The organism is Nonomuraea sp. NPDC002799 (assembly GCF_053592075.1).
Window position 1 is genome coordinate 1 of the sequence record NZ_JBSFVA010000050.1, and the last position, 56,664, is coordinate 56,664.

Annotated in this window: 49 protein-coding genes and 1 tRNA gene (1 of these 50 only partly in view); 23 read left to right on the forward strand and 27 right to left on the reverse strand. The window is 72.0% G+C overall.

Annotated features, from left to right (window positions below):
- Positions 1-1,299: ATP-binding cassette domain-containing protein (locus ACWD0F_RS46485; RefSeq protein WP_449888720.1), on the reverse strand; the 1,299-nt coding region annotated here is incomplete at its 3' end.
- A 94-nt stretch (positions 1,300-1,393) separates the two neighbouring features.
- Between ACWD0F_RS46485 and ACWD0F_RS46490 the strand changes: the two genes are divergently transcribed.
- From ACWD0F_RS46490 to ACWD0F_RS46510, 5 genes are all read left to right on the forward strand, one after another.
- Positions 1,394-3,748: an ATP-binding protein gene (locus ACWD0F_RS46490; protein WP_449888722.1), complete on the forward strand. Its 2,355-nt coding sequence runs from the start codon at positions 1,394-1,396 to the stop codon at positions 3,746-3,748.
- A 357-nt stretch (positions 3,749-4,105) separates the two neighbouring features.
- A complete protein-coding gene (locus tag ACWD0F_RS46495) occupies positions 4,106-4,879 on the forward strand; it encodes an AMP-binding protein (protein ID WP_449888724.1) in 774 nt (257 codons plus the stop codon).
- 139 nt (positions 4,880-5,018) lie between these two features.
- Positions 5,019-6,314, forward strand: coding sequence for an ABC transporter substrate-binding protein (locus ACWD0F_RS46500; protein ID WP_449888726.1), 1,296 nt, complete (start codon positions 5,019-5,021; stop codon positions 6,312-6,314).
- 49 nt (positions 6,315-6,363) lie between these two features.
- Positions 6,364-7,251 carry a carbohydrate ABC transporter permease gene (locus tag ACWD0F_RS46505; RefSeq protein WP_449888728.1) on the forward strand — a complete coding sequence of 296 codons (888 nt, stop codon included), beginning with the start codon at positions 6,364-6,366 and terminating at the stop codon, positions 7,249-7,251.
- Entirely contained in the window at positions 7,248-8,105 is an 858-nt protein-coding gene (locus ACWD0F_RS46510) for a carbohydrate ABC transporter permease (RefSeq protein ID WP_449888730.1), read from the forward strand. Before ACWD0F_RS46505 ends, ACWD0F_RS46510 begins: the two co-directional genes overlap by 4 nt.
- Positions 8,106-8,108: 3 nt before the next feature.
- Here the strand turns inward: ACWD0F_RS46510 and ACWD0F_RS46515 are convergent, their stop codons facing one another.
- From ACWD0F_RS46515 to ACWD0F_RS46555, 9 genes are all read right to left on the reverse strand, one after another.
- Positions 8,109-9,113: a 2-hydroxyacid dehydrogenase gene (locus ACWD0F_RS46515; RefSeq protein WP_449888731.1), complete on the reverse strand. Its 1,005-nt coding sequence runs from the start codon at positions 9,111-9,113 to the stop codon at positions 8,109-8,111.
- Positions 9,110-9,724: a histidine phosphatase family protein gene (locus tag ACWD0F_RS46520; protein ID WP_449888733.1), complete on the reverse strand. Its 615-nt coding sequence runs from the start codon at positions 9,722-9,724 to the stop codon at positions 9,110-9,112. Before ACWD0F_RS46520 ends, ACWD0F_RS46515 begins: the two co-directional genes overlap by 4 nt.
- Entirely contained in the window at positions 9,721-11,223 is a 1,503-nt protein-coding gene (locus ACWD0F_RS46525; protein WP_449888734.1) for an FGGY-family carbohydrate kinase, read from the reverse strand. The genes ACWD0F_RS46520 and ACWD0F_RS46525 overlap by 4 nt, the downstream gene beginning before the upstream one ends.
- On the reverse strand, positions 11,220-12,707 hold the full coding sequence (locus tag ACWD0F_RS46530; protein WP_449888735.1) for an FGGY family carbohydrate kinase: 1,488 nt from the start codon (positions 12,705-12,707) through the stop codon (positions 11,220-11,222). Before ACWD0F_RS46530 ends, ACWD0F_RS46525 begins: the two co-directional genes overlap by 4 nt.
- Positions 12,707-13,939, reverse strand: a complete 1,233-nt coding sequence (locus ACWD0F_RS46535; RefSeq protein WP_449888737.1) for a sugar ABC transporter permease — start codon at positions 13,937-13,939, stop codon at positions 12,707-12,709. Before ACWD0F_RS46535 ends, ACWD0F_RS46530 begins: the two co-directional genes overlap by 1 nt.
- Positions 13,936-14,745: an ATP-binding cassette domain-containing protein gene (locus ACWD0F_RS46540; protein WP_449888739.1), complete on the reverse strand. Its 810-nt coding sequence runs from the start codon at positions 14,743-14,745 to the stop codon at positions 13,936-13,938. Before ACWD0F_RS46540 ends, ACWD0F_RS46535 begins: the two co-directional genes overlap by 4 nt.
- An 8-nt stretch (positions 14,746-14,753) precedes the next feature.
- On the reverse strand, positions 14,754-15,848 hold the full coding sequence (locus tag ACWD0F_RS46545) for an ABC transporter substrate-binding protein (RefSeq protein ID WP_449888740.1): 1,095 nt from the start codon (positions 15,846-15,848) through the stop codon (positions 14,754-14,756).
- Positions 15,849-15,994: 146 nt separating this feature from the next.
- Positions 15,995-16,963: a sugar-binding transcriptional regulator gene (locus ACWD0F_RS46550; RefSeq protein ID WP_449888742.1), complete on the reverse strand. Its 969-nt coding sequence runs from the start codon at positions 16,961-16,963 to the stop codon at positions 15,995-15,997.
- 82 nt (positions 16,964-17,045) lie between these two features.
- A complete protein-coding gene (locus ACWD0F_RS46555; RefSeq protein WP_449888744.1) occupies positions 17,046-18,017 on the reverse strand; it encodes a DUF5937 family protein in 972 nt (323 codons plus the stop codon).
- A 59-nt stretch (positions 18,018-18,076) separates the two neighbouring features.
- On the opposite strand from ACWD0F_RS46555, the gene ACWD0F_RS46560 reads away from it, so the two are divergent.
- The gene (locus ACWD0F_RS46560) at positions 18,077-19,279 is read left to right on the forward strand and encodes an MFS transporter (RefSeq protein ID WP_449888746.1); all 1,203 of its coding nucleotides are present in this window, start codon (positions 18,077-18,079) and stop codon (positions 19,277-19,279) included.
- A 94-nt stretch (positions 19,280-19,373) separates the two neighbouring features.
- Here ACWD0F_RS46560 and ACWD0F_RS46565 read toward each other — a convergent pair whose 3' ends face one another.
- Positions 19,374-20,366 carry a LacI family DNA-binding transcriptional regulator gene (locus tag ACWD0F_RS46565; RefSeq protein ID WP_449888748.1) on the reverse strand — a complete coding sequence of 331 codons (993 nt, stop codon included), beginning with the start codon at positions 20,364-20,366 and terminating at the stop codon, positions 19,374-19,376.
- A gap of 68 nt (positions 20,367-20,434) precedes the next feature.
- On the opposite strand from ACWD0F_RS46565, the gene ACWD0F_RS46570 reads away from it, so the two are divergent.
- Entirely contained in the window at positions 20,435-21,607 is a 1,173-nt protein-coding gene (locus tag ACWD0F_RS46570; protein ID WP_449888750.1) for a CynX/NimT family MFS transporter, read from the forward strand.
- Positions 21,608-21,618: 11 nt separating this feature from the next.
- Complete coding sequence (locus ACWD0F_RS46575) at positions 21,619-22,287, forward strand: hypothetical protein (protein WP_449888752.1); 669 nt, start codon at positions 21,619-21,621, stop codon at positions 22,285-22,287.
- Here the strand turns inward: ACWD0F_RS46575 and ACWD0F_RS46580 are convergent.
- Both ACWD0F_RS46580 and ACWD0F_RS46585 read right to left on the reverse strand, forming a co-directional pair.
- Positions 22,256-22,789 carry a cysteine dioxygenase gene (locus tag ACWD0F_RS46580; RefSeq protein WP_449888754.1) on the reverse strand — a complete coding sequence of 178 codons (534 nt, stop codon included), beginning with the start codon at positions 22,787-22,789 and terminating at the stop codon, positions 22,256-22,258. The two genes, ACWD0F_RS46575 and ACWD0F_RS46580, sit on opposite strands and share 32 nt — an antisense overlap.
- On the reverse strand, positions 22,786-23,646 hold the full coding sequence (locus ACWD0F_RS46585; protein ID WP_449888756.1) for an amidohydrolase: 861 nt from the start codon (positions 23,644-23,646) through the stop codon (positions 22,786-22,788). Before ACWD0F_RS46585 ends, ACWD0F_RS46580 begins: the two co-directional genes overlap by 4 nt.
- Before the next feature lie 283 nt (positions 23,647-23,929).
- Here ACWD0F_RS46585 and ACWD0F_RS46590 point away from each other — a divergent pair, with 283 nt between their 5' ends.
- Positions 23,930-24,919 carry a LacI family DNA-binding transcriptional regulator gene (locus ACWD0F_RS46590; protein ID WP_449888758.1) on the forward strand — a complete coding sequence of 330 codons (990 nt, stop codon included), beginning with the start codon at positions 23,930-23,932 and terminating at the stop codon, positions 24,917-24,919.
- Positions 24,920-24,924: 5 nt separating this feature from the next.
- Here the strand turns inward: ACWD0F_RS46590 and ACWD0F_RS46595 are convergent, their stop codons facing one another.
- Positions 24,925-26,283, reverse strand: coding sequence for an aromatic amino acid ammonia-lyase (locus tag ACWD0F_RS46595; protein WP_449888760.1), 1,359 nt, complete (start codon positions 26,281-26,283; stop codon positions 24,925-24,927).
- A gap of 6 nt (positions 26,284-26,289) precedes the next feature.
- Positions 26,290-26,670: a phage holin family protein gene (locus tag ACWD0F_RS46600; RefSeq protein ID WP_449888762.1), complete on the reverse strand. Its 381-nt coding sequence runs from the start codon at positions 26,668-26,670 to the stop codon at positions 26,290-26,292.
- A 133-nt stretch (positions 26,671-26,803) separates the two neighbouring features.
- Here ACWD0F_RS46600 and ACWD0F_RS46605 point away from each other — a divergent pair, with 133 nt between their 5' ends.
- Entirely contained in the window at positions 26,804-27,079 is a 276-nt protein-coding gene (locus ACWD0F_RS46605) for a hypothetical protein (protein WP_449888764.1), read from the forward strand.
- Between the two features lie 148 nt (positions 27,080-27,227).
- Here ACWD0F_RS46605 and ACWD0F_RS46610 read toward each other — a convergent pair whose 3' ends face one another.
- Together ACWD0F_RS46610 and ACWD0F_RS46615 are read right to left on the reverse strand one after the other, a co-directional pair.
- Positions 27,228-28,004, reverse strand: a complete 777-nt coding sequence (locus tag ACWD0F_RS46610; RefSeq protein WP_449888766.1) for an FAD:protein FMN transferase — start codon at positions 28,002-28,004, stop codon at positions 27,228-27,230.
- A 50-nt stretch (positions 28,005-28,054) separates the two neighbouring features.
- Entirely contained in the window at positions 28,055-28,756 is a 702-nt protein-coding gene (locus ACWD0F_RS46615; protein ID WP_449888768.1) for a hypothetical protein, read from the reverse strand.
- A gap of 51 nt (positions 28,757-28,807) precedes the next feature.
- Here ACWD0F_RS46615 and ACWD0F_RS46620 point away from each other — a divergent pair, with 51 nt between their 5' ends.
- From ACWD0F_RS46620 to ACWD0F_RS46630, 3 genes are all read left to right on the forward strand, one after another.
- Positions 28,808-29,200: an OsmC family protein gene (locus tag ACWD0F_RS46620; RefSeq protein WP_449888769.1), complete on the forward strand. Its 393-nt coding sequence runs from the start codon at positions 28,808-28,810 to the stop codon at positions 29,198-29,200.
- A 240-nt stretch (positions 29,201-29,440) separates the two neighbouring features.
- Positions 29,441-30,361, forward strand: coding sequence for a nucleoside hydrolase (locus ACWD0F_RS46625; protein WP_449888771.1), 921 nt, complete (start codon positions 29,441-29,443; stop codon positions 30,359-30,361).
- Between the two features lie 41 nt (positions 30,362-30,402).
- Positions 30,403-30,476: transfer RNA gene (locus ACWD0F_RS46630), tRNA-Lys, on the forward strand.
- A gap of 510 nt (positions 30,477-30,986) precedes the next feature.
- On the opposite strand, the gene ACWD0F_RS46635 is transcribed toward ACWD0F_RS46630, so the two are convergent.
- Both ACWD0F_RS46635 and ACWD0F_RS46640 read right to left on the reverse strand, forming a co-directional pair.
- Positions 30,987-31,835 carry a DUF4429 domain-containing protein gene (locus ACWD0F_RS46635; RefSeq protein ID WP_449888773.1) on the reverse strand — a complete coding sequence of 283 codons (849 nt, stop codon included), beginning with the start codon at positions 31,833-31,835 and terminating at the stop codon, positions 30,987-30,989.
- A gap of 172 nt (positions 31,836-32,007) precedes the next feature.
- Positions 32,008-32,718, reverse strand: a complete 711-nt coding sequence (locus ACWD0F_RS46640; RefSeq protein WP_449888775.1) for a FadR/GntR family transcriptional regulator — start codon at positions 32,716-32,718, stop codon at positions 32,008-32,010.
- Positions 32,719-32,900: 182 nt separating this feature from the next.
- Here ACWD0F_RS46640 and ACWD0F_RS46645 point away from each other — a divergent pair, with 182 nt between their 5' ends.
- Genes ACWD0F_RS46645 through ACWD0F_RS46665 form a run of 5 tightly spaced genes read left to right on the forward strand, consistent with a single transcriptional unit; the run spans position 32,901 to position 39,267 of the window.
- Positions 32,901-34,505, forward strand: coding sequence for an ABC transporter substrate-binding protein (locus ACWD0F_RS46645; RefSeq protein WP_449888777.1), 1,605 nt, complete (start codon positions 32,901-32,903; stop codon positions 34,503-34,505).
- The gene (locus tag ACWD0F_RS46650; RefSeq protein WP_449888779.1) at positions 34,502-35,461 is read left to right on the forward strand and encodes an ABC transporter permease; all 960 of its coding nucleotides are present in this window, start codon (positions 34,502-34,504) and stop codon (positions 35,459-35,461) included. The genes ACWD0F_RS46645 and ACWD0F_RS46650 overlap by 4 nt, the downstream gene beginning before the upstream one ends.
- On the forward strand, positions 35,458-37,383 hold the full coding sequence (locus ACWD0F_RS46655; RefSeq protein WP_449888781.1) for a dipeptide/oligopeptide/nickel ABC transporter permease/ATP-binding protein: 1,926 nt from the start codon (positions 35,458-35,460) through the stop codon (positions 37,381-37,383). Before ACWD0F_RS46650 ends, ACWD0F_RS46655 begins: the two co-directional genes overlap by 4 nt.
- Positions 37,376-38,365 (forward strand): ABC transporter ATP-binding protein, encoded by a 990-nt coding sequence (locus ACWD0F_RS46660; protein ID WP_449888783.1) that lies wholly within the window; start codon positions 37,376-37,378, stop codon positions 38,363-38,365. Before ACWD0F_RS46655 ends, ACWD0F_RS46660 begins: the two co-directional genes overlap by 8 nt.
- Entirely contained in the window at positions 38,362-39,267 is a 906-nt protein-coding gene (locus ACWD0F_RS46665) for a dihydrodipicolinate synthase family protein (protein WP_449888785.1), read from the forward strand. The genes ACWD0F_RS46660 and ACWD0F_RS46665 overlap by 4 nt, the downstream gene beginning before the upstream one ends.
- A gap of 68 nt (positions 39,268-39,335) precedes the next feature.
- On the opposite strand, the gene ACWD0F_RS46670 is transcribed toward ACWD0F_RS46665, so the two are convergent.
- Positions 39,336-40,988 carry a catalase gene (locus tag ACWD0F_RS46670; RefSeq protein WP_449888787.1) on the reverse strand — a complete coding sequence of 551 codons (1,653 nt, stop codon included), beginning with the start codon at positions 40,986-40,988 and terminating at the stop codon, positions 39,336-39,338.
- A 74-nt stretch (positions 40,989-41,062) separates the two neighbouring features.
- Positions 41,063-41,440, reverse strand: coding sequence for a BlaI/MecI/CopY family transcriptional regulator (locus tag ACWD0F_RS46675; RefSeq protein ID WP_449888789.1), 378 nt, complete (start codon positions 41,438-41,440; stop codon positions 41,063-41,065).
- Positions 41,441-41,508: 68 nt separating this feature from the next.
- On the opposite strand from ACWD0F_RS46675, the gene ACWD0F_RS46680 reads away from it, so the two are divergent.
- Positions 41,509-42,162, forward strand: coding sequence for a hemerythrin domain-containing protein (locus ACWD0F_RS46680; RefSeq protein ID WP_449888791.1), 654 nt, complete (start codon positions 41,509-41,511; stop codon positions 42,160-42,162).
- Here ACWD0F_RS46680 and ACWD0F_RS46685 read toward each other — a convergent pair whose 3' ends face one another.
- The 5 genes from ACWD0F_RS46685 to ACWD0F_RS46705 all read right to left on the reverse strand — a co-directional run bounded on the left by ACWD0F_RS46685 (position 42,163) and on the right by ACWD0F_RS46705 (position 47,658).
- Positions 42,163-43,107, reverse strand: a complete 945-nt coding sequence (locus ACWD0F_RS46685; RefSeq protein ID WP_449888793.1) for a sugar kinase — start codon at positions 43,105-43,107, stop codon at positions 42,163-42,165.
- A complete protein-coding gene (locus tag ACWD0F_RS46690; RefSeq protein WP_449888794.1) occupies positions 43,104-43,874 on the reverse strand; it encodes an IclR family transcriptional regulator in 771 nt (256 codons plus the stop codon). The genes ACWD0F_RS46685 and ACWD0F_RS46690 overlap by 4 nt, the downstream gene beginning before the upstream one ends.
- Before the next feature lie 57 nt (positions 43,875-43,931).
- Positions 43,932-45,032, reverse strand: a complete 1,101-nt coding sequence (locus ACWD0F_RS46695) for a winged helix DNA-binding domain-containing protein (RefSeq protein WP_449888796.1) — start codon at positions 45,030-45,032, stop codon at positions 43,932-43,934.
- 83 nt (positions 45,033-45,115) lie between these two features.
- Positions 45,116-46,696, reverse strand: a complete 1,581-nt coding sequence (locus tag ACWD0F_RS46700; protein WP_449888798.1) for a clostripain-related cysteine peptidase — start codon at positions 46,694-46,696, stop codon at positions 45,116-45,118.
- A complete protein-coding gene (locus ACWD0F_RS46705; RefSeq protein WP_449888800.1) occupies positions 46,666-47,658 on the reverse strand; it encodes a hypothetical protein in 993 nt (330 codons plus the stop codon). Before ACWD0F_RS46705 ends, ACWD0F_RS46700 begins: the two co-directional genes overlap by 31 nt.
- Positions 47,659-47,854: 196 nt before the next feature.
- Here ACWD0F_RS46705 and ACWD0F_RS46710 point away from each other — a divergent pair, with 196 nt between their 5' ends.
- Positions 47,855-50,758, forward strand: a complete 2,904-nt coding sequence (locus ACWD0F_RS46710; protein WP_449888802.1) for an AAA family ATPase — start codon at positions 47,855-47,857, stop codon at positions 50,756-50,758.
- A gap of 54 nt (positions 50,759-50,812) precedes the next feature.
- Here the strand turns inward: ACWD0F_RS46710 and ACWD0F_RS46715 are convergent, their stop codons facing one another.
- Positions 50,813-52,699: a DUF2264 domain-containing protein gene (locus tag ACWD0F_RS46715; RefSeq protein ID WP_449888804.1), complete on the reverse strand. Its 1,887-nt coding sequence runs from the start codon at positions 52,697-52,699 to the stop codon at positions 50,813-50,815.
- Positions 52,700-52,824: 125 nt separating this feature from the next.
- Between ACWD0F_RS46715 and ACWD0F_RS46720 the strand changes: the two genes are divergently transcribed.
- The 3 genes from ACWD0F_RS46720 to ACWD0F_RS46730 all read left to right on the forward strand — a co-directional run.
- Positions 52,825-53,847: a substrate-binding domain-containing protein gene (locus tag ACWD0F_RS46720; protein WP_449888805.1), complete on the forward strand. Its 1,023-nt coding sequence runs from the start codon at positions 52,825-52,827 to the stop codon at positions 53,845-53,847.
- Positions 53,848-53,879: 32 nt separating this feature from the next.
- Positions 53,880-54,881, forward strand: coding sequence for a hydroxyacid dehydrogenase (locus ACWD0F_RS46725; protein WP_449888807.1), 1,002 nt, complete (start codon positions 53,880-53,882; stop codon positions 54,879-54,881).
- 138 nt (positions 54,882-55,019) lie between these two features.
- Positions 55,020-56,664, forward strand: partial view of a protein kinase domain-containing protein gene (locus ACWD0F_RS46730; protein WP_449888808.1) — the 5' portion only. 260 nt of this gene lie beyond the right edge of the window; the window shows 1,645 of its 1,905 coding nt (coding positions 1-1,645); it begins with the start codon at positions 55,020-55,022; its stop codon lies off the right edge, out of view.

Sequence of the window (56,664 nt, forward strand, 5' to 3'; positions counted from 1 at the left end):
GCCGGTGTCGGGTTCGTAGAGGCCGGACAGGATTTTGGCGAGGGTGGTCTTGCCTGAGCCGTTCTCGCCGACGAAGGCGATGACCTCGCCCTGTTCGATCTCGATGGACACCTCGCGCAGGGCGGGCTCCTCCGCGCCGGGATAGGTGAAGGTGACGTCGTGCGCCGCGATGCGCTCGAACCCGGCCGGCATCTCCTGCTGCCGCGCGCCCGCCACGCGCCGCTCGGCGTCGGCGCAGAACTCCAGGAAGTCGGTGAAGTAGAGGCCCTCCTCGTAGAGGCGGTTGGTGGCGAAGATCAGGTTGCTCAGGGACTGCTGGGCGGAGCGGATCGCCAGCACCGCCGTGCCCGCGACGGCCAGCGGGATGGCGGCGAAGGCCAGCAGCAGGCCCAGGGCGCCGTAGACCAGGCCGGTGCCGACGCCGCCCAGCGCCTCGCCCACGAGCCTGGCCACGGTCTGCCGCCTGGCCAGGACCAGCATGACGTCCTGCTCGGCCTTGGCGACCGCGTCGTACATGCGCAGCAGGAAGCCGCGCATCGTGAACGAGCGCACCTCGGCCGCCGGCGCGCGGTCGGCCAGCAGCTCGGCGATGATCCACTTGCGGCGGTTGGCCGGGATGAGGGCGTAGAGGGTGGCGTAGCGCATCTTGGCGCCGCGGACCATGGCCCACGCGTCGGGCAGCACCGCCAGCAGGAGCAGCGGGACCAGCACCGGATGCAGGACGCCGAGCACGCCGGCCACGGCGGCGATGCCGACGGCGGCCGTCACCACGTTGATCGCGGAGGTGACCACCGAGTCGGCCATGGCGACGCCGCGCAGCCTGGCCCGCTGCAGGGCGTCGTGAAAGTCCGGGTCGTCGTAGGCCACCAGGCTGACGCGGCTGGTCAGGCCGTAGAGCCGCTCCTCGGTCAGGCGGCTGACCTGGGGGTCGAGACGCGCCTGCGCCCAGCCGGCGCCGGCCTGCGTCGTCGTGCGCAACACCGCGGCGGCGCCCACCAGGGCGAGGCTGGGCAGCGCGGCCACCACCCGGCCGGGGGTGGGGCCCTCGCTGAACAGCGCGCTCAGCACGCCGGTCGTCGCCAGCAGGCCGAAGGCGGTGAACACGCCGCCCAGGAGGTTGAGCGTGATCGTGGCCACGGTGTCGCGCGGGCTGGCCAGCCAGGCCATGCGCATCGCCTGGCCGGCGAGCGCGGGCAACTGCCTGGCGATGGTCAGGAACCCGACCTCCGCCAGCTTGTCCGTGTGGGCGTGCCAGTCGGAGAAGGAGATCTCCCCGAGCTCCAGCGGCTCATCGGCCATGATGTGAGTGTGCCCACGGGGCCGGGCTTTCTCCACCCAATATGTCGCGCCGCCGATCTGGGCGCGCGGCGTAGTTGATGGCACACTCACAGTGATGCTGCGATCAGGCGACTTCAGCAACCTGCCGGCCGAGCCGAACACGTTCGTGGGCCGGGAGTCCGATGTGGATGAGCTCGTCCACCTGATGCGTGTCTCCCGTGTCGTGACCCTCTGCGGCGCCGGCGGCATCGGGAAGACCCGCCTCGCGCTGCGGCTGACCACGGCGATAGCCCGGGACCATCCCGGCGGCGGCTGGCTGGTCGAGCTGGCCGACCTGGAGAAGGGCGAGCTCAGGGGGCACGTCGCCGCCGCGCTCGGCATCGCGGGCGACCTGGCCGAGACGATCGGCGGCCGGCGCGTGCTGCTGGTGCTCGACAACTGCGAGACCGTGGTCGGGGAGTGCGCCGAGCTCTGCCGCGACCTGGTCGGCGCCTGTCCCGGCCTCACCGTGCTGGCCACCAGCCGCGAGCCGCTGCGCGTGCCGGGCGAGACGGTGTGGCGGGTGCCGCCGCTGTCGGTGGCCGGGGCGGAGAGCGAGGCGGTGCGGCTCTTCGTGGCCAGGGCCGCCGCCGCCAGGCCCGGCTTCGAGCTGGACGCCGAGACGTTTCCCCTGGTCATGGAGTTGTGCCAGGCGCTCGACGGGTTACCGCTGGCGATCGAGCTGGCCGCCGCCCTGGTCCGGGTCCTGTCCGTCGGCCAGCTCGTCGAGCGGCTCGACGACCGGTTCAGGCTGCTGGCCGGCGGCGCCCGTACGGCTCCCGCCCGGCATCGCACGCTCAGGGCGGCGGTCGACTGGAGCTACCGGCTGCTCACCCCGCAGGAGCGGCTGCTGCTGCGCAGGACCGCCGTCTTCCGCTCCTCCTGGACCCTCGACCTGGCCGAAGCCGTCTGCTCCGGCCCCGGGCTGCCCGAGGAGGAGGTGCTGCTGCGGCTCTGCGACCTGGTCGACAAGTCGCTGATCGCCCTCGACGGCGAGATCGCCGGCCACGCCCGCTACCGCCTGCTGGAGACCGTCCGCGAATACGCGCTCGAACAGCTCACGGAGTCCGGTGAGGAGACCGAGCTGCGGCGCCGGCACCTGACGGCGCTGGCCAGGATGGCGGAGCGGTTCAAGGCGGTCCTCGCGCCGGGCACGCGCACGTCCTGGTCGGTGGTCGAGCGCTTCGTGAACCTGTTCGACGGGCTCAAGTCCGAGGTCGTGGCGGCCTGCGACTGGTCGATCGCGATCGGCCTGCCGGAGACCGCGCTCGGCCTGCTCACCGACACCCGCTTCCTGCTGATCGGCAGCGGGCGCAAGCTCGACCTGGCCGAGCGGCTGGACCGGCTGCTGGCGCTCGACGCGCCCCAGGTGCCGCCCGCGCTGCGCGGGCAGGCCATGGTGCTCCGCGGCGAGCTGGCGCTGGCGGCGGGCGACTGGGAGCCGGCGGAGCGCTCCGTCCGAGCCGGGCTCGGCCTGTGCGCCATGGCCAAGGACGTCTACGGCGAGGCCCTCGGCATGATCGTGCTGGCCCACCTCACCGGCGAGCAGGAAGCCCTGACCCGTGCGCTGGAGGCGGCCGGCCGGTCGGGCGACCGCGTCCTGGAGTCGATGGCCCACGGCGCCAGGGGCACGTTCGGCCTGCATCAGGGCCGCCTGCACGAGGCGCAGCGGGCGTTCGAGGAGGTCCTGTCGATCACCGAGGAGCTCGACAACCACTACGGCCAGTCCTTCAGCCACATCGGCCTGGCCCAGGTGGCCAGGCGCTCGGGCGACACCGCGACCGCCAAGCGGCACTACGAGTCGGGGCTGCGCCTGCTGCGCCGCGTGGACGCCAGGCAGCAGGTCGTGAGCTGCCTGGCCGGGCTCGGCCGGGTGGCGCTGGACGAGGGCGACCTCGCGGAGGCCAGGGCCAGGCTGACCGAGGCGCTGGTGCTCAGCCGCGACGCCGGGCTGCGCGCGAGCATCGGCCGGCGGCTCGCGGCGTGGGCCGGGCTGGTCGCGGCCGAGGGCGATCACCGCCGCGCGGTGTTGCTGGCCGCCGCGTCGGTGGCGCTGCGCGGCCGGCCGCCGGACGCGCGGACCGAGGAGGTGCTGCGCCCCGCGCGGACCAGGCTCGGCGCGGGCGTCGTGGACGTGTTGTGGGCCGAGGGCACGGGCATGACCGCCGACCAGGCGGTGACCTGCGCGCTCGACGGCTCGCTGCCCGTGCTGCCGCCGGAGCCGGTCGTCCCCGCCGACCAGGGCTGCAGGCTCACGCCCAGGGAGCGCGAGATCGCCGAGCTGGTCGCCAGAGGGCTCAGCAACCGGGCGATCGCCGACGAGCTCGTCATCAGCCCGGCGACGGTGGCCCGCCACGTGGCCAACATGCTGGCCAAGCTGGGCTTCGCCACGCGTACACAGATCGCCGCCTGGGTGATCGAGACCCGCTGATCCGCGAACCTCTCTACACATCTCGGGGTCCGCCCGCCTACACCGTGGGATGGCCATGTCAGCGCATGTGCCGACCCCCTTCGCCCGCCTACCGTTTCCGTGAGATCGACCGCACCGAGCGCTCCTCGCCCCTCGCGACGGGGTCGCGGCGGCCGATCGGCAGGGGACGTCACGCGTCCGCGTGGGGCCGGGCCTCCTCGGAGGGGTGGGGGTCCGGCTCCGGACACGTGACCGCGGGCTCGAGCCGCGCAGGGCTCGGGCCCGCCCTCGCCTGCGTGGTGGTCCACGTCAAATGCACAGCGGCCTACATACATCGGTGGATGTTGCGGCGACCCTGGCCGCCGTACGTTGTCGGGCATGAAACGCACCGCCTCGACCACCGGCACCGTGATCCACGAGGTGTTCCGCCGGGCCTACGAGAGAGGCGACCGGCCGGCGCTCATCGACCTGCGCGGCGGTCATGTCTACGGCTACCGCAAACTGGTGAACGAGGTGACCAGGGCGGCCTCCGGGCTGGTGCGCAGGGGCGCCAGGCGCGACCAGGTGGTGGGCGTGCACGTCTCGACCGCGGGCGCGCAGACGCTGGCCGTGCACACGGTGCTGGCGGCCGGCGGGGTGGTGGCGCCGGTCGATCCCGCGCTCGGCGTACGGGAGATGGCCTGCTGGTTGCGGCGGTGCGACGCGCGGACCCTGATCACCACGCCCGATCTGGCCGAGACGGCGGTCCTGGCGGCGGACGAGTCCCGGGTGCGCCAGGTGATCTCGATCGGCGCGGCACTCGACACGATCGACTTCCGCGGCCTGCTCACGCTGGAGCCCACGGCGCTGCCCACGCTCGACGCCAAGCGCCAGGACGCCCTCGCGCTGGCCGACGGCCGTCTTCTGTCGCACGGCGACCTGCTGGCCAGGATGGCCGAGCTCGACCTCCCCGTCCGCCTGGCGGAGTCCGACGTGGTGCTGACCACGTGGCGGCCCGACGCCGGCGGTGACCTGCCCGCCCTGGTCGGGCTGGGCGTGTCCAAGGGAGCGCTGGTGGTCGCCGCGGGTGACGGCGATCTGCCCGGCACCAGCTACGACTTCAGCGTCACCGTGGTGACGAGCCCGGAGGGCGTGCTGGAGCGCCTGCGCTGAGCGGGGCGGACCCTCGAGGATGCGGAGCTGTTATGCGCCCATCCCTTGACGGCGTGTTGCCCGGAGTGGGTTGATAGCCGTTGTTGACAACGTTGTCAAGGATCACCTACTTCGGGGGGCTTCGAAGGGATGGTGTGCGATGCGACGGTGGTTAGCGGTCGTCTCGATCACGATGGTCAGCGTGCTGGGCCTGGCGGCCTGCGGCGGCGGTGGTGGCGGGCAGACGGCCCAGAGTCCCGCGGCCGGTGGCGGCGGGAAGACGCAGGTTGAGGTCTTCTCCTGGTGGACGGGCCCCGGTGAGGCCGACGGCCTGCAGGCGATGCGGAAGATCTTCGAGCAACAGAATCCGAACCTCACCTTCTTCGACGCCGCGGTGGCCGGCGGCTCGGGCGACAAGGCCAAGGCGCTGCTGCAGTCGAAACTCCAGGCCAGCACGCCGCCCGACACCTTCCAAGGACACGCCGGCGCCGAGCTGCAGGGCTACATCAAGGCGGGCAACCTGGAGGACCTGACCTTCCTCTATGACGAGCTGAAGCTCAAGGACGTCTTCCCGGCCCAGCTCGTCGAGCAGATCAGCGTCGCCGGCAAGATCTACTCCGTGCCGGTCAACATCCACCGGTCCAACGTCCTGTGGTTCAACCCGGCCGTGCTCAAGGACGCCGGCGTGGCCGCCGCGCCCGCGACGATCGAGGAGTTCATCGCCGCCCTGGAGAAGGTCAAGGCCAAGGGCAAGATCCCGCTGTCCATCGGCTCCGAGTGGACCGTCACGCACCTGCTGGAGAACGTGCTGCTCGGCTCGCTGGGCACCGACGGCTACAACGCGCTGTTCAAGCCCGGCGCCGACTGGAACAGCCCGCAGGTCACCGCGGCGCTGCAGAGCTTCGCCAAGATCCTGACGTACGCGGGCGACCCGCAGGACGACTGGCAGCCCGCGGCCAAGCAGGTCGCCGACGGCGAGGCCGCGTTCAACGTCATGGGCGACTGGGCCTACGGCTACTTCCACAACCCGCCCGAGGGCGGCCTGGGCAAGACGTCGAAGAGCGACTTCGACTGGGCGCCCGCGCCCGGGACCGTGGGCACGTACATGTGGCTGTCCGACAGCTTCACCCTGCCCAAGGGCGCGAAGAACCGTGACGGGGCCGTCGCCTGGCTGAAGGTCGCGGCCAGCAAGGAGGGCCAGGACGCCTTCAACCCCAAGAAGGGCTCCATCCCCGCCCGCAAGGACGCCGACCAGGCGCTCTACACCGACTATCTGGCCGACGCGGTGAAGGACTGGTCGAGCAACAAGCTCGCCGGGTCCATCCAGCACGGCGTGTCGGTGAACCAGCCGTGGCTGGCCTCGATCACCGAGGCGGTCGGGCTGTTCATCGGCAGCAAGGACGTCAAGGCCCTGCAGCAGGGGCTGTCCGACGCGGCCAAGTCCAACGCCCAGTAGATCGTCCGGGTACGGCGGGCGAGCGCGTCCGCCGTACCCATGGGAGGGAATGCTTGTGAGGCGGGCGCGCACCTGGCTGCCCGGGCTCCTCCTCGTCACCCCGTCGATCATCCTGATCGGCGTCTTCGTGTACGGCATGCTGGGCTGGAACTTCCGGCTGGCCATGACGGACAAACACGATGAGGTGTCCGAGGGGAAGTTCGTCGGGCCGCAGAACTTCGTCGACATCTGGGACCAGCCCCGCTGGCACCTCTCGGTGAACCACGCGATCGTGTTCACGATCTCGTTCGTGGTGGGGGCGCTGGTGCTGGGATGGCTGCTGGCCTTCCTCATGGAGAAGGGGATCAGGGGCGAGGGCACCTTCCGGGCGATCTACCTGTTCCCGATGGCCATCTCGTTCGTCGCCACCGGGATCGTGTGGCGCTGGCTGATGAACTCGGGGACGGAGGAGCGGGCGGTCGGGCTGAACCGGCTGTTCGACTGGATCGGGCTGCCGCAGTGGCAGTGGTTCCGGGATCCGGACTGGGGGATGGCCGCGATGGCGCTGCCCGCGGTCTGGCAGATGTCCGGATACATCATGGCGCTCTTCCTGGCGGGCTTCCGTGGCGTGCCCGAGGAGTTGCGGGAGGCCGCCAGGGTGGACGGCGGCAACGAGTGGGCCGTCTACCGGTATGTGGTGCTGCCCCTGCTCCGGCCGGTGACCCTGTCCGCGCTGATCATCCTGGGGCACATCTCGCTCAAGGTGTTCGACCTGATCGTGGCCGTGTCCGGCAAGCAGATCATCACCGACGTGCCGGCGGTGTTCATGTGGGTGGCGGTGTTCGACTCGCACGATCCGGCCAAGGGGGCCACGATCGCCTCTTACATCGTGCTGAGCGTGGCGGTCTTCGTGATTCCGTACCTGATCTGGTCCGTGCGTAAGGAGAAGCGCTCATGACGGCGGTGGCCGGGCGTAAAGCGGGATTCGCCTGGGCCCGGTTCGGCCTGCTGGTCGTCTTCGTGGTGATCGTCCTGATCCCGATCTACGTGCTGCTGGTCACCAGCTTCAAGCCGCTCACCGAGGCGGACCCCGGCCAGGCGTGGAACCTGCCGCGGACGTGGACGGTGGACGCGTGGCGGGTGGCCTGGGAGAAGTTGTCCCCCGGACTGTGGAACAGCGTGTTGCTGGCGGTGCCCGGCTCGTTGTTGTCGTGCGCGCTGGGCTCCATGAACGGCTACGTGTTGTCCAAGTGGCGCTTCCCCGGCGCGGACGTGCTGTTCACGCTGTTCCTGTTCGGCATGTTCATCCCCTACCAGGGGGTGATGATCCCGCTGGTGCAGCTGCTCGTGTGGCTGAACGAGCAGACCGGGCTGGCGGGCGTCTTCTACGGCGGCATCCCCGGGCTGGTGCTGGCGCACGTGGTCTACGGCATCCCGATCTGCACGCTGATCTTCCGCAACTACTACGTCACCATTCCCGACGAGCTGATCGAGGCGTCGCGGGTGGACGGGGCCGGGATGCTCCGGGCGTACTGGTCGGTGGTGCTGCCGGTGTCGGCGCCCGCGATCGCGGTGGTGATCATCTGGCAGTTCACCTCCCTGTGGAACGACTTCCTGTTCGCCGTCTTCCTGACCGGGCCGACGAGCTGGCCGGCGACCGTGATGCTGAACAACATCGCCGGGGCGCAGGCCACCCCCTACAGCCAGCAGATGGCGGCGGCGGTCCTGGCCTCGATCCCGACGATGCTGATCTACGTGCTGCTGGGGCGGTTCTTCATGCGCGGGCTGATGGCAGGGGCGCTGAAGGGGTAGCGCCTACGGGGTCGCCAGGTGGGCGAGCGGCTCGCCGCGCACGTAGCGGGCCACGTCGGCGGCCACGATCGAGGCCGCCTTCATCGCCGTCTCCTTGCTGGCCCCGGCCAGGTGCGGGGTCATCACCAGGTTGGGGACGGTGAGCAGGCGCGAGCCCGCCGGGATGGGCTCCTCGGGGAAGACGTCCATCGCGGCCCCGAACAGATGGCCCGACTCCAGCGCGTCGCACACGGCGTCGTAGTCGACCAGCGCGCCCCTGGCGCAGTTGACCAGGACCGAGCCGCCGGGCATGGCCGCGATCTCGGCCGCGCCGATCATGCCGGTGGTCTCCGGGGTGGCGCGGGCGTGCAGGGAGACGAAGGAAGAGCGCCGGAGCAGCTCGTCCAGCTCCACCCGGTTCGGCAGGTCCACGTACGGGTCGTGGACGAGCACGGTCGCGCCGAAGCCTTCGAGCATGCGGGCCACCCGGCGGCCGATCGCGCCGTAGCCGACCAGGCCGACCGTGTTGCCCTCCAGCTCGGGGCCGACGTTGTCGTAGGTGTAGTAGTCGCCCCGCCACACGCCCCCGGCCAGGTCGGCGTGCGTCTGCGGGATGCGGCGGGTGGCGGCGAGCAACATGGCGAGCGTGTGCTCGGCGGTGGCCACGGCGTTGCGGCCCGGCGCGAACGTCACCGCGACCCCCGCCTTGGCGGCCGCCTCCAGGTTGGCGTTGACCGGCCCGCCCCGGCTGATGCAGAACAGCCGCAGATCAGGGGAGGCGTCCAGGACCCGCCGGGTCAACGGGGCCATCTGGGTCACGCAGACCTCGACGCCGCGCAGCGCCTCGATCAGCTCGTCCTCCACGTCCGAGGCCTCGTCGACCTCGCCCACCCGGCCGAACGGCTGCACCGGCCACGGCAGCGTCAGCTCGCGGACGTCCACCTCTCCGGGGACCTCGCGTCTGAGGGCGTCGATGATCAGGCGGTTCTGGACGAAGAGATCGCCTGCGGCAAGGACCTGGATGGTCAACGAACGGCTCCAATCGGGGAGTTGTACTGCAACATCGCGGCCCGCCCGTCGCGCAGGCGCAACTCCGTCAGCGCGCAGTTGTCCAGACGCGGGAACAACCGCCGGTACTCGCCGAGCGGCACGCCGATCAAGGCGCACAGGGCGAGCCGGATGGCGGTCGTGTGCGCCACCACCAGCACGCGTCCGTCAGGACGCGCGGCGGCGATGTCGGTCAGGGCTTCGATGAAACGGGCGGCGGCCCGGTGCGGGTCCTCACCGCCGGGCAGCGGATGCCGGCCGGGATCGGACTCGAACGCGGCGCGGGCCTCGGGAAAGCGGGCCTGCATCTCCGCGGAGGTCAGGCCCTCTCCCTCGCCGAAGTCCAGCTCGCGCAGCCGGGGGTCGACGCGCAACGGCAGGACCGCCGCGGTGGCGCTCTCCTCGGCGGTGATCCTGGAGCGGCTGAGCGTGGACGCCCAGACGCCGTCCAGGTCCGCGCTCTTGGCCCAGTGGGCGAGCTGGGCGGCCTGTTCGAGGCCGCGCGGGGTCAGCTCGACGTCGCTGACGCCGGCGTAGCGGTTCTCGGCGTGCCAGACGGTCTCGCCGTGGCGGACGAGCACGAGGTCGGTCATGGGGCGGTCCTCTCGCGGGCGTGTCGCGCCGCTGTCGTGTCGAGCCAGCCGCGCCGCTCCAGCTCGGCGACGAAGCGCAGGTACGGCTCGCGCAGGTCGGCCCCGGACGGCTCGACGACGGCACGGGTCCTGATCATGCGGGCGGGATCGCCGCCCGCCAGGACGGCCATGCCCAGGGCGGGCTCGGCGTTCTCCCGCAACGTCACGGGACGTCCCAGGACGTCCGCTCTGAGCTGGGTCCAGTAGGCGCTCTTCGTCGCGCCGCCGGTCAGGATGATCTCGCCGTCCACGGGGGCGCCGAGCAGGTCGAGGTAGTCGAAGCAGAGGCGTTCGACGAAGGCGGCGCCGAGCAGGATCGCGGCGTAACGCTCGACGTCGTCGGCCGGTTCGCCGAGCGTGAAGCCCTCGGCGCCGGGCGCGGCGAACGGGAAGCGCTCGCCGCGCGACACCAGCGGATAGGTGACGGCGGGTGGCCCGCCCGGGCGCGTCCGGGCAGGCGGCGCGTCCGGGCGGGTGCTGTGGCGGCCCCGGTAAGGGGCAGGCGGCGCGTCCTGGCGGCCGCTGTAGCGGGCCGCGGCCTGTTCGCTCAGCGCGCCGAGGTCGCGGCCGGGCAGGTCGCGGGTCAGGACGCCCGCGCCCGTGCTCGACGCGCCGCCCGGCAACCATGATCCGTCCGGGGCGCGGTGCGAGTACACCACGCCGAGCGGGTCGTGGATCAGCTCCTTGGTGACGCCCTTCAGCACCAGCGTCGTGCCGAGCACCGAGTTCCAGCTTCCGGCCTTCAGCGCGCCCGCGCCGAGCTGGGCCGCGCAGCCGTCCGTGGTCCCGGCGATCACCGGGGTGCCCTCGGGGAGGCCGGTCTGCTCGGCGGCCGCCCGGCAGACCACGCCGAGCCGGGTGCCGGGGCGGACGACCTCGGGCAGGACCCGCGCGGGCACCAGGTCGAGGACCTCGTCGGGCCAGCGCTCGTCGATCAGGTCGACGCCGGTCTTGAGTGCGTTGCTCAGGTCGGTGGCCACCTCGTGCCCGACCAGGCGGCGGTTGACGAAGTCGTTCTGGTGCGCCAGCCGGGCTCCGGCGGGGGCGTCCTGGAGCAGCCACAACACCTTCGGCAGCCCCCAGTTGGGCTGCATGCGCCGGTAGCCGAGGCGCTCCCAGACCCGCGCGCCCACCTCGTTGACCCGCTCCGCGCCGGCGCGCCGGTCGTCGTACATGAGGGCGGGGGTCAGCGCCCGGCCGGCGGCGTCCGCGAGCAGGACCGTTCCCGAGGTCGCGTCCACCGCCACTCCCGCCACCCGCGACGGCGGCACGTCCCGCAGCGCCTCCCGGGTGGCGGCGGCCAGCTCACGCCACCACTCCTCGGGGTCCTGCTCGTGCCGGGGGCCGTCCCGGCGGCTGGTCAGCGCCCGGCTCGCCGAGCCGAGCACCTCGCCGTCGCCGGTGACGGCCATCGCGCGCACGCTCTGCGTCCCGAGGTCGATGCCGATCCACACGCTCATGTACGGTCCCCATCACGGTCGCGCATTCCGGCCAGCAACGGCCACGTGCCCGCGCTGTTCCCGCGCAGGGTAAGGAAGTCGTCGAAAAGCTCCGCGTAGCGCAGCCGCCGCGCGGGATCGGGCTCGACCGCGTCGCGCAGGCGTACGTGCCGGGTGGCCGCGTCCGCGACGGACGGGGCGGCGCCGGTGGCGGCCAGCCCCACCAGGTAGGCCCCCCGCGCCCCCACCTCGGCGTCGGCCGAGCGGCGCACGGGCAGCCCGGTGACGTCGGCGATCAGCCCCAGCCAGGTGGTGCTGGCCGAGCCGCCGCCGCACACCCGCAACTCCGTCGGGGTCGCCCCGGTGGCCGCCAGGCAGTCCCTGATGACCATCGTGAGCCCTTCGAGCACCGCCCGCGCCACGTCCTCGCGGCCGTGCTCGAACGACAGGCCCAGCATCGAGCCCCGGGCCAGCGGGTCGGAGAAGGGCGCCCGCTCACCGGCCGGCGACAGGTACGGCAGGAACGTCAGCCCGCCCGCGCCCGGCGAGCTCCGCAGGGCCAGCTCGCTCAGCTCCTCCGGGCCGGCCAGGCCCAGCAGGCGGCAGGTCCACTGGACGACCTCCGTGCCGGCGAAGGTGGGGAAGGCCCGCAGATAGCTCCCGGGCAGCGCGATCGTGATGCCGGTCGGGTCGCCCGCCAGGTCGGGGGAGTCGACGATGACCTCGGTGCAGAGCGTGGTGCCGAGGATGCCGCACGCCTGGCCGGCCCGTACCGCGCCGGAGCCCAGCGCGGTCGTGGCGATGTCGTAGGGGGCCAGCACGACCGGGATCCCGGCGGGCAGGCCGAGCGCCGCGGCGCCGGCCGGGGTGAGCTCGGCGACGGGGCAGGAGCGGATCGGCGGCAGCAGCCGCTCGGCCCACTCCAGCCCGAACAGGGTGATCAGCTCGGGGGAGTAGGCCCGCCGGCGCAGGTCCATGAACGGCGCCGAGGCGTCGGACTCCTCGGCCACGAGCTCGCCGGTCATGCGCGCGAAGATCCAGCCACCGCAGGTCAGCATGGCGCTGGACCGGTCGAGCCGGCCGGGGTCGTGGGCGCGCAGCCAGGTCAGGATGGCGTGCGGCAACCCGGACGCGGCGGAGGAGCCGTTGCTGCGGAAGGCTTCCTCGGCCAGGCCCGAGCGGGTCCAGGCGTCCACCGTCGAGGCGGCCCTGGCGTCGTTCCAGAGGATCGCGGGACCGGTCGGGTCGCCGCCGGCGCCGACCGGCCAGCAGCCGTCGCCCTGGGCCGTCACGGCCACGAAGTCGACGTCGCCGAGCTGGGCCGCGACCTCGCGCACCGTCTCGGCGACCGCGTCCCAGACCGCGCCCATGTCCTGCTCGGCGTGGCCGGGCGCGGGCCTGGCGACCACGGTCGGCCGCCGGGCGACGACCGCCTCCGCGCCGGAGGAGTCGTACCCGACCGCCTTGATGACCGTGGTCCCCGCGTCCACGCAGATGATCGCCATCAGGCCCTGCCGTGGGAGGTCCTCGACCGGCGCGACACGGAGTCGACGATGACCGCGAGCAGGAGCACGGCGCCGGTGACCACGAAGCGGATCGAGGAGTCCAGGTTGAGCAGGGTGAGGCCGCTGGAGATGGACTGGATCACGATGATGCCGAGCAGCGCGCCGAACGCGGTGCCGCGCCCGCCGAACAGGCTCGTCCCGCCGATCACGGCCGCCGCGATGGCGTTGAGGTTGACGTCGCCCGAGCCGCTGCTCTGGTTGGCCGCCGCGAGCCTGGCCGCGGCCAGGATGCCGCCGACCGCCGCGAACGTCGAGCAGAGCACGAACACCGAGGTGTAGACGGCCTTGACGTTGATGCCGGCCCGGCGCGCGGCCTCGACGTTGCCGCCGACCGCGTAGACCGCTCTGCCCCACTTCGTCCGGGACAGCAGGTAGTGCATGATCAGCACCAGCGCCACGAAGAAGACGAACATCCAGCCGACGCCGCGCGTCTGCCCGAGGTACCAGACCACGAACGCCAGCACGACCAGCAGCGCCGCGCTCCGCAGGACCAGCGTGGAGACGCTTCTGGCCGACAACCCGGCCGCGCGCCGCTGCCGGGCGTGCAGGAAGCCGCTGGCGAACAGCCAGCCGGCCGCGATCAGCGCGAACGTGTACGACAACCAGGCCGGCACGAAGTCGAGCTGGGCGAAGTTGACCAGCCCCGAGTCGAAGGGCAGGTTGATCGAGCCCTTGGTGCCCAGCACGTAGAGCTGGAGCCCGAGGAAGGCCAGCAGCCCGGCCAGCGTGATCACGAAGCTCGGCACGCCGAACCGGTTGAAGAGCTGCCCGTAGATCCAGCCGATGACCGCGCCCAGGATCACCGCGGCCCCGATCGCCAGCCAGACCGGCAGGCCCTGGCCCACGAAGAGCACCGCGAGCACCGCGCCCGACAACCCGCTGACCGAGCCCACGGACAGGTCGATCTGGCCGACGAGCAGCACGCACACGATGCCGAGCGCGATGATGCCGACGGCGGCGGATTCGAGGGTGAGGTTCACCAGGTTCGCGCTGGACAGGAAGATCGGGTTGAGGATCTGCAGAACCGTCCAGATGACCACGAGCCCGACCACGACGGGGATGACGCCGAGGTCGCCGCCCCTGGCCCGGGCGACCACGTCGGCGAACGCGCCGCGCAGCCCTTCCCGGTCCTTGAGCCGCTCGTCCTGGCGGTCGGTGGCGATGGTGCTCACGACGGCTGTCCTTCCTGCGCGGCGTTCGTGCCCTGAGGGGCGCCCGGCGGCGTTCCGTCGCGCGCCGCCCGCCTGGACACCGCGTTGTCGGTGGCGCCGGTGATGGCGGCGATGATGTCCTCGGCGGAGACCTTGTCCACGTCGAACACGCCGTTGTTGCGGCCGAGCCGCAACACCGCCACGGTGTCGGCCACGGCCTTCACGTCCGCCATGTTGTGACTGATCATGACGACGCCCAGGCCGTTCTCGCGCAGCCGCTCGACCAGGTTGAGCACCTCGGCCGTCTGCGCGACGCCGAGGGCGGCGGTGGGCTCGTCGAGGATGATGACCTTCGGGTCGCCGAGCAGCGACCTGGCGATGGCCACCGTCTGCCGCTGGCCGCCCGACAGCGCCGCGACCGGCACCCGCACGCTCGGGATCTTGGCGGAGAGCTGCCGGAGCAGCTCCCACGAGCGTGTCTCCATGGCCACGTCGTTCAGCCGCAGCGGGCGGATCTCCTGGCCGAGGAACAGGTTCTGGATCACGTTGAGGTTCTCGCAGAGCGCCAGGTCCTGGAAGACGGTGGCGATGCCGAGCTTGTGCGCGGCGGCCGGGGCCGGGATCTCGACCTCGCGGCCCTCGAACGTGATCGTGCCCGAGTCGGGCGGGTGCACGCCCGACAGGATCTTGACCAGCGTGGACTTGCCCGCGCCGTTGTCCCCGACGACGGCGACGACCTGGCCCGCGGCGACGTCGAGCTCGATGTCGGTGAGCGCGGCCACCGCGCCGAAGGTCTTGCTGATCCCCCGCAGGGAAAGGACGGTCATCGGCTCTCCTACTTGATGCCGAGCTCTTCGCAGCCCTTGGCGTAGTCGCCCGAGCACACGTCCGCGGCCTTCATGATGCCGCTGTCGAACAACACTTCCTTGATGTTGTCGGTGGTGACGACCGTCGGGACGAACAGCTCCGACGGTGTGTTGTAGAGCGTGGTCTTGCCGGCGGGCTTCTGACCCTGGAGGAAGCCGTAGGCGGTGTTCGCCGCGGCCTCGGCCACGATCTTGATCGGCTTGGAGATCGTGTTGTACTGGTCGCCCGCGATGATCCGCTGGGCGGCGGCCACCTCGGCGTCATTGCCGGTGACCGGCGGCACCTTCACGCCCGCGGCCTTGAACGCGGCGATCGAGCCGCCGCCGGTGCCGTCATTGGCCGCGACGACGCCCACGATCTGGTCCTTGAACTGGGTGATCTGGCCGCTGACCCAGGTCTGGGCCTTCTCCGGCTGCCACTCGGGGGTGTCGTACTCCGCCAGCAGCTTGAAGCCGCTCGGGTCGACCGCGCTGTGGATGCCCTTCTTGATGAGCTGGGCAGCCGCGTCGGTGGGGGAGCCGTTCACCTGGAGGATGCCGCCTTCGGCGTTCTCCTTCTTGAGGTGGTCGACCAGGGACTGCGCGATCAGCGCGCCGATCTTCTCGTTGTCGAACGAGATGTAGTAGTCGGCGGGCGTGGCCGGGACCGGCCGGTCGTAGGCGATGACCGGGACCTGCTGCGCCTGGGCCGACTTGACGATGGTGGCCGCGGCGGCGGAGTCGACCGGGTCGATCACGATGGCCTTGACGCCCTGGGCGAGCGCGGAGTTGGCCTGTTGTTGCTGCTTGGCGGCGTCGGAGTCGGCGTTCTGGTAGATGACCTCGCAACTCGGGCAGAGCTGCTTCATCTTGGCCTCGAACAGCGGCTTGTCCTGCAGCTCGTATCGGGTCGAGGCGAGGTCGGGCATGAGGAAGGCGACCTTGGCGTTCTCGGTCCCGCCGCCGCTCGTGCCGCCGGTCGAGCCGGTCGAGCCGGTGGAGCCGGAGCCGCAGGCGGCCAGCACCGAGCCTGCGAGCACTGCCACTGCGGCGAACGTGGTGGTCCGCATCTGAGCTCTGTTCACGGGTTGGTTCCTCACTCGCTACGTCCTCACAGACGGGTTCATGACGCTCGCTGCCCCCGAGGCAGGGACATGTCCTCACAAAAGGGCACGTCCTGTGGTGCGGCTCACGTTAGCGCGCTGCCGGAAACTTTGTCCAGCACATCTGTTCAGAGCTGGCGGGCAGCCGCCACCAGGCCCTCTGCCGTCGGGGCATCCGTGACGAGCTGGTTGAAGTAGCCGCCCCGGGCCCCGGCGACGATCGACAGGACCTTCTCGGCGCCGACCGCGACCGCGATCGTGTGCGGAAGGCGGCGCAGCTCCTCCAGCTTGGGGGCCACCAGCCGCTCGCTGCCCGGATAGACGATGGGGGCGCCGTCGCGGTCGTAGACCCGCATGCACACGTCGCCCACGGCCCGGCGCAGGCTGTCGGCGTCACGCGGCATGAACGCGGGCACCACCTGCCGCATCAGGGGCGCCGAGCCGACGCCCACGACGGCGCACTTGGCGTGCGCCCACAGGTCCATGACCCGGCGCACGGACGGCTCGTGCTGGAGCGAGTAGAACAACTCGGGCCCCGGCAGCGCGGGCGCGTAGAGGTAGGCGGGCACGCCGCCGACGCGCTCGGCCAGGATGCGGGTGGTCTCGTTGGTCTGGAACCAGGGCTGGGGCTCCTCCTGGCCGCCGACCGCGGGCGCGATCGTGACCCCCGGATAGCGGCCCAGGCCCTCGCGGGCGCACTCGTAGACCGTGGTGCCGGAGGAGACCAGCACGACGTCGCCCGACTCCAGGCCGACCTGCGCCAGCGCGCGGGCCACACCGGGGGCCAGCCACGGGCCGAGGGTGGGCCCGCTGACCTTGGGGACCAGGTAGACGTGCCGCAGGTCGAGCGCGCGCGCCACCTCGGCTGCCAGCGGGCCGTCCGCCAGGGTGGCCGGGCGGTGCACCTTGATCTCGACGATGCCCTGCCTGCGGGCCTCGGTGAGCAGCCGGCTGACCGTGGCCCTGCTGACGCCGAGCCGCTTGGCGATGTCGCCCTGCGTGGCGTCCTCCATGTAGTACTGCTGCGCCGCCGCGTACATCAGCTCGTGGGGGAACCGGGCCTGCTGCGCGTCGGGTGCGCCGTCGGCGGCATTCATGCGGGCGCTCCTGGGTGCGTGCCGTGAACAAGTTTGCAGAACTGATGCGCAACCACTATAGCTTTGTGCTGTCCGATGAAGGCTAGCCGTAGACCAGGGCGTCGCCGAGGGATGTGCGCGCGTACAGGACACCGCGGCCGACGCGGGTGCCCGCGATCAGGCCCGTCCTGCGCAGCGCCGCCAGATGGCCGCCCGTGGTGCCCAGGCTCTGCCCGAGCAGGGCCGCGAGCTGGGTGGTCGTGGCGGGTTCGGCCAGCTCGGCCAGGATGCGGGCCCGGCTGCGGCCGATCAGCGCCGACAGGTCGGCGTCGGGTGCGGGCGGCGTGGCGGCGAGGCCCCGCGCGGGGTAGACCAGCGCGTACGGCCAGTCGTCCTCCAGATAGGTGCCGACGCTGGTCATGAAGACCGAGGGCAGGAAGAGCAGGCCCTTGCCGTCGAGCCGGTGCAGCCCGGCGCTGGACATGTCCACCTCGATGTGGCCGGCCCGCCAGTGGACGCGGGGGCTGAGGTCCTCCAGCGCCGCCTGCCAGCCGTAGGCGGCCAGCCGGCCGGCCCGCTGCGCCACGTCCCGCTGCAGGATCGCCTTGAAGCGCGGCCAGTCGTGGGACAGGACCTCCGTCCAGAGCGCCTCGTAGGCGTCCGCGAACAGCTCGACCACCCGGGGGCCCAGCAGCAGGTCCCTGGCCCAGCCGGCGACCCGGGGCCGCTTGGCCAGCACCCTGGCGATCTCCGCGTGCGCCTGCGCCAGCGGCGTCGCGCGCATGGCGGCCAATTCCGCCTCGAACGGCACGTCCACCGCCGTCGGCGGCGGGGCGATGAAGTCGACGTTCGCGTCGCCCCTGTTGCCGCTGACCACGGCCGCCGCCCGCAACATGGGGCGGGCCCGCGCCAGCCCCTCGTACGTCTCACGCCACCGCGCCACCCACGGGCCGTTCATGCCCGCCTGGTAGCGGCCCGTCAGCACCCACTGCGCGTGCATGGTCTCGATCAGCGGGGAGATCGCGAACCTGCTGGCCATCAGATCCTGGGGGACGACCTCGATTCGCACCGGCACCTTTCGGTTATATCCGAAAGGATCGCCTCGTTGGGCCGCCTGCTCGCACCATCGTGACCGTGAAGGCTGCGACGTTCGGCGAGGTGTTCGCCGTCAAGGAGTTCAGGGTGTTGTCCGGCAGCTTCGTGCTGCTGGTCGGCGGGGACACGATCAAGATGCTGGCCCTGTCCGTGCTGGTGTACACGCGGACCGGCTCACCCGGCCTGTCGGCCGCCGCGTACATGGCCGGCTGGTTGCCGTTCATCGTGGGCGGGCTGTTCCTGCTCTCGCTGGCCGACCGGCTGGCGCCCCGGGCGCTCATGGTGGCCGGTGAGGTGGTCCGGGCGGTGACGTGCCTGCTGCTGGCGTACGCGGGGTTGCCGGTGTGGGCGATGCTGGCGCTCGTCCTGGTCACGGGGCTGTTCTCACCGGTGTTCTTCGCGGCGCGGGCGGCGATGTTGCCGGACGTGCTGCCCGGGGACCTGTTCGTGCTCGGGCGGTCGCTGCTCAACGTCGCCTCGGCGAGCGCGCAGATCGTCGGGCTGGCGGCCGGGGGCGCGTTCCTGGCCTTCGCGGGGCCGTCCGGGGCGCTGGCCGTGACGGCGGCGTTGTCCGTGGTGGCCGCCGTGGTGTTGCGGGCCGGGTTGCCGCACCGGCCCGCGCGGGGCACGGCCGGGGGCGGGGCGGTGCGCGAGACGTTGCGGGTGAACCGGCGGCTGCTGGCCGACGGGCAGGTCCGCGGGCTGCTGCTGGCGGCGTGGCTGCCGTGCGTGTGCGTGGCGGGGGCCGAGGCGATGGTCGTGCCCTACCTGGGCGGGCAGGGGCAGGCGGGGATGGTGCTCGCGGCGGCGGCCGCGGGGATGGCGGCGGGGGAGTTCGCGGTGGGCCGGTTCGCGGCGCCGGCGTTGCGTGAGCGGTTGTCGTTGCCGCTGGCGGTGCTGCTCGGGGTGCCCTGGCTGGGCTTCGCGCTCGCGCCGGGGATCGGGTGGGCCGCGGTGCTGGCGGCGGTGGCGACCGCGGGGCTGGCCTACCAGCTCGGGTTGCAGCGGCGGTTCGTGGACTCGGTGCCCGAGGAGGTGCGGGGGCAGGCGTTCGGGCTGCAGTCGTCCGGGCTGATGACCGGGCAGGCGGCCGGGGCGGCGCTGGTCGGCGGGCTGGGGGAGGTGATCGCGCCGGGGCACGCCATCGCGGTGGCCGGCGGCGCCGGCGTGCTGGTGGCGCTGGCGCTGGCCAAAGCGCTGCGCCCGGCGCCCGCCGGACTCACGCCGGATCCACGGCGGTGAGCTCGGGAAGGCCGCGTGCGCTTGGGAGGGGCCGGGTGAGCTAGGGGAGACCGGATGAGTTTGGGAGGGTCCGCGTCAGCTTGGGACGGGCCGGTCAATGCAGCCCGTACGGTGAGATCTCGCCGGAGCCGCGGGAGATGAGCCGGACCGGGAGCTGGATGTGCTCCGGCGGCCCCGAGTCGCCGCGCAGCCGGCGGAACAGCAGCTCGGCCGCCACCCGCCCCATCCAGGACGGGTCCTGCGCCACCACGGTCACGCCCGGGTCGAGCAGGTCGGCCAGCTCGAAGTCGTCGAACCCGACCAGCGCCACCCGCCGCCCGCGCAGCGCCCGCAGGACGGTCACCGTGTAGCGGCCGTTGCCGGTGAACAGCGCCGTCGGCGGCTGGTCCAGGGCGAACATGCGGGACAGGTCCGCGCGCACCGTCTCCGCCGCCGGCGCGCGCATCGACACCAGCCGCCGGTCGAACAGCCCGCCCAGCGCCTCGCGGTAACCCTGGAGCCGCTCGGCGGCCGTGAAGATCGCCGGGTCATCGCCGAGGAAGGCGATCCGATGGTGGCCGTGACCCAGCAGGTGGCGGACCGCCTGCTCGGCCCCGTTCACGTTGTCGGTCAGCACGGTGTCCAGGTCGATCCCCGCTCCCGGCGGCCGGTCGGCGAACACGACGGGCGTGCCCGCCGCCAGCTCCGGCCGCAGGTACGTGTGATCGCCGCCGGCGGGCACCATGATCAGCCCGTCCACCCGGCGCGCGCAGAACGTCTCGACCAGCTCCCGCTCCCGGCCCGGCTCCTCCCCGGACGACGCGCTCAGCAGCAGGCAGCCGTGCTCGATGGCCACCTCCTCCACGGCCCGGCCCAGCCCGGCGTAGAAGGGGTCGGCGACGTCCTCGATGACCAGCCCGATGGTGGACGTCGTGCCCCGGCGGAGCACCCGCGCGCTCTCGTTGCGGCTGTAGCCCAGCCGGAGGATGGCCGCGCGCACCCGCTCGGCCGTGGCCGGCTGCACGCCGGGCTCCCCGTTCACCACCCGCGAGACGGTCTTGAGCGCCACGCCCGCTGCGGAGGCGACGTCCTTCATGGTCGGTCTCACGTCTGGATCATTTCTCACTCGGCACGGGCAGACAACGTTGTCAGGACGCTGTGCGAGAGTGTTCCCCTATGTCGTTCAGATCCGCCTTACTCGTGGCCGGGTTCGTCCTGGCGGCGCTCAACCTGCGCCCAGCCATCGCGGGCGTCTCCCCGCTGCTCGACGAGATCATGGACGACGTCGGACTCTCGCCCGCCGGCGGCGGCGCGATCACCACCGTCATGGTGGTCTGCCTGGGGGTGTTCGGGCCGGTCACGCCGCTGCTCGCGCGCCGCGTCGGGCTCGACCGCACGCTGCTCGCGGGCCTGCTCGTCATCGCGGCGGGCGTGACGCTGCGCGCTCTCGACGGCGCGCCCGCGCTCTACCTCGGCTCCGCCCTCGCCGCCACCGCGATCGCCGTCATGAACGTCTCCATGCCCGGCGTCGTCAAGCAGCACTTCCCCTCCCGGGTCAACCTCCTGACCGGCGTGTACGTCTCCTCGGTGGTGGCCGGCGCGACCATCGCCTCCGGCGCGGTCATCCCGCTGGAACGGGCCACGGGGTTCGGCTGGCGCGGCGTCTCGGTGCTGCTGGCCGTGCCCGCGCTGGCGGCGGCGCTGCTCTGGCTGCCGCAGGCGATCCGCCGGCCGGCCGGGGCGCAGAACGGGCCCAGGCCGTTCGGCACGGTGTTGCGCAGCAGGGTGACCTGGTACGTGACGGCGCTGATGGGTCTGCAGTCGCTGACGTTCTACGTCATGCTGGCCTGGCTCCCGACGATCTTCGTCGAGTCCGGCCTCCCCGCCGACCAGGCCGGATACCTGCTCAGCCTGACCAACCTGGTCCAGGTCGTCACCTCGCTCGCGGTCCCCATGCTGGCCGGCCGGCGGGAGTCGCAGGTGTCCTACGTGGTCGGGGCGGGCGTGCTGACCGTGCTGGGATACCTCGGCCTGTTGCTGGCCCCCATGGCCGCCCCCTGGTTGTGGATGATCGTGCTGGGGATCGGGCAGGGCGCCTCGTTCGCGCTGGCGCTGCTGATCATCGCGCTGCGGCCGGCCGACCCGGCCACCGTGACGGCGCTGTCAGCCGTGGCCCAGTCCGTCGGTTACGTGATCGCGGCGGTGGGGCCGCTGCTGTTCGGGCTCCTGCGGCAGCTCTCCGGCGGCTGGTCGGCGCCGCTGCTGGCCGGGCTGGGCGTGCTCGTGCTGCAGATCGCGGCCGGTTGGCTGGCCGGTCGCCCTGCTACTTTGGGCAAGGGCGACTCTTAGGGGGTTTCAGCGTGCTGACCGAGACGCTCCAGCGCCTTGCCGACGGGCGCGGCGGGGTGATCGGGGTGGAGCCCGGCCTCGTCATCGAGCCCGACGAGAGCTGGACTCCGGTCGCCGAGCTGCTGCGGGAGCCGTACACCCTGCTGGACGAGCTGATCGCCGAGACGGCCGGGCGCTGGAACGCGCCACACCACGTCGGCGCGGCGCTGTTCTGGAAGACCTACGGCTACTGGCACACCATGCCGATGGCGCTCGGGTGGGCGCTGGACGGCCGGGTGCCGATCATGCGGCTCGCGGACACCTGGTTCAAGGTGTCCGGGGCCGGCGTGACGATCGCGGCCACGCGGGTGAGCTGGAGCTCCGGGGCCGGCGCGATCGGCGACGCGCTGGCCGAGTCGCAACGACCGCTGGTCGAGGCGATCAGCGCTCTGGCCAAGGTGGGCGAGCGCACGCTGTGGGGATCCACGGCGGAGGCGTTCGCCCATCCTCTGACGTCCATCGTGCCCGGCGACTACATGGAGTTGCTGCGGCAGCTCGGCCCGCCGGTGGACGGGCTGGTCGAGCCCGCCGGCGACGCCTTCTTCCGCAGGACCTGCTGTCTGTGGATCACCCTGCCCGACGTGGAGCCCTGCGGAAGTTGTTGTGTCCTCAGGCCACCACGGCGTCGTCCAGCGGCCTGAGCTCGTCGGCGTAGCTGACCGAGACGCGGCGCATGACGCCGGTGCCGTCGATCGAATACTGCCCGAGCCGCCACAACGGCGGCGAGTAGGCGTGGATCGAGACGCTGTTGTCGACCGCGCCGTTGAGCCGGTGGATGTGGTCGGGGCCGAACGAGAACGACTGACCCTCCGTCACCAGCGTCTCCAGGTGCTCGCCGCCGATGCGCGGGTTGCACTCCGCCAGGGTGCCCTGCACCACGTGGACGGCGCCGGAGGAGATGTCGTGGTCGTGCCAGCCCGTGTCGTCCTCGGGGCGCCAGCACAACAACCAGACGTCCACGTAGGCGTCGCGGTAGAGCGAGGCGTAGTGCCGCCCGCCGTCCGCCGGGAACTCCACCTGCTCGCGCCACTCCTCCGGGTTGGCGGCCAGGTCGTTCACCAGGTCGCGCAGCTCACGCTTGTCGAGTGTGCGTTCCGGGAGTCGGGCACAGGTGCCCCCGTCCTGGATCTGGTTCGTGCTCACGTACGAGTCTCCTTCCGGCTGAGTAGACGACGGGGGTTGACGGTCCTGATGGCGTGGCCGGCGGCCGCGCCCAGTCCAGGATCGGGTGCGGTGGCGTAGGGGGCGTCGGAGCCGTTGACCACGACGTCGATGCCCAGCTCGCGGACGATCGCATCGATCGCGCGCGGGCCGTAGGAGGAGGTCTCCACGAAGAAGCCGGGATCGACCTGGCCGCGGCCGCGGCCGCCCCTGGCGATCAGGCGTTCCGAGTGCAGCGGCGCCAGGCCCGCCAGGAGCGCGAAGCACACGCGCAGCCTCGGGTGCCGGGGGCGGACGACGGCGTGGAAGTAGTGCCAGGCGGCGTGCATCTGCTGCACGTACGGCACCAGCGCGGGCCACCACGGCGGCGTGCCGGCGGCCGGGGCGGCCGGACCCGGATGCACGAACAGCGGCAGGTCCCGGTCGGTCAGCACCTCCAGCAGCCGGTCGTCGGGCACGGCGGTCGCGGGGATCTGCAGTCCCGCGCACCCTCTGTCCAGGTCCTTGGCCAGCCGTTCCGGGTCGGGCTCGCTGTGGCAGGTGGCCGCCCAGACGCCGAAGGGCGCGCCGAGCGCGAGGGAGCCGCCGTGGTAGGCGTCGAGCAGCGGCCAGCACTCCTCGGGCGGCAGGAACTCGATGCCCAGCGGCGACGACAGCGACACGAGCGCCAGCTCCAGTCCGGCGGTGTCGCGATCCGCGTGGTCGGCGGGATCGACCTCGTAGGGCGGCTCGCCGTCGAGGATCAGCGTCCAGCCGTCGAGGTACGGCGGCGAGGTGCGGGCGCGCAGCGCGTCGATGAACGAGCCGGTCCACAGATGCTGATGGACGTCGACGGACACGATCACACCTCCCCTCATTTCCTACTAACATTACAGGTAAACCGGCCACGCAGGGAAGTCAACCGTGTGAACCGTTTCAGTGATACGTTTCAGTGAACCGCTTCACCACCACATTGTCAACGGTTTGCCCGCCACGGGCGGATCGCCGCCGACCGGTGCCACCGCTCGGCACGCGGCACGGCACAATGGAGGCTGATGAGCGGGTCCCCCCTTGAGCAGGCAATCCCGACGAGCTCATGGCGGGAGCACCGCTTCTGTCGGTGCGACCCAATAGGGTGGCTGAATGCCTCGCAAGAGAGCCACGATCCGTGAGGTGGCCCAGGCCACGGGCCTGTCACCGGCGGCTGTCTCCTACGCGCTACGCGGCATGCAGGTCTCGGAGGAGACCATGGAGCGCGTGCGCGCCGCGGCGGCCGAGCTCGGCTATGAGGCCGATCCGATCGCCAGAGCGCTGGCCAGCGGGCGCACCGGCATGATCGGCCTGCTCTGCGGCTCCCTGGAGGACCTGTGGCAGCAGTCGCTGGCGGTCGGGATCAGCAGGGGTCTGCGGGAGAAAGACCGCTACGCCCTGATCCTCGATGCCGTGGGCGATCCGGACCGGGAGCGCGCCCTGGCGCAGCAGCTCCGCGACCAGCGCGTGGACGGCATGATCGTCCAGCCGCTCGATCCCGCGGCCCCGTTCTGGCCCGAGTTGTGCGAGTCCCTGCCGGTGGTCGCGATCGGCGACTCCTTGGCGGGCACGGCCGGTGAGGTCATCTTCGACAACCGGCTCGGGGTGACGCTGGCCCTGGAGCATCTGCGCGATCTGGGGCACCGGCGTCTGGCCGTGCTCACCTCCACCCGGCCCAGCACGCCCGACCGGCCGGCCGACGTGCACGTCACGGCCGAGGCCGACCGGCTGGGCCTGGACATCGAGGTGGCCACCGCGACCCATGGCCTGGCCGGGGCCACCTCCGCGGCCCGCGGCATCCTGACCGACCGCAAGCCGAGCGCCGTGTTCTGCTTCGCCGACTCGATCGCCTACGGGGTCTACGCGGCGGCGCAGGAGCTGGGGCTGTCGATTCCGGGGGACGTGTCGGTGATGGGCTACGACGGCTATCCGATGTCGGGGCTGCTCACGCCGGGGCTGACGACGGTCGATTGGGACATCGACGGCATCGTCCGGTCGGCGGTGCGGCTCATCGCGGCGGCGGCCGACGGCGGCGCCCGGAGACGGCGCGTCGTCCAGGCCCCGACCCTCCGGGAGCGGGGGTCGGTGGCCCGGGTCCGATGACGGCCTCAAGGGGTGTGGGTCGGTGGCTTGGGGGTCGACGTGGTGAGGGCGTGGCGGGCGTCGGCCAGGGCGGTCGTCAGCGGGCGGTCCGGCTCGGGGGTGTGGAAGGCCCGGAGAGCGGCGGTGCGCTCGCAGGCGAGCACGATCTCCAGCGGCTCCAGGCAGCGCAGCGTGTGGCGGGCGGCCTGGGTGGCGAAGCCCGCGTGATCCTCGGTGCCGCGTGAGAGCACCGCGGTGCCCGTGGTCACCGGCGTCGCGAGGTGGCGCAGCTCGGCGAGGGCGTCCTGGGCGACGTACTCCAGGATCAGCGCGCCCGAGGCGCCCGGCCGGTCGGCGAGGAACGGGTGGCGGCCGGTGTAGGCCGGGTCCATCAGGGTGGCCAGCCTGGCCGTGCTGAGCTGCGCGGTCTGCACCAGCGCGGCCCGCAGGGAGTCCAGCGCCAGCGCCACGGGGGCGGTGTGGAAGTTGCCGTTGTGCCAGGCCAGGGAGCCGGCGAAGAGCGGGTTCTCGGTGGCGGCGTTCAGGTCGGTCTCGATGGTGGTGACGGTCCGGTCGAGGACGTCGAGGGCGGCGCCGTGCACCTGGGCGAAGGCGCGGTAGCCGTACGGATCCTGGATGCGGCCGGCCGGCGCCTGGGTGAGCAGGGTGCGCAGGCGGGTGGCGACGACGGCCTGGCCGGGATGCGGGCGGGCCTCGTGGACGGCGGCGGCCAGCGGCTCGGCCGAGGCGTCCACGGCGGTGAACGACAGCGCGGCGACGTCGATCGCGGCGTCCAGCAGCAGGCGCAGACGGTGGCAGGCGATGGCGGCGTCGGCCAGGGTGGCGGCGCCCGAGCTGATGAACGGCAACGCCTCACCCGACGCCAGGGCATAGCGGGGCGGCTCGGGAGCGGTGTCCGAGCGTGGGGGCTCGTGGTCCCAGGGGAGCTCGCCGAGCAGGCACAGAGCCGTGGTGGCCAGGGCCGTGAGGTCGCCGGTGCCGATGGCGCCGTACGTGCGGATCGGTGGGGTGAAGCCGTTGTTGATCGCGTCGGCGAGCACCGGGAGCAGGCCGGGGTCGACACCGGACCCGCCCGCCAGGAGCTGGTTGAGCCGGACGACGAGCATCGCCCTGGCACGGGCCGGCTCCACCGGCGGGCCGGCCCCGCAGACGTGGCTGCGCAGCAGGTCGTGACCGGCCCCCTCGACCGGGACGTCCCGGTTGGCGCCGACACCGGTGCTCCGGCCGTACACCGGGCCGGTCAGGCCCTGGGCGGTGGCCCACGCGGCCCGGGCCCGATCAACGGAGTCGATCGTGACCCGGGCCCCTTCGTACGCGGCCGCGTGGACCTGCGCGCAGGTCAGGCCGGCACCGTCGAGCAGCATGGACGATCAGTCGTTGTCGGGAATGAACAGGCCCAGCAGCCAGCTCACCACGCTGATGATGATCGCGCCCCAGAACGCGGCCGGATAGAAGTTGTCGACGTGGAACGGTATGTCGAACTGACCGGCGATCCAGCTCGTCAGCAGCAGCATGGCCGCGTTGATCACGAGCAGGAACAGGCCCAGGGTGAGCACGATGATCGCGCAGCCCAGGGCCTTCACGATGGGCTTGACGATCGCGTTGATGACGCCGAAGATCAGGGCGACGACCAGCAGGACGCCCCAGTATCTGGCCGAGTTGGTGGGGGCACTGACGCCGATGCCGTCGACGAGCTGAATGGCGACCCAGAGGGCCACTGCCGCCGCAATGGTTCTGATGATGAATCTCACGCTGGTGGATCCTCCCACTTCACGACGGCACTGCGATAGAGGCGCAGCCAGGCCGATGTCCGTCGGTCACTGTGCGTAGTCATCGGTTATCGGCGGCTCAACGAGGGGAGTAGGGGTCCAGGGAGGGACCGAGATGAACACGAACGAGCTCGAATCGTTGCCCGCCGCCGAGTTGCACGATCGGGCGGTGCGTTACGCCGTACGTCATGGGGACCTGGGGTTTCTCTGGGACCTGTTGAAGGTGATCCCGGCCGCCGAGGCCGCCAGCGGTCACGCGAACGAGACCGGTGCCGACCTCACCAGGGTTTCCGCGCTGCTCAGCGATGCCCTCGCCGCGGGTGAGGGCGAGCTGGGCGAGGCGTTGCGCCCCGTCTACGTCGAGTATCTGCGCCAGCATCCCGACGCCTGACCTGGGCAGGCGCCGGACTCCCGGCGCCTGCCCAGGCCAGGCGGCCTGACTCTGGCCTGACCGGCCGGCCTGGCCGCCTGCCCGATCGCGGCCTGACCCCGGCCGAATCGGCCGGCTTGGCCGCCTGCCCGGGTCGCTCGGCCCTTACCTAACCGGCCAGCTTGGCCTCCGCGCCGCTGTAGGCGGCGAGGCCGGGCGTGCTCACCTCCTGGCCGTCGCGCCCGATGATCATCGTCTGGTACGGGCCGGACGCGCCGAGATCGGCGGCGAACCGCCGGGCCGGCAGCGGTCCCATGGCGTAGATGGCGGTCGCGTAGCCGTCGGCCAGGCCGAGGTCGGGCCCGATCACGGTGACCGAGCCGAGCTCCTGCTGGATCTCGCCCGTGTGCGGGTTGACGATGGGCGCGCCGCCCGAGGTGGCGACGCCCAGCTCGTTGGCGAAGACGACCTTGCGGATGACGTCCGTGCGCGGGTCGCGGATGCCGATGCGCCAGCGTCTGCCGGGGGCGGCGGAGCCGCGCACCTTGATGTCGTGGCCGGCGGTGAGGCGGTGGTCGCCCGCGCCCGCGTTGGACAGCGCCCGGGAGAGCCGCTCCAGCGCCCAGCCCTTGATGTAGCCGGAGGGATCGGTCACGCCGTTGATGCGGGGCTCGAACCAGCCGCCGGTGGCCTCGCTGAGCTCTGCGCAGCGGTGGAGGACCTCGATGAGCTCGGGGATCTGCCTGATGGTCCGGCCGCGGTTGAGCCGCCCGATCTGGCTGTCCTCCTTGACCGGGCTGAAGGTGTCATCAACCCACCTCAACCAGGCGAACGCGTCATCCAGCAGGGGTGTCAGCTCGCGAGCGGGGAGCGCCGTGCGGATGTCCACGCTGACCGGCATGCCCATGACCATCTCGGCACGGGCGGTTCCGGGGAAAGTCGTCACCTTGCCTCCTTGTCCGCGACCCACCGTTGCAGACGGGGCGTAATGCGGGCCTAAACCTTCTGCCCTGATCTGAAATGAATCTGTGATCTTGGGATGGCAAGGCGTGACAGGGCGCCGCCGACGTACCGCTTGAACGGCCGCGGGCCGGCCACGACCACATCGCGCTCGGCGATGTCGGGAATCTCACGGCTCAACCCCGAGGCGCTGATGCGCTCCTTGACCCGTGGGTCGTGCTCCTCGCCCACGATGAGGATGAGGCCGTATCGGGCCTCCAGGTCGCGCAGCTCGTCGGTGACGCGGCTGGTCCGGTAGACGGTCACGGTGTCGGCCGCGCCGGCCAGGTGCACCCGCAGGGCGCCGAGGTCCATGCCGGTGGCGATGAGCACGGTCGGCCGGGTGGCCGGCGGCACCTGGTGGCTCCAGACCGCCATCACCGCCGCCATCGCGTACAGGAGCAGCGAGCCCACCCGGCTCAGCCCCGTGACGTAGGCCGTGGAACTGAACTGATGGGCCACCAGCAGCGCGCCCGCGAGGTAGCTGCCGAGGCGCAGCCGCTGCCTGGCCTCCTCGGTGCGCAGATAGTCGGCCGCCTTGACGCTCACCACGCCGAGCGCCACGAGCAGCGCCGCGGCGGCATAGGCGGTGGGCCGCCACGGATAGCCGAACCCTGGTTGAATCGCGCCGAACTCGGCCACCGCCACACCGCACCAGAAGAGCAGTGGCCCCTGATTGGCATTCGCCTCGCTAGCCATGACTCCACGATCCTGAATGAACATGAGAGGTTTCTGAGTAGGGTCTGAAACATGGCTAACGTGCGTGTCGAACGGACTGAAGACGGTGGTTTCCGGGCCACGAACGGCCGCGGGGCCGAGGTGCGGATCGGGAGCGGGGACGAGGACGGCGCGTTCAGCCCGGTCGAGTTGCTGCTCGCGGCGGTGGGCGGTTGCAACATCGTGACCGTTGAGCCGCTGACCGCCCAGCGCGGGCACCGCCTCGTCCGGCTGGCGATGACGGTGGGCAGCGAGAAGGTCGAGCCGAACCGGCTCGGGCCCGTGACGATCACCTATGACGTGGAGCTGCCGTCCGATGCGGCGGACGAGGTGTTCCGGGCGGTGGCGGGGCGGGTGCACGAGAAGTACTGCACGGTGAGCAGGTCTCTGGAGGAGGGTACGGAGGTGCGGTTGGAGCTTCCGTAGATGGGATTAAACAGATATTCGACCCCGTTATGACGCGACCGTTGCATTCGTCTCGGTAGCGTTGTAGCAGGTCAAGAGACCAGAAGACCTTCACCGATGCGGACGCGGAGGGGGACCGCGGTTCGCTAGTGCGGGACCGCCGACACTTTTGGGGGAAAGCGTCGGCCTGGACCGCCGCCGATCGGGCCGGGCAGCTTTGGGGGAACTGCCCGGCCCGATCCATGCGTATCCTCCCTTTTTGTGAAAAAGGTTCTGATTGACTGTGATCCCGGCATCGATGACGCGCTGGCGCTGGCTCTCGCGGCGGGATCCGCAATCGACGTGGTGGGGATCACCACGGTGGGCGGAAACGTCGATCTGCCGCTGACCACGGCCAATGCGCTGGCGCTCAGGGAGTTCCTCGCCTTGGGGGACGTTCCGGTGACGCCGGGCAGCGCCGGAGCCCTGCTGCGGCAGACGGTACGCGCCGCCCACGTGCACGGCGCCTCCGGGCTCGGCGACGTGGTGCTGCCCGCGCCGGAGCGGGGGCCGTCGGACGGGCACGCGGTCGACTTCATCATCGAGACGCTGCGGGCCGCGCCCGGCGAGATCACGCTGGTGGCCATCGGGCCCCTGACGAACGTCGCCCTCGCCGTACGCAGGGAGCCCCGGATCGTGGAGTGGGCCCGCGACCTGGTCATCATGGGCGGCTCGTACACGCGGGGCAACCACAACCCGGCGGCCGAGTTCAACATGCTGGCCGACCCCGAGGCGGCGGCCATCGTCTTCGACGCCGGATGGACGGTCACGATGCTGGGGCTCGACGTGACCCTGTCGGCCCTGGTGACCTCGGCCGTGCTCGACCGCATGCGGCCACTGGGCCGGCTGGCGGGGTTGCTGGTGCCGGCCGCGCAGTCGTACGGGGTGGTGACGGCCGCCGGCGGGCCCGCGATCCATGACGCGTGCGCGGTGGCGTACGTGCTGGATCCGTCGTTGTTCACCTGCGTTCCCGCCGTGGTGAACGTGGAGACGGCCGGGGCGTTCACGCGGGGGATGACGGTGACGGACTTCACCGTGGGGGAGCGGCGGGCGAACGCCTGGGTGGCCACTTCGCTGGACGTCAAGGGCTTCTGGGACCTCGTGGTGGGGGCCTACGAGCGGTTGGCCGGCCGGCTCGGGTGATGTGCGGGCACCGCGTGTCGGCTGATACAGTTACACGTGTTGCGCCGCTAGCTCAGTTGGTTAGAGCAGCTGACTCTTAATCAGCGGGTCCGGGGTTCGAGTCCCTGGCGGCGCACAGCAATCCCGAACAGCGCATTCCTTGATCACAAGGGATGCGCTGTTCGTGTTCCGGCCGCCGTTTCGCCCCGGTTGATCCCCGATATTGGCTCCATCGCCGCCGCAACGGCGAAAACTCATCCCCTCTCGCCTGCAGGGCGAGGCTGAGGAAACACCGGTCCACCCATACCGGCTCCCACCAGCAGCACAACGGCCGCGAGGGGGCGGAGCTCATACGCGGCCCTACAACGGGCCCTGTGTTGGCCCACCAAGAGGCTCCCCGGCAGGGCCGACACTCAGTACCGAGGAACGGCGCCACCTCTCGCAACACCTCCAGGCGGCTGCGGAACGCGCCGATCGCCAGTCAGAGGCTGGCCTCCTCCTCGCCCGACAGACCTACTACCTCCTCGGATTCAGCTCCTCCCCCGAGACCGCCGCATGGCTGGCTGAGCGATATCGCAAAGACCGACGACCGGTACACCGAACCGGTGGGCTTTCGTGTTGTCAGCGCCGTGGTGGGTCAGGAATCCTAAAGGCGGCGGATCATGGCCTGCTTGGCCGTGGCGAACTCCTCGTCGGTCAGCACGCCGGAGCGGTGCAGCTCGCCCAGCTCGGCCAGGCGGCGCAGCACCGCGTCGTGCACGTCGTCGGAGACCGGCGGGAGAGCGGGCGGCTCGGGCACGTCGCGCGGCAGGCGGGCCAGCACGGCCGCGGCGACCAGGGCCGTGGCGCCGCCGAAGCGCTGGATGCCCCAGGACACGCAGCGCGGATCCTTCTGCGGCGGCTGGGCCGGGCCCTCGCCCTTGATCCGGAAGCGCAGCGTCCCGTAGCTCATGCCCGACTGCGGCTTCCACTCCACGCCGGTCAGATCGGACAGCGGATATTCCTGGGGCCCGGCCTTCTCCTTCTCGCTGCCGGCGAAGCCGTTCCACTCCAGGCGCACGCGCTCTCCGTCGAAGACCGCCGTGCCGTCGCCGGCCGTGCCCGAGATCGGCACGGAGGGGCCGGGCATCAGGTAGCCCTCGCACGGGCCGCTGGGCGTCTGGTAGACGAGCAGGGTGTCGCGGATCTCGTCGGCGAAGTATTCGGCCGCGCCCACCCGGGTCTTGGGGATCGCCAGCCGGTAAGGGTCGGCGGGCGGGCCGAGCGAGCCGGCGACCGCGTCGGACAGGGGGTCGGCTCCCTTGCGCGGGCGCAGGCGCAGGTGACCGCCCTTGCGCGCGGGCTCGAACGACACGCCCGCGATCGCCTCCAGCGGCACGACCACCTCGCCCAGGGTCTTGCGCAGATCGTGCACGTCCTTGTCGCTGCCGGGCACGATGCGCAGGATCTCGCCGTTGAACCTCCACGAGCCGTCCGGGACGGCGATCTCGGCCATCTTCTCAGCCTAGGACACGCTCGGGGCACGGCCACAGCCTGCGCGGCGGTGGGGACGCGCACGAGGCGGACGCCGTGGGCACGGCCTGCGCGGCGGTGAGGGATGCGCACGAGCCGGACGCCGTGGGCACGGCCTGCGGAGCGGTGGGGGATGCGACTCCACGACGGAACAGTCAGCCGCCGATCCTGGCCACGCGGTTGCGGACGCCGTCGAAGTGGGCGTGCACGGCGGCCACGGCGGCGGCCCGGTCGCGCGCGATGACCGCCGTGTAGATGTCGCGATGCCGCCTGGCCACGTCGGCCGCCGGTTCGTCAGGCGCTCCGAGGGCGTCGCGCAACTGGTAGTACACGTCCCAGAACGCGCCGAGGAGCTGGCTGACCAGCGGGTTGCCGAGCGGCCGGTAGAGAAGTTCGTGGAAGAGGCGGTCGGTCTCGGGGGAGACCAGGCCGGCCTCCGCCTCGGCCTCCATCCTGGCCATCACGTCGGTGATCGGCGTCAGGTCGGTCTCGGCGCCCAGCTCGATCAGCCGCTCGACCAGGCCGCTCTCCAGGATCTCGCGGATCTCGACCAGGTGCGCCAGGTGGTGCGCGCCGTTCTGCAGCGTGATGCGGCTGTGGAAGGCCAGCTCGTCCACCAGCCCGGCCAGGGACATCCGGCCCACGAACATGCCGAACCCGTGCCGGATGTCCACGATGCCGACCGCCTGCAGGGCCTTCAGCGCTTCCCGGATGGAGTTACGGCTGACGCGCAGCTCCTCCATGAGCTCGGACTCGGTGGGCAGGGGATCCCCGGCCACCAGCCCGCGTCGGACGATCAGGTCCTTGACGCCCTCCTGGGCCTCGACGGCGCGGCTCGGGCGCGCCGGACGCGGGACAGTGGTCATGGAAAATCCTTTCATCGTTGGTAACATTCCGGAAATCTTCTGTTGACCTCAGGCGGGGAGAGCACTTAGCGTCCACCCTACGCACAACATAGGACATGGGATGTCCCACGTTCTATCTTTCGGGAGCAGAAGCGGCCCGGAAGGTGCGGACTTGTGCATCTATCTTTCGCCAGGAGGCACCCGTGAGCTCTGAGTTCAGCCGCCGCGACTTCCTGCGTTACAGCGGAGCGACGGGTGCGGCGGCGTTGATCGCGACCACCCTCTCCGCCTGTTCCGGCGGCCCGGCCTCGACCGGGTCGGTCGGTGCCGGATCCGACAAGGACCTGATCACGGCCGTCATCGGCTATGGCAACGACCAGAGCTGGGACCCCACGCAGACGGCGTCGGCCTTCGCGATGGCCGGCATCAACCACGTCTACGAAGGGCTGCTCGACACCGATCCGATCACGCGTGAGCCGTACCCGGCGCTGGCCACCGCGCTGCCGTCCGACCTGAACGCGACCTCGTGGACGTTCACCCTGCGGGAGGGCGCCACGTGGCACGACGGCCGCCCGGTCACCGTCGATGACGTCCTGTTCACCTTCGAGCGGATCCTGGGCCCCGACAACGTCCTGACCGGCAACTTCTTCAAGTCCTGGCTCAAGGAGGTGAAGAAGAAGGACGACCGGAGCGTGGAGCTGGTCTTCAAGTTCCCCTTCCCGGACGCCGCGCCCAGGCTGACCATCGCCAAGATCATGCCCAAGCACGTGTTCAGCCAGGCGGGCGCGTGGGACCAGGCCAAGAGCGGCAAGGCCGTCGGCTCGGGCCCCTACAAGCAGGCCGCGCACAACCCCAAGTCCAACACCTCGTTCGAGGCGTTCGACGGCTACAACGGCCCGCGCCCGGCCGCGGTCAAGAAGATGAACTGGCTGACGATCGTGGACGCCGCGGCGCGGGTGGCCAAGATCTCCGGCGGCTCGGCCGAGGCGCAGATCGCCGACAACATCCCGTACGCCAACGTCGAGCAGCTCAAGCAGCAGGGCCTGACGGTCGAGGGCGGCAAGGGCATGAACCACCTGTTCCTGATGTTCAACACGGCCGCCAAGCCCTTCGACGACGTACGGGTGCGCCAGGCCCTGCACTACGCGATCGACAAGCAGAAGATGATCGACGTGGCGCTCAAGGGCCACGGCACGGCCTCCAGCTCCTTCCTCAACGAGGGCCACCCCGACCACAAACGGGCCTCGGTCGTCTACGACTACGATCCCGGCAAGGCCAAGGCGCTGCTGAAGGAGGCGGGCGTCACTGACCTGACGATCAACCTCATGGCGGTCAACGTGAGCTGGATCGCCGACTGCTTACCGACCATCGCCTCCTCCTGGGAGGCCGTCGGCGTCAAGACCACGCTGGAGCCGCAGGACACGGCGGCGCTGTTCACCAAGATGGACCAGTTCCAGGACTACCAGGCGGTGGCGGCGGCCTCGAACCCCAACCAGTTCGGCATGGACGCCGACCTGATCCTGCACTACAACTACGTGCCCGGCGGCCTGTGGATGAAGTACAGCCACTGGGACGGCAGCGCGGACGCGAAGAAGTTGTTCGCGATGATGGACGAGGCGGGTCAGGAGACGGACGCGGCCAAGAAGACAGAGCAAATCCACAAATATCTGGACTTGGTGGCTGAGCAGGCCATTCTCTATCCCGTCGTCCACAACGAGCTGATGACCGCCTGGGACCCGAAGAAGGTCTCCGGCGTCCGCGCCCAGCCGTACCCGGGCATCAACCTGCTGCAGGCCAAGAGGACATGACCCTCGTCGCCAGGATGCTGCTGCGGCGGCTCCTCATCCTGATCCCGCTGCTGCTCGGCGTGGTGGCGTTCGTGTTCATCGTGATGCGCTTCTCCGGCAGCAAACCGGAGTACGCCTACTTCCAGGGCGCGAACCCCACCCCCGAGCAGATCCACCGGTTCCAGGAGGAGAACGGCCTGCTGGACCCGCTCCCGCTGCGTTACGTGCGCTTCGTCGCGGACCTGGCCCAGGGCGACCTGGGCACCAGCGTGCTCACCAAGAAGCCGGTGATCGAGTCCGTGACCACCGCGCTGCCGCTGACGTTGCAGCTCACGTTCCTCGGGCTGGCCGTGGCCGTGATTCTGTCGCTGGTGTTCGGCGTGACGGGCGCGCTCTTCCGCGACCGCTGGCCCGACCAGGTGATCCGCATGGTGTCGCTGATCGGGGTGGCCGCGCCGGCGTTCTGGCTGGCGCTGCTGCTGATCCAGTGGCTGGCCGTCGGCGAGGGGTTGTTCCCGACGGGCGGCTATATCAACCCGGCCGACTCCGTCACCGGCTGGCTGCGGTCGATGATCCTGCCCGCCCTGTCGTTGTCCCTGCCGATCGCCGCCCAGCTCACCCGCATCATCCGCACCTCGATGGTGGAGGAGCTGGACAAGGACTACGTCCGCACCGCGATCGGCAGCGGCCTGCCGCCGATCGTGGTCGTCGGCCGGAACGTGCTCCGCAACGCGCTGATCAACCCGCTGACCGTGCTCGGCCTGCGCATCGGCTACCTGATCGGCGGCACCGTCGTGATCGAGACGATCTACGGCCTGCCCGGCATGGGCCAGCTCATGATCAACGCGGTGCGCGACGGCGACCCGGCCGTCGTCCAGGGCGTGGTGCTGACGATCGCGATCGGCTTCATGGTCGTCAACCTCGTCGTGGACGTCCTCTACCTGCTGGTCAACCCCCGCCTCAGGAGCGCCGCATGAGACGTGGACTGACGGAGCGCCTGACCCGCCCGGGCGTCGTCCTGCGCCGGCTGAAGCCGCTGTCGTGGCTCTCGGTCGGCGTCATCGTGGTGGTCGTGCTGGCCGCGCTGCTCGCGCCGTGGCTCGCGCCGCACTCGCCGTACTTCCAGGAGGCCGCCGGCGGCGGCCCGTCCGCCGCGCACTGGATGGGCCTCGACAGCGCCAACCGCGACATCCTGTCCAGGCTCCTGTACGGCGCCCGCTGGTCGCTGATCATCGGCCTCGGCGCGACCGGGCTGGCCCTGGTGACCGGGGCGATCATCGGCGCGGTCGCGGCCACCTCCCGCAGGGCCGTGGACGAGACCGTCATGCGCGTGCTCGACGTGATCATGGCCTTCCCCGGCATCGCGCTGGCCGCCGTGCTCGTGGCCGTGTTCGGCGGCAGCATCCCGGTGCTGGTCATGGCCATGGCCTTCCTCTACATGCCGTCCGTGGCCCGGGTCGTGCGGGCCAACGTCATCGCCCAGTACGGCGAGGACTACGTCGCCGCCGAGCGCGTGATCGGCGCCCGCACGCCGTACATCCTCATCAGGCACGTCGCGATCAACTGCGCGGCGCCGGTGCTGGTGTTCTGCACGGTGATGGTGGCCGACGCGATCGTGTTCGAGGCGTCGTTGTCCTTCATCGGCGCCGGCGTACGCCCCCCGAACCCCTCCTGGGGCAGCGTCATCGCCGACGGCAAGAACCTGGTGCTGCTCGGCGGCTGGTGGGCCACGGTCTTCCCCGGCCTGCTGATCCTGATCACCGTCCTCGCCCTGAACATCCTGTCCGAAGGCATCTCCGACGCCTGGGCCGCCCCGGCCGCCCGCAAGCCGGCGCCGAAGAAGGACGACGCCTTCGAGCAGGCCCGGCCGGGCTCCGGCGTGGTCGTCCAGCTCCCCGGCCTGGCCGAGGCCGCCCGCAGGCTGGCCGAGCGCGCCCGCCCGCTGCCGCAGGGGCCGCCGGTGCTGGTGGTGGAGCGGCTGCGGATCGGGTTCGCCGAGGGCGTGGACATCGTCGACGGCATCGGCTTCGAGGTGCGCCCTGGCGAGGTGCTCGGCCTGGTGGGCGAGTCCGGCTGCGGCAAGTCGCTGACCGCGCTGACCATCATGGGCCTGCAGCCCGCCGGCGCCCGCGTCAGCGGTCACGTGCGCTTCGACCAGCGGGAGCTGCTCGCGGAGTCGCGCCGCGCCCGCCGCCGGCTGCTCGGCCACGAGATGGCGATGATCTACCAGGACGCCCTCTCCTCGCTGAACCCGGCCATGACCATCAAGGCCCAGCTCAAGCAGCTCACCCGGCGCGGCGGCCGGCGTACCCCCACCGAGCTGCTCGAACTCGTCGGCCTCGACGCCCGCCGCACGCTGCCGTCCTATCCGCACGAGCTGTCCGGCGGGCAGCGGCAGCGGGTGCTGATCGCGATGGCGCTCTCCCGCGACCCCAAGCTGATCGTCGCCGACGAGCCCACCACCGCGCTCGACGTGACCGTCCAGGCGCAGGTCATCGAGCTGCTGCTGCGGCTGCGCGCCGAGCTGGGGTTCGCGCTGATCCTGGTCTCGCACGACCTCGCGCTGGTCGCCGACGTCACCGACCGCGTGGTCGTCATGTACGGCGGCCAGATCGTCGAGACCGGCGTCACCTCAGCCGTCGTCGGCGCGCCCGCCCACCACTACGCCCGTGGCCTGCTGGGCTCGGTGTTGTCGCTGGAGACGGGGGCCGAGCGGCTCACGCAGATCCCCGGCGTGGTGCCGTCCCCGGCGGACTTCCCGGCCGGCTGCCGCTTCGCCGACCGGTGCCCGATGGCCACGGAGGTGTGCCGTACCGAGACTCCGGTGCTGGAAGGGGACGCCGTCCACGCGGCGGCCTGCCACCATCCGGCTCTCCTGGGAAGTGAGCAGCGTGCTTGAGCTGAAAGACGTGCACGTCACGCACAAGGCCCGCTCCGGCGGCCTGTTCTCGCGCGACCGCGTGTACGCGCTGACCGGCGCCGACCTCGCCGTCGGCCCCGGCGAGACCGTCGGGATCGTCGGCGAGTCGGGATGCGGCAAGACCACGCTGGCCAAGGTGCTCGTCGGCCTGCAGCGGCCGACGGCCGGCGCCGTGACCTTCCGTGGCCGTGACCTGTGGGCGCTGAAGGAGCCCGAGCGGCGCGCGCTCGTCGGGTCGAGCGTCGGGATGGTCTTCCAGGACCCGTCCACAGCGCTCAACCGCCGCCTGCCCATCCGGCAGGTGCTGCGCGACCCGCTCAACGTGCACCGCCGGGGCACCCCCGCCGAGCGCGACGCCCGCGTCATGGAGCTGCTCGACCTGGTGGGCCTGCCGGCCGCCGTCGCCGACGCGCTGCCGGGCCAGCTCTCCGGCGGGCAGCGGCAGCGGGTGGCGGTGGCCAGGGCGCTCGCGCTCGAACCCGGGCTGGTCGTCGCCGACGAGCCCACCAGCGCGCTGGACGTGTCCGTGCGCGCCCAGATCCTCAACCTGCTGCTCGATCTGAAGGAGCGGCTGGGGCTCGCGCTGGTGTTCGTCTCGCACGACATCCAGACGGTACGCCGGATGAGCGACCGCGTGGTCACCATGTACCTGGGCCGGATCGTCGAGCAGACACCGGCGCAGGCCGTGCCGCTGAGCGCGCGGCATCCGTACACGCGGGCGCTGTTCTCCGCCACCCCCGGGCTGATCTCGCCGATCAACCCGATCCCGCTCGTGGGCGCCGTGCCCTCGGCCACCAGGCCGCCGAGCGGATGCCCGTTCCGCACGCGGTGCTGGCGGGCAGATGACCTGTGTGCTGAGACCTGGCCCGCCGCGCGGGCCGACGACGACCACCTCTTCCACTGCCATCATCCGGTGGCGGCGGGAACGACCGACCTTGAGCTGATCCAGGAGCGCCCATGAGCCTGACAGGTGTCATCCCCCCGGTGTGCACCCCCTTGACCAGGGACGGCGAGGTGGACGCCGCGTCGCTGGTCCGGCTGGTGGACCACCTGCTGGCGGGCGGGGTGGACGCGCTGTTCGTGCTCGGGTCGTCGTCGGAGGTGGCCTACCTGACGGACGCGCAGCGGCGGGTGGTGCTGGACACCGTGACCGGGCACGTGGGCGGGCAGGTGCCGGTGCTGGCCGGGGTGATCGACATGACGACCCCCCGGGTGCTCGAACACGTGCGGGTCGCGGTCGAGGCCGGGGTTTCCGGGCTGGTGGCGACGGCGCCGTTCTACACGCGCACGCATCCGGACGAGATCCGCACCCACTTCCGGGCCGTCGCCGCCCGGGGCGGCCTGCCGCTCTACGCCTATGACCTGCCGGTCTCCGTGCACACCAAGCTGAGCGCCGAGTTGCTGCTCGGGCTGGCCGCCGAAGGCGTCCTGGCCGGGGTGAAGGACTCCAGCGGCGACGACGGCGGCCTGCGCGCGGTCATCCTGCGGCGAGAGGCGCCGTTCAGCGTGCTCACCGGATCCGAGGTGACCGTGGACTCGGCGTTGTGGATGGGCGCCGACGGCGTGGTGCCGGGGCTGGGCAACGTGGACCCGCAGGGGTACGCCGAGCTGTACCGCTGCGCCTCGCGCGGCGACTGGGAGGCGGCGCGGGCGGAGCAGGAGCGCCTGGCCAGGCTGTTCGAGATCGTCAAGGTCGGAGGCGCGCGGATGGGCGGCAGCTCCTCGGGCCTCGGGGCGTTCAAGGCCGCCCTGCACCTGCGGGGCGTCATCGACTGCCCGGCGACCGCGCTGCCGCAGACCCCGCTGAACGACGAGGAGGTCGGCCGGATCGGCAAGCTGCTGGCGACGGCGGGCCTGCTCTGAGCGCCCGCCCGACGGCCAGTTCGTCCCCGATGCCGGGCACGGGCCGGCCGCCGGGCGTGCGCTGAAGGTCAGCCGCCGGCGCGCTCGTTGGGCACGCAGTGGGTCATCTTCAGCCCCTCGACGTCGCGGGGGCCGTTCCTGCCCAGCTTGGTCAGCCGCTCCCGGTCCTCATCGGTCAGGTGCTGGCCCTTCAGCGGCTCCAGGTGGGACACCTCGTCGGGCGTGATGCCCAGGCCCTCGCCCACGCGCAGCCCCAGGTTGTCCTCGACGAGCAGGAAGTGCCAGACCATGCGCTCCGCGACCCGCCGGTCGCACTGCCTCAGCGCGCCGACGAAGTTGTGCACGAGGTCGTCGCGCTCCCACTGCTCCATCAGCAGGTAACGCTGACCGGCCTGGGCGTAGTCGTTGGTGCGCGGCAGGCGCCGGCGGGTGAGCCGGCCGGTGACGACGGGGCCGATCTCGTCCGGATACGGCAGTTCGGCCTCGCGCAGCCCGTCGCGCAGCGACGGCTCGTAGTTGATGTGCGGGCTCTCCCCGGCGGTGTCGACGAAGTAGGTCATCTGGCCGTCACGCTGGTTGGTGCGGATGGCGGCGTTCCTGGCCTGGTTGACCGGAAGCTGGAGATAGTTGGGCCCGACGCGGTAGCGCTGCGTGTCGCTGTAGGAGAACGTCCGGCCGATCAGCATCTTGTCGTCGGAGAAGTCGAGGCCGTCCACGAGCACGCCGGTGCCGAACGCGGACTGCTCGTTCTCGGCGAACTGGTTCTGCACGTTGCGGTCGAGCACCAGGCGCCCGACGGGCCGGGCGGGGAACTCGTTCTCGGGCCACACCTTGGTGTCGTCCAGCGGGTCGAAGTCCAGCTCCGGATGCTCGTCGTCGCTCATGAGCTGGACGAGCAGCTCCCACTCGGGGTGGTCGCCGCGCTCGATGGCCTCGAAGAGGTCCTTGGTGGCGTGGCCCAGATCGCCGGCCTGGATGGCCGCGGCGTCCGCCTCGGTCATGCTCCGCACGCCCTGCTTGGGCATCCAGTGGTATTTCACCAGGGACGTCTCGCCCTGCTGGTTGACCCACTTGTAGGTGTTCACGCCGAAGCCCTGCATGTGCCGGTAGTCGGCGGGGATGCCGCGCGGGCTGAACAGGTTGACGAGCATGTGCATGCTCTCCGGCGTCTGCGACATGAAGTCGAAGATCCGGTTGGGGTCCTGCCGGAAGGTGACCGGGTCCGGCTTGAGCGAGTGGATGACGTCGGGGAACTTGATGGCGTCCCTGATGAAGAAGACGGCCAGGTTGTTGCCCACGAGGTCCCAGTTGCCGTCCTCGGTGTAGAACTTGATCGCGAAGCCGCGCGGGTCGCGGGCGGTCTCCGCCGAGTCGCGCCCGCCGATGACCGTGGAGAAGCGCAGGGCCACGTCGGTGCGCTTGCCCGCCTCCTGGAAGAGCTTGGCCCTGGTGTAGCGGCTGACCGGCTCGTCGCCGAGCTTGCCGTACGCCTCGAAGAAGCCGTAGCTGGTCGTGCCCCTGGCGTGGACCACGCGCTCGGGTATGCGCTCCCGGTCGAAGTGGCTGATCTTCTCCAGGAACTGGTAGTTCTCCAGCGTCGCGGGGCCGCGCGGGCCGATGGTCCGCTGGTTCTGGTTGTCGTAGACCGGATGTCCCTGCCGGTTGGTGAGCACTTCGCGCTCGTCGTTCGGCCGGGATCCCTTGCCGGTGGCATCTGTCATCGCACCGTTCCTTCCCCCGAACGAGGTCTTCCCCGACGGCCTCAAGGCCGGCACGGACTCGGGCAAAGATCCGGCTATGCGCGCCGATCCTTCGGCGGCACGACCTGGAGCGCCGTCTCCAGCGCGGTGGCCTCCTCCGGGGTCAGCCGCTCCAGGAAGTGGACCAGGGTGGCGGCCTGGTTGCCGCTGGCGGCGAGCGCGTGGCGCATCAGCTCCGCCGTGTAGGCCTCCTTGGTGGCGATCGGCTCGTAGACGTAGGCCCGGCCGGCCGGCTCGCGCTTGAGCAGGCCCTTGGTGTGCAGCTTGTCCATCACGGTCATGACCGTGGTGTAGGCGATCTCGCGCTCCTGGCGGAGGTCTTCGAGGACGTCACGGACGACGGCGGGCCTGCGGTAGGACCACATCCTGTCCATGATCGTGGACTCGAGCTCGCCGAGTGCGGGGCGCTTCATGACCCACATGCTACGGGTTGCAGTGAGGCACAACTGGTTGACCAGCCAAAGGCCGCACGCTGGTCCGCGTGACTACTGACAACGAGCCCGCCATCTGGGAGATGGTGGTCGTCCACCGCCTGTTCCGCCGCGAGTTGAAGCTCGCGCCGGAGCTCATCCGCCAGGTCGCCGCCGGTGACACCGGGCGGACCGCCACGCTGGCCGCCTACCTCACCGAGCTCCTCGACGGGCTGCACCATCACCACGAGGCCGAGGACAAGCTGCTCTGGCCGCTGCTGCTGGAGCGGGTCTCGCTGGAGGCCGAGCTGATCGCCGCCATGGAGCGCCAGCACGAGAGCGTCGCCGCCCGCATCGAGGAGCTGCGGCCGCTGCTGCCCGTCTGGCGGGCGGGCGCCGGCGCGGACGTCAGGGACCGGGTCGCCGACACGATCCGGCGCCTGCACGACGACCTCGTGGTCCACCTGGATCAGGAGGAGGAGCGCATCCTGCCGCTGGTCAGGGAGCACATCACGAAGCCCGAATGGGACGCGCTCAGCGAGTACGGCCGCTCCCACCTGGCCAAGGACCGGATGCTCATCCAGCTCGGCGCACTGCTGGAGGACGCCACGCCATGGGAGCGGCAGGCGTTCCTGGGCCTGCTGCCGTTCCCCGCCCGCGTGTTGTGGTCGCTGGTGGGCAAGCGGCAGTACCGCAGGGAGGTCACCAGGATCCGTGCCGCCTGATCATCTGCTGACGCCGTCGGCGGGCTGCCGCAACAGGCCGAGGTCGGCCCGCCGGGGCAGGCTCTCCCAGTCGCCCTGGGAGGTCACCGCGAACGCCCCCGCCGCGCACGCCGTGCTGAGCCGCTCCGCCGGCTCGGCTCCGGCCAGCCAGTCGGCCAGCCAGCCGGCCGCGAAGGCGTCGCCGGCCCCGACGGAGTCCACCTCGGTCACCGCGTACGGCTCCGCGCGCCACACGACGCCGCCGGTCAGCTCCATGGCGCCCTTGGCCCCGAACTTGACCAGCACGTGCCGCGGGCCGAACGCCGCCAGCGCCTTCGCCAGCTCCTCGGCCCCTTCGGCGTCGGCGGCCAGCCGGCCCTCGGCCTCGGTCGCGAAGACCACGTCCACGTCGCCGAGGTTCTCCCGCAACCAGGCCCCCGCCTCGGCGGGCGTCCACAACGCCCGGCGGTAGTTGACGTCCAGCGAGACGAGCACCCCGGCGGCCCGGGCCACGATGATCGCGTGGCGCACGGCCGCGCGCGCCGACTCCGACAGGGCCGGGGTGATCGCGGAGACGTGCAGCACGCGGGCGGACCTGATCAGCTCGGGATCGAGGTCGGCCACGCACAGCCGCGAGCCCGCGCTGTCCTTGCGGTAGTAGCGCACGTCGATCAGGTCGGCCGTGCGCCTGCCCTTGATCATCAGCCCGGTGGGCGCGTCAGGGTCGGAGATGGCGCGCACGTCCACGCCCTCGCCCGCCAGCGTCGCGCGGATCAGGTCGCCGAACTCGTCGGCCCCCACCCGGCCTGCCCACGCCGCCCGGTGGCCGAGCCGGGCCACGCCGATCGCGACGTTGGACTCGGCGCCGCCGAGACCCAGGTCGAAGTCGCGGGCGAAACGCAGCGGCCCGGTGCGGCGGGCGGCGAACAGCGCCATGGTCTCACCGAAGGTCACCAGATCGGTCATCGGCTCGGGCTACCCAGCTTTCTGGAGATTCGCGACGCCGCCCCCGCCACCAGCGGCCCCAGCTCCCGTACCCGCGCCGCGGTGACCCGCGAGGTGAGGCCGGAGACGGAGACGGCGGCGGTGACGTCGTCGTCGTGGTTGAAGATCGGCGCGGCCACGCAGCGCACTTCGGGTTCGTTCTCACGGTCGTCCACCGCGTAGCCGCGGCGCCTGACGTCCGCCAACTCGGCACGCAGCCGCTCGGGGTCCGTGATCGTGTGCCTGGTCCGCGGTTCGAGCGTCAGCTCGGCGACGGCCTCGCCGGGCTGCCAGGCCAGGATGGCCTTGCCGACCGCGGTCGAGTGAACGGGGCCGCGGCTGCCGATGCGCGAGGCCATGCGGACGTTCGTCTCGTTCTCCACCTTGTCGATGTAGACGACGTGCGGCGGGTCGTAGACGGCGAGGTGCACGGTCTCGCGCACCTCGCTCATCAGCCGGTGGCACTCCTCGGCGGCGACCGCGCGCAGGTCGAGCGTGGCCAGGTAGGCCTGGCCGAGCCGGAGCGTGCCGTGGCCCAGCCGGTAGCCGCCCGTCCCGCGGTCGCGGTCGAGCAGCTTGGTCTCGATGAGGGGCGCGGTCAGCCGCAACACCGTGCTCTTGGGCAGGCCGACCGCCTCGGCGAGCTGGGTGAGCGACAGGCCCGAGTGCTCGCGTACGTGGTCCAGCACGCTCAGGGCACGTCTGAGCGAAGCGGACTGGTTACGGTCGGATGCCACGAATGCCAACATACCTCGCATATTGCCATTTGCAATATCGAGTTTTGCACTGCACAACCGCCGCGCGGGTCAGGTTTTGGACGGCCGGTCGAAGACCGCGACCTCATGCTTGTCGCCGGGGGCCAGGAACTCCAGCAGCCGCCGCCCCTCCTCCTCGACCTCCTCCAGCACGGAGATCGGCGTCCACTGGTGGATGTTGAGGGTGGAGACGCCCTTGGCGCGGATGACCGTCCAGTCCCCGGCCGTGAAGCCGTCGACCAGGATGGCGCGCGGGGCCACGTTCGTGCCCGCGAAGCCCGCGGCCCCGGCCAGGCCGGTCTCGTTGACCACCCTCGACCGGTCGGCGTGCGACAGGAACAGGTTGTCGAAGTCGTACATCAGGCGTACCGGGGCGGGGGTGTCCTCGGCCGGCCGTACGGCGTCCGGCAGGTCGTACAACGTGCGGCCCGACGCGTCCCTGAACCGCACCAGGTCCATCGACTCCACCACCTCGCCCAGCCGCGTCAGCCCCGACCAGGTCTGCGCGTCCATCACCGACGCGGGACCGAACGCCCGCAGATAGCGCCGCACCAGCTCGGCGGCCGTCATCGGCGGCACGTCGAGGCCCAGCCAGGACGCAGCGCTCGTGTGCGCGACCGGCCCGCTCTTGCCCCACAACCCGCGCGGCGGCACCTGGACCAGCGGCACCAGCCACCGCACGCCCTGCCCGAGCGCGTGCGGATCGTGCGCGGGCCAGCGCTCGGCCAGCGCCCGCCCCAGGTCGGCGAAGGTCATCGGCCGCTCCTCCAGCAGCGACCGCCCGGCCGCCGCCAGCTCGGCCAGGTCCACCCCTTGCAGCCGCTTGCCGAAGGCCCCCTTGGTGCCGCGCTCGGTGACGATCTGCAGCAGCGGCCGCATGGCCAGGCAGTCGGCGGCGGTGACCAGGTGGATGGTGGAGCGCTGCAACGCGATGCGGACCAGCGCGCGCGAGGTCAGCAGGTCGGCGGCGTCGGCGGGCTTGAAGCCCTCGATGCGGCTCCACAGGCCGGTGTACCAGGTGTGCGGGGTCTGCGCCTGGAGACCGCCGACGCGCTCGACGACGTCGAGCACCGGGAGGCCGGCGCGGCGTAGCAGGAACTGCCTGTCGAGCGTGGCCCGATTGAGCGCCCGTTGGCTGATGAGGGGATCCATGACGTACAAGGTAGGGGCTATTGCGGCCGGTCCCGGGCCGCAATAGCCCCAAGGGCGCCGGCGGATCGCCGGCATGTGGTCTCTCAGCGCCTGATGGCACGCGCCTTTCCGTACTCTCTGAGGAACGCGTCCCACTCGGTGTTCCTGGCGAGCTGGAGGTCCGCGTAGTAGCGCGAGATCGTGCGCTCCATCGGGAAGTAGGCGCTGAGCCCGCCGCAGCCCTCCACCTTGTCGCCCTGGTGGCCCTCCTGGATCACGAAGCCGCCCGGACCGTGGATGGCCAGCAGCTTGTCGGCCACCGAGGCCAGCGTCGGGTCGGTCCGCGAGTCGACGACCAGCGCCAGGCAGAGCGTACGCAGGTCGACCAGCGACCGGTCGAGATGGAAGCGGGTGGCGACCGACTGGACGCTGTCCACGACGGACCTGTTGACCTGCACCTGACGCCGCAGGCCGGCGGCCAGGCTCTCGAACTCGCGCATGAACTCCTCGATGCGCGTCGCGTCGGCCGCGCACTGGGTGACGGTCTGGTGCGAGCCACGGTAGGACTTGAGGTACTCCTCCACGATGACCCGCCCCAGCTCCCTGGCGTCCATGTGCGGATCGGCCGCCATGGCGGTGAGGATCTCGGTGTACGGCCAGCCCTCGTTCGGTTCGAGCTCCTCCGAGCCCACCACGGTGCCGACGTGCTCGCGGAGCTCGTAGCAGACTTCGAGGTTGCTCATGAGGCAGGCGTCCATGCCCAGCAGGTCGAGCGGCCGGCCGAGGTCCTCGTGGATCCGCCGCATGACGGAGCACAGCTCGATGGTGTCCAGCGAGTGCAGGGTGCCGTCGTCGCTCGCGATGGCCCGCTCCTGGCCGCTGGGCAGCTTGAGTACCTCGCTCAGCGACGTCGTGAACACGGCCTGGGTGATCTCCGCGCTCTGCGCGAGCCTGGCGAGCTCGGAGAAGGCGGGCTCGCCCTCGGCCAGGGCCGTCCGCGGCGCCCGGCGCACGTAGCCGCTCTCGACGTCAGGCCGGACGGGCCGGCCTCTGACCTGGGTGTAGAGCTGGTCGAGGTCGTCGGGGGTCCAGCCGCCGCCGTGGTTCCAGATGACCAGCGCGTACCTCCTGGCGGGGGCGCGCCGGACGGCCCAGCGGACGAAGTCCACGACCGTCTGCGGATGGCCGGAGTCCGTGGACGGCGCCAGGTCCTCGATCACGTCGGGCCCGCCGCCGGGGCTGATCTCCATGCGCTGGGCGCGTCCGCCCGCGTCCTGCCGCTTGACGAAGGCGGTCACCCGCACCCCGTGGTGCGACGGGACGGCCCGCAACTCCTCCAGGTCACGCCCGGCGGCGTGGGACAGGTTGTGGTTGCCCGCCATGTACACCATGACGTTCCACTCGGCCGGGTCCTCCAAGCCGTGGAGGTCCCGTCGCGCGGGCTGCTCGCTCTCACCGAGCGCCTGCCACGTCGTGGCGCCCGCCACGCCGTCGGCAGGCAGGCCCTCGCGCTGCTGGAGGCTCAGCAGCGCGCCGTAGGTGGAGCCGCCGAAGTATCCGTCGGCCTGCACGCGGTGGCCACGGGCGCGCAGCAGCTCCTGGAGCCTCCTGACCTCTTCGCCTCTGCTGCCGAGTCGCAGCGTGGGCCTGGCCATCAGTCGGCGGCCCAGTGGAAGGTGAAGCACTTGCCGTCCGGAGACAGGTCCCCTACCGGGATCACGTACATCGGGATGTGGGCGCCGAACATCTTGGCCTTCCACAACACGATGTGGCCGCCGTCCCGCACGGACCTGGAGTCGAAGCGGGCGTGGACGTCGCCGTCGGTCTCGACGAAGCAGACCTGCCGCTCGCTCTCGTCGGTGACCTGGACGCCCTTCCACCACAGGCCGTGGGGGGCCGTGCTGATCCGCACCTCCGTGGTGCCGGGCGGCGCGGGGGTCTCGGTGAGGTGCAGGACGTCGCCGTCGCGCAGCCGGTGCGCGCTGGCGAGGTCGTTCCTGCTGATCCGGACGAGCTGGACCTGGGCGCGTCCGGGCATGCGCTCGTAGCGGACGGGCGCGCGCTGGTCGCCGTGCACGATGGCGAGCAGCTCGGGGAGCTGAGCGACGATCGCGGGCAGCGTGGCCTGCAGAATCGGGCCGAAGTAGCGCTGGTTGAGCTCACGGTCGGTGACGCGTACGGGGTGCTCGGCGCGGGCGCCGCGCATGCTCTGGAGCAGCCCCGGCAACACCTGCATGATGATCGGCGTGATGGTGCCGATGAGCTGCGGCACGAACTGCTGGAAGCGCTCCTCCTCGTTCTGGTCGGTGTCCGCCTTGGGCGGGCCGAAGGAGAGCAACTGCTCCACCATGGGCGGGATGACGGCCTGCACGACCGGCAGGAGCACGGAGGCGACGTCCATGAACGACCGGTCGGCCGCGAGCTGGACGTAGGTCTCCTGGACGGGCTGCTGCCGCTGCTGCTGGTGTTCCGTGGGCCGGTGCTCCATCCGCGGCCCGATCGGCAGGTGTTGCGCCTGCTGCGGACGTGCGCCGAACTGGTCGGCTGCCTGGTGGGTCAGCTGGAGACTCTGGAGGATCGTGGGGAACAGCACGTTGAGAATCCGTGCCTCCGTTCCCCGCTGCTCCTCTGCGATGTAGGACGGCATGAGTTTCTCCCGGCGTTTGGGGCATTCATCCACGCTGGACGCTATGAACGCGCTTTGCCGGGAGCATCAGGGAAAGCCCTAGGGATAACCCCGGGCTCTTTCCCTAATGACCGAAAGGGCTGACTCGGGTCAACCGGACACTGGACGGTCGCCGGACCAAGGCTCAGGATGAATTCTGGCCAGGGGGGTGAGTCCGATGACAGCCCGCGCCCTTCGCAGCGGACCCGAGTGCTCCCGTGACGAACAGTTCGTCGGTCGCAGCCGGGAACTGGCGGTGCTCCACGCCCAACTGGGCCGCGCCTGTGAGGGCCGCTCCAGCCTGGTCGTGCTGGAGGGGCCGGCCGGGATCGGCAAGACCGCTCTGACCGGGGAGTTCCTGTCCGCGATCGAGAACGCGATCGTGCTGGACGTGAGCGGGGAGGACGGCGAGGCCGAGCTCCCGTACGGCGTGCTGGGCCAGCTCGCCGCCCGGACGCAGCCCGTGCCGGAGGCGCTGGCCTGCCTGTCCGGGCCCGGCCCATCCGGGGGGCCCGACCCGCTCGTGGTCGGCGCCGCGCTGCTGGAGCTGCTGGCCCGGCTGCAGTGCACCGCGCCCGTGGTCATCGTGATCGACGGGGCCGGGTGGGCGGACCTGCCCTCGCTGCACGCGCTGACGTTCGCGCTGCGCAGGCTGCGTACCGACCGGGTGCTGACGCTCGTGATCACCAGGGAGAGCGACCATCCCCGGCTGCCCGACGGGCTGCGGCGGCTGCTGCGCAGCAGCGCCGCGCTCCGGCTGCCGCTGAGCGGGCTCGGCGCGCGCGAGCTGCAGGCGATGAGCGCCCGGCTCGGTCCCGTACGGCTGACACCCCAGGCCGCCGAACGCCTGCACGCGCACACCCGGGGTGTGCCCCTGTACGCCCGCGCCCTGCTCCAGCAGGTACGCGCCGAGACGCTGGCCGACGTGGACGCCCCGCTGCCCGCGCCGCGCGCCTACAGCACCTCGATACTCGACCGGCTCGGCGCGCTCGGGACAGCGGCGCAGCGGCTGCTGACGGCGGCGGCCGTCTTGGGGACGTCCGCGCCGCTGCACCTGGTGGCCCGCATGGCGGAGCTGCCCGAGCCGCTGCCCGCGCTGGAGCAGGCCACGGAGGCGGACCTGCTCGTCGAGTGGCGCACCGGGGCCGGCGTCTCGCTCGGCTTTCCCAACCCGCTGGTCAGCGCCGCCATCTACCACGATCTCGGCCCCGCCACGCGCCGGCGGTTGCACCTGCTCGCGGCCGACTTCGTGGACGACGTCGTGCAGCGGCTGCACCACCGGCTCGCCGCCGCCGACCAGGTCGGCGAGGAGCTGGTGGGGGAGGTGGCCAGCGTGGGGCGGCGGCAGGCGGCGGCCGGACGCTGGGCCAGCGCGTGCGGCTGCCTGACCCGGGCGGTGCAGCTCACGGAGGAGGGGCCGGGGCGGGATCGGCTCATCGCCGAGGCCGTGGAGGCGCTGCTCGCGGCCGGCCGGCCCGCCGACGCGGGAGCGCTGGCGGCCCAGGTGGCGACAGGGGCGGACCCGGTGGTCCGCGACTATGCGCTGGGGTCGGTGGCGCTGGTGGCCGGGCGGCTGGACGAGGCGGTACGGCAGCTCGACGACGCCTGGTCACACGCTCGCCACGATCCGGGGCGGGCTCCGGGCATCGCGGGGCGGCAGGCCATGGCGGCGGTGATCCGCGGGCGCGGCGAGGAGGCGGTGTTGTGGGCCACCCGCGCTCTGGAGGGCACCCGCCCGGGCGGCGGCTCGGATGGCGCTTCGGGCGGTGGTTCGGGCGGCGCTTCGGATGGCGGTTCGGGCGGTGGTTCGGATGGCGGTTCGGGTGGTGGCTTGGGCTGTGCTTCGGGTGGCGTTCCGGATGGGGGGCGGAGCGGTGGGCAGGGGGGTGAGCTCGTGCGGTTCGCTCAGCTCGCCGGGCTCGGGGTGGCGGGCAGGATCGAGGAGGGGCTGGCGTGGAGCAGTGAGCTGCCCGTGGCCGCGCAGGGCACGGCGGGCGACCTGGACGCGCTGCTGGGCCGGGGCATGCTGCGCCTGTGGTCCGACGATCTGACCGGCGCGTACGACGACCTGCTCGGCCTGCTCCCCATCGGCGCCACAGGGTCGGCGTCCTTCCAGATCCTGGTGGCGACCGCGCTGGCCAGGACCGAATACCGGCTCGGCCGCTGGGACGAGGCCGGCGCGCACGCCGACATCGGCGCCTCCACCGCCGACGACTTCGGTCAGACGTGGCTGGCGAGCTACGCCCACGCGGTGGCCACCCTGGTGCCCGCCGCCCGGGGAGAGTGGGAGCGGGCCGCCACCCACCTGCGCGCCGCCCGCGCCGCCGCCGGGCCGGACAACACCCTGGCCCAGGTCTGTACGGCCGGCGCCGAGGCCCTGCTGGCCACGGCCAGAGGCGACCCCGACGCCGCCATCACCGCGCTCACCCCCCTGACCAGGGTCAACGTCCCCATTGAGCTGCCCGTCGTGCTCTGGCGCACGCTGCTGGCCGACGCGCTGGTCAACGCGGGACGGCCGGAGGAGGCCGAGGAGGTCCTGGTGCCGTGCGAGCTGCTGGCCCTGTACGGCGAGCGGCGCAGCACCCTGGCCGCCACCGCCCGCGCCAGGGCCGGGCTGCACGCGGCCAGGCACGAGCCGGTCGAGGCGGAGTCGGCGTACCAGGTGGGGCTGGAGCACACGGCCAAGATCGAGATGCCGTTCGAGGAGGCGCGGATCCAGCTCGCCTACGGAACGTTCCTGCGGCGGCGCGGGCGCCGGGCGGCCGCGGCCGAGCAGCTTGAGGCGGCCCAGCTCACGTTGTCCAGGCTGGGGGCACTGCCGTACCTGGAGCAGTGCGATCTGGAGCTGGCCGCGAGCGGGCGGGCGGTGCTGCGTCCGCAGGACACGGCCAGACTGGGGCTCACGCCGCAGGAGCACACGGTGGCGGTGCTGATCAGCAGGGGGCTGACCAACCGGCAGGCGGCGCGGAAGCTGGTGCTGAGCGTGAAGACGGTCGAGTACCACCTGAGCCACATCTACACCAAGCTCGGCATCACCTCACGAACAGCCCTCATCGGCCGGCTGAGCGACCTGGGCGGATGACCCGGCGACTCACCCCCGGGGGCTGCCCCGGGAAGCCGTCCTCGGGACGGGTGTTCAGTCGTGCGGGCCGTTCGGGATGACGGTGATGCGGTGGCCGTCCGGCCAGGTAAGTGTCACCTCGTCGCCCACCTGCACCGCCGGGACCGGCACGTCGTCCGCGCCCAGGACCGCCAGCGCCACCGCCCAGCCGTCGGCCGCCACGCCGTCGAGCACCGGCACCAGGGCCGGGGTCCCGAACGCCGTGCCGCCGGGGGCTTCGGTGGCGGACGCGGTGGCGTAGCCGTACAGGCCGGTCAGGAGGGAGCGGGGAGCGTCCGGGGCGGTCAGCGCGACCGTGCGGCCGTGCACGGCGGCGGTCGCCCCGGGCAGCGCCCAGCCCGTCTGGCGGATCCGCGAGCCGGGCGCGACCCGATGCACCCGCACCTCCGCGGCCCCCCGCACGACGCTCACGCTCCACGTCCCCTCACCCGCCGACGCCGCCCACAACGACTCACCCACCCCGCTCACCGGACGGGCGCCGCCCGTCAGAGCGACCCCGTGACCCGCATCGGCGGTCCGGCCACTAACGGCGGTCTGGTCGGCATCGGCGGTCTGGTCGGCACCGGCGGTCTGGTCGGCACCGGGGGTCCGCCCGGCACCGCCCGTCCGGCCCGCGCCACGGGGTTCGATGGGGCCGCGTGGGGTGAGGGTGCCGTCGGGGAGCACCAGGCCGAAGTGGTTGTCGGGCAGGTCGTCCGGCGAGGTCGGCCCGGTGTGCGTGGAGTAGGCGTACCGGTCGTAGAGGGGATCTCCCAGGTGCTTCTGGCTGCCGTGGTTGACCACGCGGGCGATCCCGCCCGCGTTCTGGACCACGAGCCCCGGCCCTGACAGGGGGAGCAGGCCCTCGGGCCCGGGCTCCTCGGTGGCCGTCCAGAGCGGATGGCCGGCGGGCGCGAGCAGACCGGCGAACGCCTTGGCCGCCCAGTACGGCGACGCCGACCCCGAGTACGGCTGCAACGACGCCTCGTGCGGCCCATGCCAGCCCAGCGTCAGCAGCCCCTCGGGGGAGAGCGCGCCGCACTCCAGGAAGTGCCGCACCGAGCCCGAGGCGATCCGCCGGGTGGCCCCGGGCGAAAGCGGCGTGTCCCCGGTCACCGCCCCCAGCATCAGCGCCGCCGCCGCCCCGAACCGGTACGTCAGCGACCGCCCCTGATACAGCGGCTCCCCCTGCCCGCCGAACATCAGGGCGTAGGAGCCGAGGAACTCCCGCAGCCGCGCCCGGTGCGCCGGCAGCGCCACGCCGGACAGCAGGCTGTAGAGCACCGGGTAGAAGTGCAGTGCCCAGCCGTTGTAGTGGTCGAAGGAGCGGTTCTCGCCGTCGGTGTACCAGCCGTCGCCCGCGTGCCAGGGCTCGATGCGGGCCAGGCCGCGCTCGATCGCGGCCCGCGCCGCCGCCTCCTGGATCCCGGCGGCGGCCAGGAACCCGCCGACGGTCAGCGGGAAGAGCCACCAGTTGCTGTTGGCGGGCTCGTGGTCGAACACCGTCGCCAGGTAGCCGCCGAGCCGCTCGCGTTCGCCGTCCCCGAGGGTGTCCCACAGGTGCTCGCGGGTCAGCCAGAGCCCGAGCGCCAGCGAGGCCGCCTCGACCATCGGCTGAGACCGGTCGGCCACCGGCGGCCAGGACCCCGGCCCGCTTGCGAAGCCGGCCCGGTAGGGCTCCAGCAGCTTGGCGGGCCCGCCCCCGGCCACCCGGAACGCGGCGATCAGGAACGTCCTGGCGAACCCCTCCATGCCATCGCAGTCCGACCAGCTCGCCCGGCCCGGCAGCCGGATCGACGCGCCGTCCGCCGACCGGTACGGCTCCACCGCCGCCAGCAGGCCGTCGGCCACGGCCTCCCAGTGCCGGCGTGTCCACCCCGTGTACGGGCTGAGCGCGCGGTCCTCTTCGGGCAGCGGGAACATAGGACTCCAGGAGGGTGGAAAACGCTTTCCGTGAACTCTAGATCGCCCCCTCGCGCGGCACAAGGCCATTCGATCGAACGACGGTCATACGCTCGAAACGAACACCCGCCCCGAAGGAGTTCTCCTTGTCCGTCGAGCAGCGCCACAGACTCATCCTCCACCGGCTCCGCGACCGGGGCTCGGCCAAGCTGGCCGACCTGGCCGAGGAGCTGGGCGTCTCCGCCGTCACCCTGCGCAGAGACGTCGAGCACCTGGCCACGCAGGGCCTGCTCACCCGGGTGCACGGCGGAGTCACGCTGCCCCGCGAGCCCGTGCCCGTGGCCCGGCTGACCATCGGCATGCTGGTCCCGACGGCGCACTACTACTACCCGGACGTGATCAAGGGCGCTCAGGAGCAGGCGGCCAGGGCGGGCGCGCGGCTGGTGCTGGGCATCTCGCGCTACGAGGACGCCGAGGACCGCGCGCAGGCGCGCCAGCTCGTCGAGGGCGGCGCCGACGGCCTGCTGCTCACGCCGAGCCGGCAGCCCGACGACTCCCACACCGACTGGCTGGCCGGGCTGGGCGTCCCCGCCGTGCTGGTGGAGCGGCGGGCCGAGCCGGCCGGACCGGCGGCCACGCTCGACGCGGTCGGCTCCGACCACGCGCACGGCGCCCACCTCGTCGTACGCCACCTGGCCGAGCTCGGCCACCGCAGGCTCGCCCTCGTCGCCCACCCCAGCCCGACCACGCCGAGCATCACGGCGGGTCTGCTGGCGGGCGCCTCGGCGCTGGGCCTGGACGCTCCCGAACGGATCGTCATCGACCGGGAGCGCCCGGACGACCTGCCGGCCGGGGTGTTGCGGCTGGTGCGCGACGGCGGCGTGACCGGCCTGCTCGTGCACAACGACGAGGACGCGCTCTCGCTGGTCAGGCACCTGGGCGCGGCAGGCGTGGACATCCCGGGCGAGGTGTCGCTGGTCGCCTACGACGACGAGGTGGCCGCCTTCTGCTCGCCGTCGCTCACCGCCGTCGCCCCGCCCAAGACGGAGGTCGGCCGCTGCGCGGTGGAGCTGCTGGTCACCCGCCTCACCCGGGGACCAGGGGCCGCCGGGCGCCATCTGTCGTTGCTGCCCGAGCTCCGGGTCCGCGAGTCCACCGCTTCGTTATGATCGATTTGACCGTATGAGCGGCGGGGAGCGAAATGATCGAAGCACGGCCGAAGACCCTGCTCGCCATGGGACACGACGTGGCCGCCCGGCTCGTCACCGGCCCGGCGCGCGAGCGCCTGATCACGATCGCCGACGTCGACCCCGACCTGGTGGCCGCCGACTTCGCCGACCCGGCCGTGGCCGGGGCGCTGGCCACGGCGGAGGTGCTCTGGACGAGCTGGTGGTGCCCGCCGATCACCCAGGACGTGCTCGACAGGGCGCCCAGGCTGCGCGCGATCGTGCACGCGGCCGGCAGCGTCAAGCACCACGTCACCGAGGCGTGCTGGCAGCGCGGCATCGTCGTCTCCTCCGGGGCGGCGGCCAACGCCGAGCCCGTCGCCGAATACACGCTGGCCTCGATCCTGTTCGCCGGCAAACGTGTCCTGGACATCGCCCGGCTCTACCGCGAGCACCGGGCCGCGCTGGATCTGGACGGCCGGTTCCCCGGGTTCGGCAACTACCGGCGCACGATCGGCATCGTGGGCGCCTCCAGGATCGGGCGGCGGGTGATCGAGCTGCTGCGGTCGTTCGAGCTGGAGGTGCTCGTCGCGGACCCGTACCTGACGGAGGACCTGGGCGTGGCGCACGTCGAGCTGGACGAGCTGTTCGGGCGGTGCGACGTGGTCAGCCTGCACGCGCCCGCGCTGCCCGAGACCAGGCACCTGGTCGACGCCGACCGCCTGGCCCGCATGCCCGACGGCGCGACGCTGATCAACACGGCCCGTGGCGCGCTCGTCGACCAGGACGCGCTCATCGCCGAGCTCGCCAGCGGACGGCTCTACGCGGTCATCGACGTGACCGAGCCCGACGTGCTGCCCGACGGCTCGCCGCTCTACGACCTGCCCAACGTCCTGCTCACGCCGCACATCGCCGGATCGCTCGGCGGCGAGCTGGCGCGCATCGCCGACCTGGCCCTCGACGAGCTCGCCAGGTACGCCGAGGGGCGGCCGTTCGCGTACGGGGTCGAGGCGGGGGAGCAGGCCAGAAGCGCCTGACGTTGAGGCGGAGGAGCAGGCCAGAAGCGCCTCATGGCGAGGCGGAGGAGCCGGCCAGGAGCGCGTGACGTCGAGGCGGAGGAACCGGCCGGAAGCGCGTAATGACGAGAATGCCGGGTCGGCCCTACGCTGCTCTGCATGCACAAACGGGTGATCGACGAGCGCTTCGAGTTGGTGGAGCGGCTCGGCGGCGGTGGCATGGGCCTGGTGTGGCGCGCCTGGGACGTGGCCCTGCACCGTGAGGTCGCGCTCAAGGAGGTACGCCCGCCCGACCCCGCCATGGACGAGCACGATCCGGCCGCCGGCCGCGAGTTGCGCGCCAGGGTGCTGCGCGAGGCGCGAGCCCTGGCCAGGCTGAACCACCCCCACGTGGCCACCATCCACCACATCGTGGACCCCGGCGAGCAGACCTACCCGTGGATCGTCATGGAGCTGGTCACCGGCGGCTCGCTCCAGGACCGCCTCCAGCGCGGGCCGATGACGCCGCTTGAGGTAGCGCGGCTCGGCCGCGAGGTCCTGTCCGCGTTACGCGCGGCGCACGCGGTCGGCATCCAGCACCGCGACGTCAAGCCCGCCAACGTGCTGCTGCGCGAGGACGGCCGGTCGGTGCTCACCGACTTCGGCATCGCGGCGGTGCGGGAGTCGACGAGCCTGACGGCCACGGGGTCGTTCATCGGCTCGCCGGAGTACATGGCGCCCGAGCGCATCAACGGCGTCGAAGGCGATCCGGCGTCCGACCTGTGGTCGCTCGGGATGCTCCTGTACGTGGCGGTGGAGGGGCGGCATCCGCTGCGCAGGAGCACCACGCTGGCGACGCTGGCTGCGGTGCTCAACCAGGACGTGCCACCGGCCGGGCGGGCAGGGGCGCTCACCCCGGTGCTGGCGGCGTTGCTCAGGCGGGACCCCGCCGCCCGGCCCGACCCCGACACCCTGGACCGCATGCTCGCCGCGGCGGCCGACCCCACCTCCACCCCGCTCCGGCCGGGCGGGATGCAGCAGGGCGGGATCCAGCAGGGCGGGATCCGGCAGGGAGAAGTCCGGCAGGGAGAAGTCCGGCAGGGCGGGAGCCAGCAGGGCCCGATGGGGCCTGGGCCCATGATGCCGGGGTCGCCCGTGTCCGGCGGCGGGTACGCGCAGCCGTCCGGGTCCGGCGGCGGGTACGCGCAGCCGTCCGGGTCCGGCGGCGGGTACGCGCAGCCGTCCGGGTCCGGCGGCGGGTACGCGCAGCCGTCCGGATCCGCAGGTGGCCATGGGCGGCCCACGCAGCCGCCCATGGCGGGCGGGCCGCATACCGTGCCGCCCGGGTACGCCCACCCGGGCCGGCAGCCACCTCCGTGGGGTGCGGCGCCGGTCGCCAAGGCCGACACCATGAACTCCCGCCGCTCCCGCGGCCCCGCCCGCACCGTGACGGCCGCCGTCGCCACGGCGGTGGTCGTGGTCGCCGGCGTGCTGGTGTGGCGGCTGCTCCCGCCCCTGTTCTCCGGCGAAGACCCGGGAGCGCTACGGGCCACCACCGGGACCAGCGGCGAGGCCGACCCCACCCGCGAGACCGACCCCACCCGAGGCGGCGACGACGTCACCCCGCGCAGCACGCCCGCGACCGAGAACCTGCACAGCCCGGCGGGAATGCGCGCCCTGATCGCCAAGATCAAGACCGTCACCGGCGGCAGCACCGTCGTCAGGATGACGGTGTACCCGACCTACGCCTCCATCCAAGCGCCGATCAAGAACGACAAGGAGATCTACGACACCTATATGTACCGCGAAGGCCAGTTCACCCGTG

Bases quoted from the DNA above. Each gene is read 5' to 3' on its own strand.
- ACWD0F_RS46510 (WP_449888730.1), top strand. From the start codon at position 7,248: ATGACGGCGGTGGCCGGGCGTAAAGCGGGATTCGCCTGGGCCCGGTTC.
- ACWD0F_RS46550 (WP_449888742.1), bottom strand. From the start codon at position 16,963: ATGAATGCCGCCGACGGCGCACCCGACGCGCAGCAGGCCCGGTTCCCC.
- ACWD0F_RS46595 (WP_449888760.1), bottom strand. From the start codon at position 26,283: ATGCTGCTCGACGGTGCCGGCCTGACCTGCGCGCAGGTCCACGCGGCC.
- ACWD0F_RS46675 (WP_449888789.1), bottom strand. From the start codon at position 41,440: ATGAAGCGCCCCGCACTCGGCGAGCTCGAGTCCACGATCATGGACAGG.
- ACWD0F_RS46525 (WP_449888734.1), bottom strand. From the start codon at position 11,223: ATGAGCGTGTGGATCGGCATCGACCTCGGGACGCAGAGCGTGCGCGCG.
- ACWD0F_RS46620 (WP_449888769.1), top strand. From the start codon at position 28,808: ATGGCTAACGTGCGTGTCGAACGGACTGAAGACGGTGGTTTCCGGGCC.
- ACWD0F_RS46670 (WP_449888787.1), bottom strand. From the start codon at position 40,988: ATGACAGATGCCACCGGCAAGGGATCCCGGCCGAACGACGAGCGCGAA.
- ACWD0F_RS46490 (WP_449888722.1), top strand. From the start codon at position 1,394: ATGCTGCGATCAGGCGACTTCAGCAACCTGCCGGCCGAGCCGAACACG.
- ACWD0F_RS46540 (WP_449888739.1), bottom strand. From the start codon at position 14,745: ATGACCGTCCTTTCCCTGCGGGGGATCAGCAAGACCTTCGGCGCGGTG.
- ACWD0F_RS46710 (WP_449888802.1), top strand. From the start codon at position 47,855: ATGACAGCCCGCGCCCTTCGCAGCGGACCCGAGTGCTCCCGTGACGAA.
- ACWD0F_RS46530 (WP_449888735.1), bottom strand. From the start codon at position 12,707: ATGGCGATCATCTGCGTGGACGCGGGGACCACGGTCATCAAGGCGGTC.
- ACWD0F_RS46715 (WP_449888804.1), bottom strand. From the start codon at position 52,699: ATGTTCCCGCTGCCCGAAGAGGACCGCGCGCTCAGCCCGTACACGGGG.
- ACWD0F_RS46495 (WP_449888724.1), top strand. From the start codon at position 4,106: ATGAAACGCACCGCCTCGACCACCGGCACCGTGATCCACGAGGTGTTC.
- ACWD0F_RS46640 (WP_449888775.1), bottom strand. From the start codon at position 32,718: ATGACCACTGTCCCGCGTCCGGCGCGCCCGAGCCGCGCCGTCGAGGCC.
- ACWD0F_RS46590 (WP_449888758.1), top strand. From the start codon at position 23,930: ATGCCTCGCAAGAGAGCCACGATCCGTGAGGTGGCCCAGGCCACGGGC.
- ACWD0F_RS46520 (WP_449888733.1), bottom strand. From the start codon at position 9,724: ATGACCGACCTCGTGCTCGTCCGCCACGGCGAGACCGTCTGGCACGCC.
- ACWD0F_RS46650 (WP_449888779.1), top strand. From the start codon at position 34,502: ATGACCCTCGTCGCCAGGATGCTGCTGCGGCGGCTCCTCATCCTGATC.
- ACWD0F_RS46605 (WP_449888764.1), top strand. From the start codon at position 26,804: ATGAACACGAACGAGCTCGAATCGTTGCCCGCCGCCGAGTTGCACGAT.
- ACWD0F_RS46685 (WP_449888793.1), bottom strand. From the start codon at position 43,107: ATGACCGATCTGGTGACCTTCGGTGAGACCATGGCGCTGTTCGCCGCC.
- ACWD0F_RS46505 (WP_449888728.1), top strand. From the start codon at position 6,364: ATGCTTGTGAGGCGGGCGCGCACCTGGCTGCCCGGGCTCCTCCTCGTC.
- ACWD0F_RS46615 (WP_449888768.1), bottom strand. From the start codon at position 28,756: ATGGCTAGCGAGGCGAATGCCAATCAGGGGCCACTGCTCTTCTGGTGC.
- ACWD0F_RS46655 (WP_449888781.1), top strand. From the start codon at position 35,458: ATGAGACGTGGACTGACGGAGCGCCTGACCCGCCCGGGCGTCGTCCTG.
- ACWD0F_RS46690 (WP_449888794.1), bottom strand. From the start codon at position 43,874: ATGTTGGCATTCGTGGCATCCGACCGTAACCAGTCCGCTTCGCTCAGA.
- ACWD0F_RS46705 (WP_449888800.1), bottom strand. From the start codon at position 47,658: ATGCCGTCCTACATCGCAGAGGAGCAGCGGGGAACGGAGGCACGGATT.
- ACWD0F_RS46500 (WP_449888726.1), top strand. From the start codon at position 5,019: ATGCGACGGTGGTTAGCGGTCGTCTCGATCACGATGGTCAGCGTGCTG.
- ACWD0F_RS46635 (WP_449888773.1), bottom strand. From the start codon at position 31,835: ATGGCCGAGATCGCCGTCCCGGACGGCTCGTGGAGGTTCAACGGCGAG.
- ACWD0F_RS46665 (WP_449888785.1), top strand. From the start codon at position 38,362: ATGAGCCTGACAGGTGTCATCCCCCCGGTGTGCACCCCCTTGACCAGG.
- ACWD0F_RS46725 (WP_449888807.1), top strand. From the start codon at position 53,880: ATGATCGAAGCACGGCCGAAGACCCTGCTCGCCATGGGACACGACGTG.
- ACWD0F_RS46695 (WP_449888796.1), bottom strand. From the start codon at position 45,032: ATGGATCCCCTCATCAGCCAACGGGCGCTCAATCGGGCCACGCTCGAC.
- ACWD0F_RS46570 (WP_449888750.1), top strand. From the start codon at position 20,435: ATGTCGTTCAGATCCGCCTTACTCGTGGCCGGGTTCGTCCTGGCGGCG.